We start from the raw sequence: 49,163 nt of genomic DNA on the forward strand, positions 1-49,163 counted from the left end.
CCGCCCAGACCACCGGCAATTCCCGATCCGCCCTGACGCCGGTCACCTGCTGGGCATTGAGCGCCAGATCATCCCCCAGCACCCCTGCGGTTTTCCGTGCCGCCAGCTTGCTCATGACCGATACATCATCGAGCAGGGTGGCAATGTCATCAAACAATGCGAGCAGACTGGAAGCCAAGGGCAACATCCTCATCAGGATCGGCAGCGCCGCTGCCGGGGCGGGGTTTGGCTTGAGTATTGTTCCGAAACCGGCAATCAGCCACCCCCCAACGGTGACGGCCAGCCGGCCAATCCGCAGCAGCGCACAAGCCTGCCGCCCCGCAACATGCTACTCTGCCAGCGTTATCCCTATTGCCAGAATGTCCCATGAGCGTTAACCAAAGCCTGCTGTTACTCGCCCTGATCATCGTCGGCGGCGCCTTTCTCGCCATCGCCGAGATTTCTCTTGCCGCCGCGCGGCCACTCAAGCTGCGGCGAATGGCCGACAATGGCAATGCCGGGGCGCTGAAAGTCATCGCGGTACAGCAGAATCCGGGCAATTACCTGACGGTGGTCCAGATTTCCATCAATGCGCTGGCGATTCTCGGCGGTATCGTCGGTGAAGAGTTTCTGACGGCCGCCTTCACCCAGCTGTTGCTGCTGGTGCTGGAGCCACCGCTGGCAACGACGCTGGGGTTCGCTTTATCGTTCCTGGTACTGACCTCGCTGTTCATCGTCGTCACCGATCTGATCCCCAAACAAGTAGCCATGGCATTGCCGGAGCCCCTGGCCATATTTTCCATCGGTCCGATGCGCGCACTGAACACGCTATTGCGGCCCTTGGTATGGTTCTACTCGCGCCTGGTCAACGGCCTGATCAGACTGCTGCGCCTGCCTGCCCGCCGCGATGATGAGGTCACGCCCGAGGATATCCTCGCGCTGACCGAGGCCGGTGCGCGCTCGGGGTTACTGGCGCCCGGTGAACAACAGGCGATCGAGAACATCTTCGAGCTGGATACCCGCACCCTGCCCAGCGCCATGAGCAATCGTGACGAGATTGTCTACTTCCTGATCGATGATTCCGATGCCCTGATCCGCTCGCGGATCGCCGACACGCCCCATTCCTGCTATCCGGTCTGCGATGGCGATATCGATCACATCATCGGCTATGTGTCGATGAAGGATCTGTTCAAGCGCGTGCTGCACAACGAGCCTATCTCTCTGGCCGATCCGGCGCTGTTGCACAAACCGCTGGTGGTGCCGGACCGGTTGACTCTCGCCGAGCTGCTCAAGCAGTTTCGCCTGGTCGGCGAGGATTTTGCGCTGATCGTCAATGAGTACAGCCTGGTGGTCGGGCTGATCACGGTGAACGATGTGATGAGCATCGTGATGGGCGACCTGGTGCCGCCGTGGTATGAGGAACAGATCGTGCGCCGGGATGATAACTCCTGGCTGATCGATGGCGTGACGCCCATCCAGGACGTGCGCCGGGCGCTGGAAATCGAAGACATTCCCCAGGAAGAAGGCTACGAGACGCTGGCCGGCTTCATGATGACCATGCTACGTCGGGTGCCACGCCGCACCGACCGGGTAATCTGGGGCGACTATACGTTCGAGGTGGTGGATGTGGACAGTTATCGCATTGACCAGGTCCTGGCAACCCGCACCTCATCCAGTTCAAACGAAGCAGATAAAACCTCCGCAGGTCATCACTGAGAAGCTGCTTGGCGCCCGCTGAAGAGCGGACGCCAATAGCAGAGCGCTGGATCAGATCATACGCCGCAGCACGCCATCCTTCTTGACGAAGTGGTGCAGCAGGGCGATGCCGACGTGGCCGACGATCATGATCAACAGCAACCAGGCGATGGGCGAGTGCAGGCTGCCGATACTGGCCATCCAGGGAATCTCGTCACCTCTGGCGATCAGCTGGATGCCGAAAGGAGCCCAGCCATAGCCGTTGCCGATCATGTAGAGCAGCCCGGTAATCGGCATCAGCAGCATGCCGGCGTACAGCAATCCATGACCGACCTTGACCAGCAACGCGGTAGCCGGGTCCTGTACCGGGCGGTTGTTCTTCTGTTTGGCGGCCCAGATGATGCGCAGCACCACCAACACCAGCAACAAGGAGCCAATGGAGATGTGCCATGGCACCAGGGTCTGGCCGACCCAGTGTTCCCCCTCACTGATGCGGTCGAAGAACTTCAGTAGCTGCCAAATGATCAGCAAGCCCATCCCCCAGTGAAAGAACCGGGAAATGCTGCCATAGCGTTCTTGGGTATCACCTTTCATGTCCTGCTCCTATCTCACAATCCATCAGTTTTTCAATCACGGTTGTTGCCATTCGATTTGTGGCACCAATGCTTGCACAAGCAGATCATCAAGCGCTCCGGCTTTTGTGTCTGAATGTGTGCAGTCGATAGCATCGCTAAGGCTCTACGGTACCGCTTTCCACCCGCAATGCCGAATCGGTTCAAGCGCGAACTATCAACCGAAGCGGAATGCGGAAATGGTGGTCTGCATGACCCGCTCTGAATATATTTTCTGCCCCGGGCCTTCACCACCAGCGCCAGCTGCGACCATCAAGGGAATCAGATGTTCCTCGGCGCCTTGGGGATGACACAGATAGGCATGGGGAGCCTTGGCCCAATTTTCCAACAGTTGCTCACGCTCTGCCGCCGGACTTTGCACCGCCTGGGTCAGCCAACTGTCAAATTCGTCGGAAACCGCGGAAAAGCGGCTGTCACCATAAGCGCGCATGTTATGGAAACTCATGCCGCTGCCGACGATCAGGATATTGTCATCCCGCAGCGCGGCCAGCGACCGGCCCGCCTGCAGGTGTGCCTGTGGGTCCAGGTCACTGCGCAGGGACAATTGGATCACCGGAATATCCGCCCCCGGAAACATGAGCTTCAGCGGAATGAACATGCCATGGTCAAACCCGCGCTCGGCATCCACCTGCGCCGGTATCCCCTTCGTATTGAGCAATTGGGCTACCTGCTCGGCCAACTGCGGCTGGCCTGGCGCCGGGTAGCTCAACTCGTAGGTGTGCGCCGGAAAACCGTAGTAATCGTAGATCAACTCCGGGCGGGCGTGGCCGGTAACGCTGAACTGCGGTTCGCGCCAATGGGCAGACACCATGACGATCGCCGAGGGCCGCTGCGGCAGGGAGCTGACAACCTGTTTGAGAAAATTGCCCATACCCACCCAGGTGTCGGCTGGATCCCATTCCATGAAGAAACAGGGGCCACCACCGTGGGGGATGAACAACACCGGCTGCCGGGCATGCTCGACGTTCATGAAAATACCCTCCAATTTCGTATGGCTATAGTTTCGCTGATGCGTTTAGGTAAGAGAACCGCCTAATATTCATTAACACTTGATACTGACAGTAGGAAATGAAAGATGGATCGTATTACCAGCATGCGCGTTTTCGTCCGTGCCGCCAGTGCCGGTAGCCTGTCCGCCGCTGCCCGGCATCTCGGCATGTCACCGGCCATGGCCAGCAAGCACGTCAATGCGCTGGAAGCACGGCTGGGAGTGAAGCTGTTCCATCGCACGACAAGGCGCCTGAGCTTGACCGAGGCCGGCAGCAATTATCTGGAAGCCTGCCAGCGCATCCTGCCGGAGATCGATGAAGCCGAGGCGGCTGCCGCCTCGCAGCGGATCAAGGCCACCGGCCTGTTGCGCATGAACGTGCCCCTGTCATTTGGCAGTCGCTTTGTGGCGCCGCTGATTCCGGAGTTCAGCCGTCGGCACCCCGAGGTCAGGGTCGAGTTGGGATTGAGTGATGCCCAGCTGGATCTGATCGCCGGTAACTGGGACCTGGCGATCCGTATCGGGCGGTTGGCCGACAGTCCGCTGCAAAGCCGCCAACTGGGCGATAGCCGCATGCAGGTCTGCGCCGCCCCGGAATACCTGGATCGCCGCGGCGTGCCCCGCACCGTCGGCGAGCTGGCTCAGCATAATTGCCTGAGCTACACCCTGTCAGCCATGCAGGACAGCAAGCAATGGTCATTCGGCGCCCATGGCGAACTGCGGGTGCCGATCAGCGGTAATCTTCTGGCCAACAACGGTGATGCACTACTGGCCGCCGCCGTAGCCGGCCAGGGGATTATCTATCAGCCGCATTTCATCGTTGGCGAAGCGCTGGCCCGGTGTGAGCTGGTGGTGCTGGAACTGGACAAGCCGGTGATGGAGCTCGGTGGGATCCACGTACTCTACCCACCGGATCGCCGACCACCCGCCAAGGTGCGGGTGATGATCGATTATCTGGCCGAGGCGTTTGGACGCGCACCGCCTTGAGGAGACCCAAGGGCTGCCCAGAATCACACCGGCGAAATTGTCGGTGCTGATGATTACTCTTTTACGTCCATGTACTGCTCCGCCCAGGCGAGGTATTCATCAGGGCTGGTGTATCGGTTTGCCAGTTCCGAGGCAGTGAGGCCGTTGCCAGAGGCAATGCCACGTTGCTCGCGCAGGCTGTCGTAGGTTGCCTTGATCGCAGCGAAGTAGGCGCCATGCCCATTTACCACAATGCGCACACCCAACGCGGCCAGGCGCTCGTCGTCGCGCAGCTGCGGATTGCCATAGGTCACCAGCATCAGCGGCACCCGCAACCCTTCGGCGATGGCTTCCAGATGAGTGAAGTCTTCCACCCCGACCAGACAGATACCGTCGGCACCGGCGTCCTGATAGGCGCGGGTACGCTGTATGACATCCGTGAGCGACTGCACACCGGCGTGGGTGCGCGCAATGATTGCCAGCGCAGCATCATTCCGTGCTTCCCGAGCAGCCTCAAGTTTACCGACACCCTCCGCGACGCTGATCAGATCGTACGACTTACGCCCGAACTGGGCCGGCAGCAGCGTATCTTCCAGGGTCAATGCAGCCACCCCGGCACGCTCCAGTTCGGTCACCGTGCGCATGGCATTGAGGGCGTTGCCGTAACCATGGTCGGCGTCGGCAATCACCGGCAGCCGAGCCACCCGGCCGATACGGGTAGCCTGTTCGGCAAACTCGCTGAGCGTGATCAGCGCGATATCCGGCGCCGCCAGCACCTGCAGGGATGCGACCGAGCCGCCGAGAATACCGACCTCAAAACCGAGATCAGCCGCGATACGGGCCGACAGCGGGTCGAATACCGACGCGGTCTGGAAACAGGCGGGGCGGGCAAGCAAAGCGCGGAGGGTGTTGCGCAGCTCGTGATGGCAGATTTTCTGCATGGTCTTCATCTCTTAATCTGTACCGAAGTGACAAACCCGGAATCAGGTTATACCGATGGGTCTAACCTGATTTCGGAGACAGCCAGTCTGCTGATGTTACAGCGCCTGAAATTCCCTATTGTCGCCCTCTTCCGCCGCAGTGGTCTCCACCGGTACAGGGGCAGGGGCGTTCCCGGATTGCTCCGGCACTTCCACGTGAGGCAGTTGCAGAGCCTGGCTGGTGTGGCGGCGGATCTCATTGGTCAGCGCCGGGCTGTCATTGAGGGTACGCCCGTAGGAGGGAATGATATCGTTCAGGCGGGCTTCCCAGCCAGCGGCCATTTGCTCCGGGAAGACCTTGGCCAGCACGTTCAGCATGATGGGCGGCGAGGTGGATGCGCCTGGCGAGGCGCCCAGCAGGGCAGCGATGGTGCCATCGGCGTCACTCACCACCTCGGTGCCGAACTGCAAGGTCGCACCTTTCTGGGGGTCAAGCTTGATTATCTGCACACGCTGTCCGGCGGTGACCAGTTTCCAGTCCTCCGGGTTGGCTTCGGGGAAGTACTTGAGCAGTTCGGCATGACGATCCTCATCGCTCAGGCTGGCTTGTTGTACCAGGTATTTAACCAGATCCAGATTCTGACTGCCGACACTCAGCATGCCAGCGAAGTTGTTGTGGTTGACCGAGGAGAACAGGTCAAACCAGGAGCCGTCCTTGAGAAACTTGGTGCTCTGCAGCGCGAATGGCCCGAACAGCATCACCGGCTTGCCATCCAGCTTGCGCGCGTCCAGGTGCGGTACTGACATCGGCGGCGAACCGGCTTCGGCCTTGCCGTAGGCTTTCACCTCATGACGAGCGGTGATTTCGGGTGATTCGAAGGCCAGGAACTGGCCACCCACCGGAAAACCTCCATAGTTGCGCGATTCGGGAATACCGGACAATTGCAACAGTTTCAATGCCGCTCCACCGGCACCGATGAAGACGAAGCGCGACTTGATGGTGCGCTCCGTGTCAGCCTTGAGATCATGGACGGTGACGTTCCAGGTCTTGTCATCATTCTGATCCAGACCACGCACTTCATGGCTCAATTCCAGATGGAAATTGGGGTTACGCTGCAGCGATTCAGTCAGCTGGCTGGTGATTACCCCGAAATTGACATCAGTGCCCAGCGGCATATAGGTCGCTGCCACTTTCTGAGTCAGGTCGCGACCCTCCATCAGCAGCGGCGCCCACTGGCTGATCTGCTCAGGGTCTTCAGAATACTCCATGCCGTAGAACAACGGATTCTTGATCATCGCCGCATGGCGCTTGCGCAGGAATTCGATGTTGTCTTCCCCCCAGACGAAGCTCATGTGCGGGGTCGGGTTAATGAAATCGGAAGGCGTGGACAGACGTCCCTGCTCGACCTGATGAGCCCAGAACTGGCGTGAGATTTCGAACTGCTCGGCCGTGTTAACCGCCCGGCTGGTTTCGATGCTGCCGTCTTCCAGCTCGGGGGTGTAGTTCATTTCGGCAAAACCGACGTGGCCGGTGCCGGCATTGTTCCAGCCGTTGGAGCTTTCCAGCGCCACGGCGTCCATGCGCTCAAACAGGCGCACATTCCATTCCGGCACCAGTTCCTGCAAATAGGTCGCCAGGGTCACACTCATGATGCCGCCACCGATCAGCACCACGTCCACCGGCTCTTCGTTCTCCGCCGGTGGTGCGGCGCGCTGGTACAGCGGCCAATAGAGAAAGAGGCCAAGTATCACGACCAAAGACACCATGACAGCAAGCAAGGTTTTGATGAATTTTTTCATATTTTGTGGGCGTTCTCCGGCGATCTGGTCGTTTATTGAAAGATATTCATATCCATTATAAGACCCTCCACGATGGTCATGGGTCACTTTCTACCGGAACCCGGGTCTGAGCGGCATCGCACCATCTATCCGTGCCTTTCGCCCACCGCTGTTACTCATTCGCCATAGCCAGTACAATGCGCCGCCGCTCTTCAGGTGCGGATTCCACTCTTTTTCTTCCCGCAGGACTGACCTTTGATCTCCACCGCCAACATCACCATGCAGTTCGGCGCCAAGCCGCTGTTCGAAAACGTTTCCGTCAAGTTCGGCAATGGCAACCGCTACGGCCTGATCGGCGCCAATGGTTGCGGCAAGTCGACCTTCATGAAGATCCTCGGCGGTGATCTGGAGCCCTCCGGCGGCCAGGTGATGCTGGAGCAGAATGTGCGTCTGGGCAAACTGCGTCAGGACCAGTTCGCCTATGAGAACGACAGTGTGATCGATACGGTGATCATGGGTCATGCCCAGCTGTGGAAAGTGAAGGCCGAGCGCGACCGCATCTATTCCCTGCCGGAAATGAGCGAAGCGGATGGCATGGCCGTCGCCGAGCTGGAGACCGAGTTCGCCGAGCTGGACGGCTATACCGCCGAGTCCCGCGCCGGTGAGCTGTTGCTGGGCCTGGGTATTCCGCTGGAGCAGCACTTCGGCCCGATGAGCGAAGTCGCCCCCGGCTGGAAGCTGCGCGTGTTGCTGGCCCAGGCGCTGTTCTCGGATCCCGACGTGCTGCTGCTGGACGAGCCGACCAACCACCTGGATATCAACACCATTCGCTGGCTGGAAGACATTCTCACGGCGCGCAGCAGCACCATGATCATCATTTCCCACGACCGCCACTTCCTCAACAGTGTGTGCACGCACATGGCGGACCTGGATTACGGCGAGCTGCGCCTGTTCCCCGGCAACTACGATGAGTACATGACCGCCGCCACCCAGGCGCGCGAGCGCCTGCTGTCGGACAATGCCAAGAAGAAGGCGCAGATCGCCGAGCTGCAGACCTTTGTCAGCCGTTTCTCGGCCAACGCCTCCAAGGCCAAGCAGGCCACCAGCCGCGCCAAGCAGATCGACAAGATCCAGCTGGATGAGGTCAAGCCGTCGAGCCGGGTCAGCCCGTTCATCCGCTTCGACCAACACAAGAAACTGCATCGCCAGGCAGTGACCCTGGAACAGGTCAGCCAGGGTTTTGATGGCGAGACGCTGTTCAAGAACCTCAGCCTCCAGATCGAAGCCGGTGAGCGGGTCGCCATCATTGGTCCCAACGGGATCGGCAAGACTACGCTGCTGCGCACCCTAGTCGGTGAAATGGCGCCCCAGGCAGGGGCAGTGAAGTGGGCCGAGAGTGCCGATGTGGGCTATTTCGCCCAGGACCACATGGAAGACTTCCGCGACGATTACACCCTGTTCGACTGGATGGCCCAGTGGACCCAGGGCGGCGAACAGCTGGTGCGCGGCACACTCGGGCGCATGCTGTTTTCCAATGACGACATTCTGAAATCGGTGAAGGTGATTTCCGGTGGTGAGCAGGGCCGCATGCTGTTCGGCAAGCTGATCCTGCAGAAGGCCAACGTGATGATCATGGACGAGCCGACCAACCACCTGGATATGGAATCCATCGAGGCGCTGAACCTGGCGTTGGAAAACTTCCCCGGCACGCTGATCTTCGTCAGCCATGACCGCGAATTCGTCAGCTCGCTGGCCACTCGCATCATCGAGCTGTCGGAATCCGGCATCAAGGACTTCTCCGGCAGCTACGACGATTATCTGCGCAGCCAGGGCGTGCTGGTCTGAGCCAACAGCTCAGGCACCGCCCCTGACCGGCCGGGTCCATCCCGGCCAACGGCTTAAAGGGCTCTGCTTACGGCACCAGCGTACCGGTCGCCTGCAGATAAACCTGCCCCTTTTCCTTTACGACCTCGGGCTTGCCGGTTTCCGAGGCGATATGCACCTCTTCCAGCACCTCGGCGGTTTCCACCAGGTCCGCCTGGATTTTCTGCAGGGCATTTTCCAGGGTATAGGTCAGCATGTGTACTTCATGCATGTCCATCGCCGTCAGCTCATCCTTCGCCAGCAAGGCTTCCAGTTTCGCGTTGTACTCGCGCATGTTGGTGACCGCCTGCTGCAGGGTTTCCGCGGGCTCACCCTTGGCATGGGCGGTACGCGTTGCCGAATCGCCGGCCCAGCCGGCCGCGCTCAGGCTGAGGGCGATGATCCCGGCGAATAGGCGAAATGAAGTCTGCATGATTGATCCTCCTGGAAAGGCCCGACATGGGCGGTTCAGCAGGACAATACTATTGATGATAATCAGTCGCAATTGATAATTTATTCCATCACTGCGGCAGAGCGACGCAGCGCCGGGTCTTTCATGGGCTCGCTGCCGCCGGGCAGCTGTCCCGAAATTGCAGCGTAACCGTCATCAATCGGTCATCCCGAAGGTCGCAAGATGAGCTCGCCCATATCATGTTCAATGCTCCGGGAGGCGACAGCATGGCTTTCGTTCCAGACTTTGCAGGTGAATCCGTCAAGAGCGTGCGCAACGAGCGCCGACGGCAGGAAGACAAGCGGCGTATGGCCTATCGCCGGGCGATCGAGGATTATCGCGAAGCCCAGGCATTGAATGCCCAACTGCGCGACTTTCCGGAACTGATGAGCCATCATGACCACGGCGTGCTGCCCCGGCCCACGCTCTGATCCGGATACCGGACGCCTGCATCGGATGCTCGACGCCAGCGTCCAAACCGCAGACCTGACTTCAGGGCGGGGCTCTTTACCAGCGCTGCAAACGTGCATAATGCAGCGATGGACCAGACTTCGCATACCCCGGCAACCAGGACCCCGCATCGCCCGCGCTGGCGCAGCTTGGCGTTACTGGCGCTGCTGCTGGTGCCGCTGTTATGGCCGGTGCAGCATCTGGCCGAGCGCTACTACCGCGGCGTACTGATCGAACAGAATCGCCAGACCCTCGATCTGTACATCGCCAACCTGCTCGGCACCCTGCGTCGCTTCGAGGTATTGCCGCAGATCCTCGGTGACCTGCCGGATCTGCGTAGCGCCATGCATGCCCCTACCGATACCGCGATCCTGCAGCAGGCCAACCAGTTGCTGGCGCAGATCCGTGAGCAGACCGGTGCCGATGTGATCTACCTGCTGAACCCCAAGGGCCATACCCTGGCTGCCTCCAACTGGGACCAGCCCGATAGCTTCGTCGGCGGCAACTTCGACTTCCGCCCGTACTTTCGCGAGGCTCTGTCCGGCCAGCTGGGACAGTTCTTCGGCCTCGGCACCACCTCCGGCAAGCGCGGCTACTACTTCGCCTATGCCATGCATGAACAGGAGCGCAAGATCGGTGTGCTGGTGGTCAAGGTCGATCTCGACCATACCGAAACCCTGTGGGGCAACACCCCCGAGCAATTGATGGTTACCGACAGCAATGGCGTGGTCATCCTCACCTCGCGCCCCGAGTGGAGATTCCATGCCACCCGACCGTTGAGCGACGAGGAACGCGCCAATATTGCCGCCAACCAGCCCTATCCGACCCTGTCGCCACGACCATTGCCGTTCGATCCGGGTGCCTGGCTGGTGCAGAGCAGTCACCTGCCGGAAACCGAGTGGACGGTCAGTATCATGGCGCCTCGACTGCTGCTGGATCGCCCGGTGCGCACCGCCCTGGCGGTGGGCGGTGCCACCCTGCTGGTGTTGCTGCTGCTGTTCAGCCTGTTGATACTGCGCCGCCGCCACTATCTCGAGCGCATCGCTCTGGACGCCCGCGCCCGCGCCGAACTGGAACAACGTGTCCTGGAACGCACGCTCGACCTGGAGCAACTCAACGACCGGCTCAAGCAGGAAGTGCTGGAACGCGAACAGGCCCAGCAGGGATTGGTGCGCGCCCAGGACGAGCTGGTGCAGGCCGGCAAGCTGTCGGCATTGGGAACCATGAGCGCCAGCATCAGCCACGAACTCAATCAGCCGCTGGCGGCGATCCGCAGCTATGCCGAGAACGCCGCCACCCTGCTCGACCATCAGCGCACCGATGATGCCCGTACCAACCTCGGCTTGATCAGCGAGCTGACCGGGCGCATGGCGTCGATCATCGCCCACCTGCGCGCCTTCGCCCGCCGTGATCGCCATGCCCCGGCACGGGTCGCCCTGCAACCGGCACTGGACGACACCATGGCGCTGCTGGCCAAGCGCCGCCGGGAGCTGGATGTGGAGCTGAGCCGTGACCTGCCGGAGGCGACCATCTGGGTCCAGGCCGGCGAGACACGTCTGCGCCAGGTGCTCGGCAACCTGCTCGCCAATGCCCTCGACGCCTTGAGCGAGAAAGCCCCGCCGCGGCGCATCTGGATCAGCACCGAGCAGCATGGTGAGTACATCCACCTGCTGCTGCGCGACAACGGCCCCGGTTTTTCCGATGATGCCCTGGAACACGCCCGCGAGCCGTTCTTCACCACCAAGACCAGCGCCCAGGGCCTCGGCCTCGGCCTGTCCATCTGCGATACCCTGATGCGCGCCCTGGGCGGCGAACTGCTGCTGGCCAATCATCCGGACAGCGGCGCGCTGCTGACCCTGCGCCTGCGCCTGGCCAGCCCGGGCGTCAATCTCCAGCCCACCGAGGATTTCTGATCATGACCAGCGATAACAGTATCGGTAACCATATCCAGGTGGTGCTGATCGACGATGACGCCCATCTGCGCCAGGCGCTCAGCCAGACCCTCGACCTGGCCGGGCTCAAGGTCCTCAGCCTTGGCGACGCCAATGGCCTGGCTACGCGTATTCCGCATGACTGGCCGGGTGTGCTGGTCAGCGATATCCGCATGCCCGGCCTCGACGGCCTGCAATTGCTGCAACAGCTGCATGAGCAGGACGCCGAACTGCCAGTGCTGCTGATCACCGGCCACGGCGACGTCCCCCTGGCGGTCCAGGCCATGCGCGCCGGTGCCTACGACTTTCTGGAAAAGCCCTTCGCCAACGACACCCTGCTCGACAGCGTGCGCCGTGCCCTGGCTGTGCGCCAACTGGTGCTGGACAACCGCAGCCTGCGCCTGGCGCTGGCTGACCGCCAGGAACTGGCTGGCCGGCTGATCGGCCAGTCACCGGCCATGCGCCGCCTGCATGAACAGATAGGTGCCCTCGCCGGCATCAACAGCGATGTGCTGATCCTCGGCGAGACTGGCACCGGCAAGGAAGTGGTCGCCCGTGCCCTGCATGACCTGTCCAGCCGCCGTAACGGTCCCTTTGTCGCCATCAATGCCGGCGCCCTGGCCGAGTCGGTGGTGGAAAGCGAGCTGTTCGGTCACGAGCCGGGGGCTTTTACCGGCGCTTCGAGGCGCCGTATCGGCAAGTTCGAATTCGCCAACGGCGGCACCCTGTTTCTCGACGAGATCGAGAGCATGAGCCTGGAGGTACAGGTCAAGCTGCTGCGCCTGTTGCAGGAGCGGGTGGTCGAGCGCCTGGGCGGTAACCAGTCGATCGCGCTGGATATCCGCGTGATTGCCGCCACCAAGGAAGACTTGCGCCAGGCCGCCGACCAGGGCCGCTTCCGCGCCGACCTGTATTACCGGCTGAACGTCGCCCCCCTGCGTATTCCACCGCTGCGCGAGCGCGGCGAAGATCCGCTGCTGCTGTTCCAGCATTTCGCCATGGGCGCCAGCAGCCGCCATGGCCTGCCCACCCGCGAGTTGCCGGCCGGCCAGCGCGCCATGTTGCTACGTCATGCCTGGCCGGGCAACGTGCGCGAGTTGCAGAACGCCGCTGAACGCTTCGCCCTGGGCCTGGACCTTGAACTGGAACCGGGTCAGGAGGGCCTGACCGACAGCGCCGCACTCAGTGGCAACCTCGGCGTGCAGGTCGAGGCCTTCGAGCGCGCCCTGATCGCCGCCGAACTGGACCATCCACACAATTCCCTGCGCAGCCTCGCCGAGGCTCTCGGCATCCCGCGCAAAACACTGCACGACAAACTGCGCAAGCACGGGCTGAGCTTCACACCGGTTGGCGGAAGCTCGCCAGAGGACCTCGACTGACCGGCGGGTTTCCGCCAAACAGCCCGGGCTCCACAGCCTCCGGTGCCGCCCCGAGCAATCTCCTCGCAACACGCCAGGCCCTGATGCCATCTGGTCTGGCGGCCTTCTACCAAGCTTTCCCACACCACTGATAGCAGACTGGCATGGCCCTTGCTCTTAGCTTTGACAGGGCGCCTGAACCAACCTCGTTCGCCCTCAACGGTTCGGTGCTACGGCGCCTGACCAGTAAAACTAAAAACAAGAGGAAGCACTCACATGTTCAAACTGACTGCCAAGGCGCTGGCTTGCGCCCTGACGCTGAGTCTGGCTGGCCTGGTCCAGGCCGATCCGATCGCCATCAAGTTCTCCCACGTGGTTGCCGAGCACACCCCCAAAGGCCAAGGCGCACTGCTGTTCAAGAAGCTGGTCGAAGAGCGCCTGCCCGGTCAGGTGACCGTTCAGGTCTACCCGAACTCCTCGCTGTTCGGTGATGGCAAGGAAATGGAAGCGCTGCTGCTCGGCGACGTGCACATCATCGCCCCGTCGCTGGCCAAGTTCGAGCACTACACCAAGCAGATCCAGATCTTCGACCTGCCGTTCCTGTTCGATGACATCGAGGCCGTCGACCGCTTCCAGCAAAGCCCGGAAGGCCTGGCACTGCTGACCTCCATGGCGGACAAGGGCATTACCGGCCTCGGCTACTGGCACAACGGCATGAAGCAGCTGTCTGCCAACAAGGCGCTGCATGAGCCCAAGGATGCCCGTGGCCTGAAGTTCCGCGTGCAGGCTTCCGCCGTGCTCGACGAGCAGTTCAAGGCGTTGCGCGCCGCACCGCGCAAGATGAGCTTCGCCGAGGTCTACCAGGGCCTGCAGACCGGTGTGGTCAACGGTGCCGAGAACCCCTACTCGAACATCTACAGCCAGAAGATGCACGAAGTGCAGGAATACATCACCGAGTCCAACCACGGCGTGCTGGACTACATGGTGATTACCAACACCAAGTTCTGGGATGGTCTGCCTGAAGATATCCGCAATGAACTGACCGCGATCCTCGCCGAAGTCACAGTGGCGGTGAACAAACAGGCCGAGGAGCTGAACCAGCGTGACAAGCAGCGCATTCTCGATGCCGGCACCACCGAGATCATCAACCTGACCCCCGAGCAACGTGAACAATGGCGCGACGCCATGCGCCCGGTGTGGGAGAAGTTCGAAGACGAGATCGGCGCCGAGCTGATCCAGGCCGCTGGACGGTCCAACCAGGCCGACTGAAGCCGGTCGGGCGGCGCTGCGTCACTGCACGCAGCGCCGCAGCCCCACCCGGGGCTTACTCACTCTCCCATTGACCGTTCCCCTGACGGAGACCCTGCATGAACCCTGTCGCTCGTGCCTGGAACCATTTGGAGGAGGCCCTGGTGTTCATCCTGTTATCGGGAATGACGCTGGTCACCTTCCTCTACGTGGTACTCAACAACCTCTATTCGGTGTTCTATTCACTCGCCGATACGATTCCCCTTGCCGAGGATGCATTGTTCTCGATCGGCGATAGCATCCTCTTCCTGGCCCAGGAAATGACCTGGAGCATCGCCCTGTCCAAAGCCATGTTCGGCTGGCTGATCTTCGTCGGCCTGGCCTGGGGCGTGCGTATCGGCGCCCACATCGGTGTCGATCTGCTGGTACGCAATTTCAGCCTGCGGGCGCAGAAGGGCGTCGCCCTGCTTGCCGTCGGCATCTGTCTCGCCTATTGCGCGTTGATGGCCTACTCCAGTGAGGAATGGGTCGCCGCGCTGCTGCGCGCCGGCATCGGAGCCGAAGACCTCGATCGCTTCGGCATCATGCAGTGGCATATCGTGATGATCGTCCCCATCGGCTTCAGCCTCATGTTCCTGCGCTTCCTTCAGGTGTTCGTGCGCATCCTGCGCAACCAGCAATTGGGCCTGGGCGGCCACGGCGAAGCCGAGGATGCCCTGAAACTCGCCACAGCAAACACGGCCGAGGAGGCTAAACAATGACCATTGCCTTCCTGTTCCTTGCCCTGTTCGCGCTGATGTTCATCGGTATCCCGGTGGCGATCTCCCTCGGTCTGTCCGGGGCCATGACCATTCTGATGTTCAGCAACGACTCGGTGCGCTCGCTGGCCATCAAGCTGTTCGAAAGCAGCGAACACTACACCCTGATGGCGATTCCGTTCTTCCTCCTGGCGGGCGCCTTCATGACCACTGGCGGCGTGGCCCATCGCCTGATCGACTTTGCCAATGCCTGTGTCGGCCACATCAAGGGCGGCCTGGCCATTGCCGCGATTCTGGCGTGCATGTTGTTCGCCGCATTGAGTGGTTCCTCGCCGGCCACCGTGGCCGCCGTGGGCTCCATCGTCATCGCCGGTATGGTGCGCTCCGGCTACAAGCAGGACTTCGCCGCCGGTATCGTCTGTAACGCCGGTACCCTGGGCATCCTGATCCCGCCATCCATCGTCATGGTGGTGTATGCCACTGCTACCGAGACCTCGGTCGGCAAGTTGTTCATGGCCGGTGTGGTGCCAGGCCTGCTACTCGGCCTGTTCCTGATGGCAGCCATCTACATTCTTGCCCACATCAAGGACATGCCGGCGCTTCCGCGCGCCTCCTTCCAGGAAGTGCTGCGCACCGGCCGTCGCGCCATCTGGGGCCTGCTGTTGATCGTGATCATCCTCGGGGGCATCTACTCGGGCATGTTCACACCCACCGAGGCCGCCGCAGTCGCAGCGATCTATGCAGCCTTCGTGGCGATCTTTATCCATCGCGACATGACTTTCCGCCAGTGTCCCGGGACGGTGATCGAAGCCGCCAAGCTCAGTGTGGTGCTGATGTTCATCATCGCCAATGCCATGCTCTTCGCCCACGTACTGACCACCGAGCAGATCCCGCAGTCGATCACCGCGTGGGTGGTGGCACAGGGCTTCAGCCCCATCGAGTTCCTCATCGTGGTCAATATCGTACTGCTGGTCGCGGGGACCTTTATGGAACCGTCGGCGATCATCCTGATCCTGGCGCCGATCCTGTTCCCGATCGCCACACAGTTGGGCATCGACCCGATCCACCTAGGCATCATCATGGTGGTGAACATGGAGATCGGCCTGATCACGCCACCGACCGGGCTTAACCTGTTCGTCACCTCGGCGGTTACCGGCATGCCGCTGACCCGCACCATCAGGGCGGTGTCGCCGTGGCTGCTGATGATGCTGGTGTTCCTGATATTGGTTACCTACGTGCCATTCATATCCCTGGCACTGCCCGAATGGTTGGGCATGTAGGACAGGTACGCTCTGCGTCAAGCACTTGCCCGGCCTCAGCGCCGGGCTTTTTTATCTGCCAACTGCCAGAAGCGCGCCAGATCGGTCGCCCGTGCGGACAGTTCCGCCGCCGCATCGCGGCAGGCCTGCTCCAGGCTGATCGGACCCGGTGTGAGGCTGAAGGCGGCATCGATGCCCGCTTCGTACAGCCGCTGATAACCCTCACCAAGGCTACCGGCCAGCGCGATTACCGGTACCCCGGCGGCCTGGGCAACGCGCGCTACACCCACTGGGGTCTTGCCGTGCAGACTCTGGCCGTCCAGCCGACCTTCGCCGGTAATGGCCAGATCAGCACCCTGCATGGCCGCGGCCAGCCCCGACAATTCCGCCACCAGCTCAATGCCTGGCCGGAAGCCGGCACCCAGTACCGCACAGGCGGCAAAACCCAGACCGCCGGCCGCACCAACACCCGGCACGTTGCGCACATCCTCGCCCAGGGCAGCGGCCATGACATCGGCATAATGCTCCAGCGCCCGGTCCAGTTGCTCCACTTGCGCGGGATTGGCGCCCTTCTGCGGACCGAATACATGGGAAGCGCCGCGCGGGCCGCACAGCGGGTTATCCACATCCGCGGCCACCAGTACTTCGACAGCCGCCAGACGCGGATCCAGGCCATCCAGCTCGATGCGCTGCAGGTCGATCAGCGCCGCGCCGCCTGGTGCCAGTGGCTCGCCAGCGGCATCCAGCAACCGTACTCCCAACGCCTGCAGGACCCCGGCACCGCCGTCATTGGTGGCGCTGCCGCCGATACCCAGAATGATGCGCCGGGCACCGGCATCCAGCGCCGCCAATATCAATTCACCGGTGCCGTAGCTGGTGGTGATACGGGCATCACGCTGGGCCGGTTCGACCCAGTGCAGGCCACTGGCGGCCGCCATTTCGATCACCGCCTGACCATCTTCCAGCCAGCCCCAGTGGGCCTGCACCGGCTGGCCGAGCGGGCCGCGCACAGTCAGCTCGCGCCGCTCGCCCCCGCTGGCAGCCAATACCGCATCCACCGTGCCTTCGCCGCCATCGGCCATGGGACACAGGCGGATATCCGCGTCGGGGTAGACTGTCTGCCAGCCCCGGGCAATGGCGCTGGCCACATCCTCGGCGCTGAGGCTTTCCTTGAACGAGTCGGGAGCGATTACCAGCTTCATCACAGCAGCACCAGGCTGAACAGCCACACGGTTATGATGCCGACGATACCCTGGATCAACGTGGCCATGGTTTGCGCCTGGTAAGCGGTCGCTACCTTCATGCGACTGAACTGGGTAACCACCCAGAAGAAGCTGTCATTGGCGTGGGATACGGTCATCGCACCGGCACCGATCGCCATGACCGTCAGTACCCGGCCCATCTCGCTGTCCAGCCCCAGTTGCCCGAGCAGCGGCGCAACCAAGGCCGAGGTAGTGACCAGGGAAACGGTACTGGAACCCTGCGCGGTCTTCAGACCGGCGGCTACCAGGAACGGCATGAACAGGCCGATACCCAGGGACGACAGGGTCTGGCCCAGATAATCCCCCAGCGGCGTGGCGCTGAGCATGGTACCAAAGGCGCCACCGGCACCGGTGATCAGCAGGATCGGGGCCGCAGCCACCAACCCCTCGGTAACACGATCATGCAGCTCCTGACGCTTGTTATCCGACTTCAGCAGGGTACAGGCCAGCGCCAGGCCAATCGCCAGCGCGAAAATCGGCTGACCGAGGAAGGTAACCAGCGTATACAGTACGCCTTCGCCCACCGGGCGGGCCGGCAGATTGACCACCGTGCCCAGACAGATCAGCGCAATCGGCACGAAGATGGGAGCAAAGGCCTTGACCGGGCTCGGCAGTTCACCGTAGCTGTCGCGCATCGCCTGGTAATCGTTGCTGTCCATGATCGGCGCGCCATCGTCTTCCAGTTCGATGTCCTTGCCGATAAAGCGATTGGCCCACAGCATACCGGCCATGGCAGTGATGAACGCCACCACCAGACCGACCAGGATCACCAGCCCGAGGTTGGACTCCAGGCCCAGGTTACCGGCTGCAGCAATCGGGCCGGGGGTGGGCGGTACGAAGGTATGGGTCGCGTACAGGCCGGTGGCCAGGGCCACACTCATCGCCACTACCGATACCTTCATCCGCGCGGCCAGGGCATTTTTCAACGAGTTGAGAATAACGTAGCCGGAGTCACAGAATACGGGAATCGATACCAGATAACCGATGATCGATACCGTTAGCGTCGGGAAACGCTCTCCAAGCAAGCGAATCACCGTTTCCGCCATGGTGATGGCGGCGCCGCTGCGCTCGAGGATCACCCCGATGATGGTGCCGAACACGATGACGATACCGATGTAACCGAGTATGCCGCCGAAGCCGCGGGTGATGTGCCCGGCGATCTCCAGGACCGGCAATTGGTAGGCGAAGCCGGCCAACAGCGCGGCTCCGAGCAGGGCCAGGAAGGGATGCAGTTTGAATCGCGTTGTCGCCAGGACGATAAAGACAATCAGTGCGATCAGAATCAGGACCAGACCCATTATCGTGTTTCCTATCTATGTGTTTGAAGTGGCAGTGCCTCGGCGGAATTAACAACTCTCCAGCCAAGGCGCGCCATTATTGGACATTTAGCCGCTACTGGACAGGCTTTGAATCATTCAAGCATGCCGCCTCGATACTGTCAGCCTTCGGCTTCCACCGCTGGTCGATCAGCTAAAGGGCTCCGCCAGCTGTTTGATCAAGGCCCGCTCCTCCCGCAAGAAGGCCAGGAAGGCTTCAGCCACCGGACTCAGGCGCTTACCCCGGGCATGCACTGCACACCAGCTGCGAAACAGTGGCAGGTCGGTGAAATCCAGGCGCGCCAATTGGCCATTACGCAACCAGGGTGCGGCGCTATGCGCCGAGACCAAGCCGATACCCAGCCCGGCGATCGCCGATTGCACCACCGTTTCCCCCGAGCCCATCTGCATTACCCGCTGCAGATGCACCCGTTTCTGCTGGAAAAACTCGTCGCAGGCCTTGCGGACCCCCGAGCCGATTTCGCGCACCAGTACCATCTGCGACTCCAGCTCGGCCAGGCCAAGCTGCTGCCGCGCGGCCAGCGGATGATCCGGCGCCGCCACGGCGATCACCGGGTTGTTCAGGAACGGGAAGAAATCCAGCGCCCGATCCGCCGGTACCATCCCCACCAGCACCACATCATCGAGGTTGTCACGCAAACGGCGAATCACCTCCGCACGGGTGCTGACTTCCAGCCGGAAGCTCACCTCCGGGTGACGCTGGCGGAAGGCCGCCAGCAGGTGCGGGGTCAGATACTGGATGCTGCTCGCCACCGCCAGCCGCAACTCGCCATGCAGGGTGCCCTGCAGTGCGGACAGCTGCATGTCGAGGATTTCCAGCCGATTGAAGATATCGCCGCTGGCGGCCAGCAGGATGGTGGCGGCATCGGTCAGATAGAGCTTGCGGCCCACGTATTCGAACAGCGGCTGCCCGACCAGCTCTTCCAGCTGGCGCATCTGCAGACTCACCGCCGGCTGGGTCAGCGCCATCTCCTCGGCCGTTCGGCTATAGGACAAGGTGGCACACAGACTGCGGAATACCTGGAGTTGGCGCAGTGTCATCCGGTGCAATTCTTTGCGCATCGAACCTCTCCGCTGATGTTGGATAGGCAACATATTAGTAATTACTTATAAGTAATCCAACAAATACTCATTTTTAATCATTCATGCTGCGGTTGTATGTTGAGTTCACCCCCGATCACCCAACAGAGGAAAGGGATGTGATCAAGAAAATCCTGATTGCCAACCGTGGCGAGATTGCTGTCCGCATCGTCCGCGCCTGCGCGGAAATGGGCATTCGCTCGGTGGCCATCCATTCGGATGCGGACCGCTATGCGCTGCATGTCAAACGCGCCGATGAGTCCTATAATGTCGGCAGCGACCCCCTGGCCGGCTACCTGAACGCCCGGCAACTGGTCAACCTGGCGGTCGAGACCGGCTGCGATGCACTGCACCCCGGCTACGGCTTCCTGTCGGAAAATGCCGAACTGGCGCGCATTTGCAGCGAACGGGGGATCAAATTTATCGGTCCCTCGGCCGAGGTGATCGCCCGCATGGGTGACAAGACCGAAGCGCGGCGCAGCATGATTGCCGCTGGAGTGCCGGTAACCCCGGGCACCGAGGGCAACCTGAAGGATTTGCAGGAAGCGCTGAGCGAGGCGGACCGGGTCGGCTATCCGGTGATGCTCAAGGCCACTTCGGGTGGCGGCGGGCGTGGCATCCGCCGTTGCAACAGCAAGGAAGAGCTGGAGCAGGCCTGGCCGCGGGTGATATCCGAAGCGACCAAGGCTTTCGGCAGCGCCGATGTGTTTCTGGAAAAATGCATCGTCAACCCCAAGCACATCGAAGCCCAGGTGCTGGCCGACAGTTTCGGCAACACCGTGCACCTGTATGAACGTGACTGCTCGATCCAGCGCCGCAACCAGAAGCTGATCGAGATCGCCCCCAGCCCGCAGCTGACGCCCGAGCAGCGCGCCTATATCGGTGACCTGGCCGTGCGTGCGGCCCAGGCAGTGGGTTACGAGAACGCCGGTACCGTGGAATTTCTGCTGGCGGACAATGAAGTCTATTTCATGGAGATGAATACCCGGGTGCAGGTGGAACACACCATCACCGAGCAGATCACCGGGATCGACATCGTCCGCGAGCAGATCCGCATCGCCTCCGGCCTGCCCCTGTCAGTCAAGCAGGAAGATATCGAGCACCGCGGCTACGCCATCCAGTTCCGTATCAACGCCGAGGACCCGAAGAACGACTTTCTTCCCTCCTTCGGCAAGATCACCCGCTATTACGCACCGGGTGGCCCGGGTGTACGGGTGGATACGGCGATCTACACCGGTTACACCATTCCGCCCTACTACGATTCGATGTGCCTGAAGCTGATCGTCTGGGCGAATAACTGGGAAGACGCCATGGACCGGGGTTACCGGGCACTGGATGACATGCACCTGCATGGGGTCAAGACCACCGAGCTGTATTATCAACAGATCCTCAAGAATCCGGATTTTCGCAGCGGCGTCTTCAATACCAGCTTTGTCGACACCCATCCGGAGCTGACCAACTACTCGACCAAGAACAAACCCGAAGCCCTGGCCCTGGCCATCGCCGGCGCCATCGCCGCTTACGCCGGACTTTGATTTTGTGCCGCAAGCCAGACGCTTGCCGCCGATGAGGAATGCACCATGAGCAAGAAACGCATCAACGTTACCGATACCATTCTGCGCGATGCCCACCAGTCGCTGCTGGCCACGCGCATGCGCACCGAAGATATGCTGCCGATCTGTCCGAAACTGGACCAGGTAGGCTACTGGTCGCTGGAAGTCTGGGGCGGCGCCACCTTCGACGCCTGTGTGCGCTTCCTCAAGGAAGACCCTTGGGAACGCCTGCGCCAGCTGCGCACCGCGCTGCCCAATACCCGTTTGCAGATGCTGCTGCGCGGTCAGAACCTGCTCGGCTACCGCCACTACAGCGATGACGTGGTCCGCGCCTTCGTCGCCAAGGCCGCGGTCAATGGCATCGATGTGTTCCGCATCTTCGATGCGATGAACGATGTGCGTAACCTGCGTACCGCCATCTCCGCCGTCAAGGCCGCGGGCAAGCATGCCCAGGGCACCATCTGCTATACCACCAGCCCGGTGCATACGGTTGAGCTGTTCGTCGAGCAGGCCAAGACCCTGGAAGCCATGGGTGTTGACTCCCTGGCGGTGAAAGACATGGCCGGTCTGCTGACCCCGTTCGCCACTGGCGAACTGGTCGAAGCGCTAAAAGCGGCTACCAGCCTGCCGGTGTTCATTCATTCCCATGACACCGCCGGCCTGGCTGCCATGTGTCAGCTCAAGGCCATCGAGTGCGGTGCGGACAATATCGATACCGCCATCGGCTCCATGGCCTGGGGTACCAGCCATCCAGGTACCGAATCCATGGTCGCGGCGCTCAAGGGCACACCCTATGACACCGGCCTGGATCTGGAGCTGATTCAGGAAATCAGCATGTACTTCATGGAAGTACGCAAGAAATACCACCAGTTCGAAAGCCCCTTCACCGGTGTGGATACCCGGGTGCAGATCAACCAGGTACCGGGCGGCATGATGTCCAACCTGGCCAACCAATTGAAGGAACAGGGCGCGCTGAATCGTATTCAGGACGTATTCGATGAAATCCCGCGGGTGCGCGCCGACCTCGGTTATCCGCCACTGGTGACACCGACATCGCAGATCGTGGGCACTCAGGCGGTATTCAACGTGCTGGCCGGCGAGCGCTACAAGACCATTACCAACGAGGTGAAACTGTACCTGCAGGGTCGCTACGGTCAGGCGCCCGGCACCATCAACCCGGATGTGCAGGTGCGCGCCATCGGTGACGAGAGCGTGATCGACGTGCGCCCGGCGGATCTGCTGAAACCGGAAATGGATCGCCTGCGCAATGAAATCGGCAATCTGGCGAAAAGCGAAGAAGACGTGCTGACCTTCGCCATGTTCCCCGATATCGGTCGCAAGTTTCTCGAAGAACGCGCCGCCGGCACCCTGGAACCGGAGGTGCTGCTGCCGATTCCGGATGGCGACAGCAAACCACTCGCTGCCGAAGGCGTGGCGACCGAGTTCATGATTGACGTTCACGGTGAAAGTTACCGTATCGATATCACCGGTGTGGGCGTCAAAGGGGACGGCACTCGCCATTTCTACCTGAGCGTGGATGGCATGCCGGAAGAAGTTGTCCTCGAAGAGCTCAATCAATTCGTCGGCGGCGCTGGCGGCAAGAGCCGCGAACGCGCCAGCAAACCCGGCCACGTCACGACCAGTATGCCCGGCAATGTGGTCGATGTGCTGGTGGCCGAAGGCGACAAGGTCAAGGCCGGCCAGGCGGTGCTCATCAGCGAAGCGATGAAGATGGAAAGCGAGATCCAGGCGGCAATCGACGGCACCGTCAAGGCCGTGCATGTAGCCAAGGGTGATCGCGTCAACCCAGGTGAGATATTGATCGAGATCGAGGCCTGAGCATAGCGGGGGGCCGGCAGGCTCCCCGCTCATACCGAACCAGCGAGCGTAAGCCATGCCCTACAAAAAACTGAAAAGTGCTGATGATGACAATGCCCTGCAACAGATCATTGACGGCTACATGCACTTCCATGAAGAGGTATACCCCCAGCAGGAAGAACTGTTCAGGAAACTCGCTTTCGAGCAGACCCCCAAGGCGATGTTCATCACCTGCGCCGACTCACGTGTAGTGCCCGAACTGATTACCCAGAGTTCGCCCGGTGATCTGTTCGTCACCCGCAACGTCGGCAACGTCGTCCCCCCCTACGGCCAGATGATGGGCGGCGTCTCCACGGCCATCGAATATGCGGTAGTAGCGCTGGGCGTGAAGCACATCATCATTTGTGGCCATTCCGATTGTGGCGCGATGAAGGCCGTATTGGACCCTGCGCAGCTGAAAGGCATGCCCACGGTAAAGTCCTGGCTGCAGCATTCGGAAGTGGCCAAGATCGTAGTGCAGGAAAACTGTGGCTGCGCCGATCACACTACCCTCGGTATCCTCACCGAAGAGAACGTGGTTGCCCAACTCGGTCACCTTGCCACCCATCCATCGGTCGCTTCACGTCTGGCCCGCGGCGATCTGTTTATCCACGGTTGGGTGTACGATATCGAAACTAGCCAGATCCGCGCCTACGATACCGAGAAAGGCGAGTTCCGCCGGATCGGTGATGGTCCGCTGCCGATGGCGACGCCACGCCCGCGTTACTGACGAACGTCGGCTGGTCCGCCGCCCGCTTTGGGTTATAATCGCGGATCACGGCCACCTGGCCTGTATTCTTTTCGAGCCACGCCTATGCGTGGCTTTGTTTTTCGTCATCAAGAGGCACGACAATGACCGCACTGGTTGGCGTGATCATGGGCTCCAAGTCCGACTGGTCTACCATGAGCCACACGGCAGACATGCTGGAGCAGCTGGGTATCCCCTACGAAGTGAAGGTGGTATCTGCGCACCGCACCCCAGATCTGCTGTTCGACTATGCCGAGCAGGCCGCTGGGCGCGGCATCGAGGTGATTATCGCCGGCGCGGGTGGCGCTGCGCACCTGCCTGGCATGTGTGCGGCCAAGACTCACCTGCCGGTACTCGGCGTGCCGGTGCAGTCGTCCATGCTATCGGGCGTCGACTCACTGCTATCGATCGTGCAGATGCCGGCTGGCGTGCCCGTGGCTACTTTGGCCATCGGCAAGGCCGGGGCGGTCAACGCAGCGCTGCTGTCAGCAAGTATTCTGGGTGGCCGCCATCCGCAATATCATCAGGCCTTGCAGGATTTCCGTAGCCGGCAGACCGATACCGTGCTGGATAATCCGGACCCACGTCAGGCTTGAGGAAGCAATCATGAAAATCGGCATCATCGGTGGTGGTCAACTCGGACGCATGCTGGCTCTGGCGGGTACGCCACTGGGTCAGCAGTTCGCCTTTCTCGACCCGGCAGCGGACGCCTGCGCCGCTGCCCTGGGCGAGCATCTCTGCGCAGCCTATGACGATCGCGAGCAGCTGCGCCAATTGGCCGAAGATGCCGACGTGGTGACCTTCGAGTTCGAGAGCGTGCCGGCGGAAACCGTGGCCTTTCTCGAGCAACATGTGCCGGTATTCCCCAATGCAGAGTCGCTGCGCATCGCCCGCGATCGCTGGTTCGAGAAGTCCATGTTCCGGGAACTGGGCATCCCCACGCCCGAGTTTGCCGACATCCAGTGCCAGGCTGATCTGAATAATGCTGTGCAGAATATCGGCCTGCCCGCCGTGCTGAAGACCCGCACCCTGGGGTATGACGGCAAGGGTCAGAAACTGTTGCGCCAACCGGAAGATGTCATCGACGCCTTCGCCGAACTGGGCAGCGTGCCCTGCATTCTGGAAGGCTTCGTGCCTTTTACCGGTGAAGTCTCGCTGGTCGCCGTGCGCAGCCGCGATGGCGATACCCGCTGCTACCCGCTGGTGCACAACACCCACGAGCAAGGCATTCTGCGACTGTCGGTCGCCAGTACCGAGCATCCCTTGCAGGCCCAGGCGGAGAACTACGCCGGGCGCGTGCTGGACAAGCTGAATTATGTCGGCGTGCTGGCCTTCGAGTTCTTCGAGGTGGATGGTGGCCTGAAGGCCAACGAGATCGCCCCGCGGGTGCATAACTCCGGTCACTGGACTATCGAAGGGGCCGAGTGCAGTCAGTTCGAGAACCATCTGCGGGCCATTGCCGGCCTGCCGTTGGGTTCCACCGCCAAGGTGGGTGAAAGCGCCATGCTCAACTTCATCGGCGAGGTACCGGCAGTGGCCAAGGTCACCGCCATTCCCGATTGCCACCTGCACCACTATGGCAAAGAGTTCAAGCCCGGACGCAAGGTCGGTCATGCCACCCTGCGCTGCACCGATGCTGCCGTGTTGCAGTCACGTATCGCCGAGGTCCAGGCCCTGATCGATTGATCCGGGCCTGTTATCGGGAGGTCCTCATGCGGCATCTGTTAATCACCCTGGCGTTGCTTTTCCCCATTCTGGCAATGGCTGCTCCACGCACCGTGGACTGGCTGGACCTGCTGCCCGAGGAAGACTATCAGGCCATGCTCGACATGCCCGAGATCAGCCATGATTGGGGCACTGAGGCTCCCGGCGACTTCTCCAACAGTCTGCGCTCATCCGATCGCAACCTGCCCGAAGTGATGTATTCCACCCGTGTAGTCGGGGAAATGGACGGTCAGCATATCGAGCTGGGCGGCTACCCGGTCCCGCTGGAAACCGATGAGCAGGGCCGCTACATCAGTTTCTTCCTGGTGCCCTATCCCGGCGCCTGCATTCACGTCCCGCCACCGCCGCCGAACCAGATCATTCTGGTCGAGTACCCAAGCGGTCTCGCCATCAGGGATATCTACCAGCCGCTGTTGCTTACCGGCACTTTGCAGGTAGCCCAGACCAGCAATGAATTAGCCGATGCCAGTTACCGGATGCGCGCCGATAAGGTAGTCAGTTACCCCGGCGGATAACCCTGGCTTTGCGCTATCGCCCACACGGGTGAGCGCTCTGGAACGGGCATTCCGTTAAGCTCACGGCCCTCAGCTAAGCATGCAATGGAGGCAGGATGGGGCTTTTCACAGGGGTGGTGATACTGGTATTGCTGGCAGGTTGGTTTACCCACAGCTGGTTGCTCGACCGGCCTGTCCCGCAACGGCAGGCAGTGCCCATGGAGGCAGATATCTATCGCGTCGGTGAGGCCTTCATTGCCCGCCGCCGTAGCCAGAACCCGGTATCTTCCGTGGTGGTCATGCATGGCTTTCTGGAAAACCCGTTGTACTTCACCCGTTATTACCAAGACCCCAGTATTGAGCTGATCATGCTCACCAGCGCTGGCTATCACCTGCCGTTGCAGACCCCGGTGTTCCAGCAACCCCCGTGGAAAGCCACTCCCGCACTGGCCACCGGCACCATCGTTGGTGATGCACAGGTGCTCAATCTGGCATTGGAGCATCTGGTCACCACGAACACTGTGCGCGTACACGGACATTCTCGCGGCGGCGCTGTGGTGCTGGAAGCCGCGCGTCAGCGGCCTGAGCTATTCGAACCGGTCGAGGTGATCCTGGAAGCGCCGGTGCTGCCTCAGGGGCAGCTCTACCAACCGACATCAAAAATAGTCCATTGGCTGATGCCGCTGGTTCATCTACTATGGCAACACAAGCCAGCCGGGATTCTGCGCAGCCCCATCTGGGGGCCGCTGGATGACAGCTTCAAGCGCGAGCTGATCCTGGCCATGCCGTTCAACCCACGGCGCAGCCGGGTGTTGATGACCAATACCAGGGATATCGCTGACTGGATGACCAACACCGGGCCGGATATCTATCGTCACGTCAGGCGTGGCGCGGTGCTGGTACCGGGCCGGGATCGTGTCTTGCAGAGCGAGGCCATGCTGGACAGCGCCCGGCAGGCTGAAAACCTGCAGATCATCGAAGTGCCTGACGGCAGCCACTTCGTTTTGCTGGACAATCCTGAGGCAATACCGCCCTTGATCCGGAACTGACGATGTCCTATAGCTTCGAGCCGATTGGTGTTATGCACTCCTGTTTCGCCGAGAAGTTCGCCATTCCCCGCCAACCGCAGTTGGCCCCCGCCGCGCGGGGTATGCTCGAACTCTTCGCGCCCTATGACAAACCCGAAGCAGTAGCCGGACTGGAAGGTGTCAGCCACCTCTGGCTACTGTTCGTGTTCCATGCCGCCGCCTCGGGCGAACAGCATGTGCGGGTGCGGCCGCCCCGCTTGGGTGGCAACAAGCGCATCGGGGTATTTGCCAGCCGCTCCACCCATAGACCCAATCCCATCGGTCAATCCGTAGTCAGGCTGGAAAGCATCGAGCCGGGACGGCTGTTGGTGTCCGGCATCGATCTGCTGGATGGCACGCCGATCCTGGATATCAAACCCTATGTGCCCTATGCCGATGCCCTCGGTGACGCCCGCAATTCGCTGGCCGAATCCGCCCCGGCCCAGCTGCTGGTGGAGTGGTCCGCACCAGCCCTGCTGCAGGCCCGCGAGCAGGCGCAGCGCCTGCAGCAGCCGGTTCAGGAACTGATCGAACAATGCCTGGCACAGGACCCCAAGCCCGCCTATCAGCGGCCGGATGCGGACCGCGAGTATGGGGTACGCTTCTGGGATATCAATGTCCGCTGGCATTATCCACAGGCGGATCGCATTCGCGTACTGGCCGTGGAGCCCGTGGCATGATCGATCTGGGGCATGTAGCACTGATGATGCTGGCTGCCGGCATCGGCGCCTGGATCTGGCGGGGCCTGGGATTGCGGGATCAGGCGCTACGCCTGGTACGTCAGCATTGCGTACGGACCAATGTGCAACTGCTGGACGAAAGCATTGCGCTCAATCGCCTGCGCCTTGGGCGTGGGCGTCATGGCCGGCCGGGACTGATTCGCCGGTACGGTTTCGAGTTCACCGTGACCGGCGAACGGCGCTATCCCGGCTTTATTGAAATGCATGGTGGGATGCTGCTGAAGATCGAACTGGCTCCGCATCCCTTTCCCGGCGAAGGACCTGGACCGGACGATCCGCCACGCCGAGACAACGTGCATTATTTACAGTAACGGTTATCAAAACCCGCTTCCCATATTCCTTTTAGTTCCACGTGGAACACCACTGTGCCCCCGCTTGCGGGCGATCGTGCGGAGGCATTAAGGTAGCCGTTTCATCCAGGACTGGCACCATGAACCGCTGTCTGCTTTTTCTCACGCTTCTGCTCATCACCACCGCAGCGCACTCCGCCGCCTGCCTGATCGAATCCAATGACGATCAGGTGCCGATCCGCCTGTGCCAACAGAACATCAATATCCCGCCGCAGCTGTTCCAGGACAGCTTCTGCCAGCCCCAGATCACCGAGCGCAGCTTCGATATCCAGTTTGTAGATGCCTGCCCCGAGGGCGCATATGGCATCTGTACCGGCGCACGAAGCGAGGGGGTGGCCTATCGGCAATCCATTCACTATTACAGCGAACCCGGTGATGCACCGGTGTTGAAGGCGTACTGTGAGCAGTTCAGTGACGGGCAATGGCAGCTGCCCGAAATCCACTCAGATAAGGATCAATAGGGCGGGGGCGGTGATAGTTGGTGATCCGCCAGGTCCAGCCGGTCACCCACTTCCAGGCCCAGTTTCTCAGCCGTTCCGGGCGGCACCTCGATCACGAAACGCAGCGCCTGATCCGCCTGATAGAGCGCACAGGGCGGCGCAGCGCACGGCGGCACCTCGGCAAATATCTGTACCAGCCGGGCGTTCTCATCGACAAATAACAGGTCCAGCGATATCTGCATGTTGCGCATCCAGATCACCGGCCGGGTACCCTCGGGGAAATCAAACAGCATACCCTCGCCGGCAGCAAGTTCGGTGCGCCCCATCAGACCCTGGCGGCGGCTATCCGGGTCGGCTACCAGCTCCAGCTGAAACGAATGGCCGCCCAGCATCGCCTGGATGGTCTGCGCCTGCGCCGGGGATACTGCAAACAAAGCCAGCATCAGCAGCCAGCCGCGCCCCAGCCTGCCCATCAGGGATGCTCCTTGAGCATGTTCTGGTACACCATGTTGCTCAGGTACAGTCGGTCCGCCTCACCGAGCTGAGCGTATTCCACCCCGGCGGCGTTCAGGTAAACCTCGTCCCCATTATTCAACAGCGGGCCGCTATCGATACGCTGGGTCCGGCGAAACAGTACCTTGCCGTCGGCATCCAGGAGATCCCATGGCAACGGCTCGCCGAGAACCACATCATCAGTATCCAGCAGTTTCAATAACACACCAATCTCCGTAGCGGTCCGGGATCATGCAATCTATCAGGCCGAGATAGCGTGATGCTATCGGAGAACCGGTTTCCGGTACATTTTCACCGATACAGGTCCTCACGGGTCCAGGGTACATGATGGGTGCCGTCCGCCAACGGCTTGACCGCCAGGATCTGGTGAATATTCATCCAGTTACGCTTGAAGCCATAGGCACAACCGGCCAGATAGATACGCCAGATACGCAGGGTCTTGTCTGATACCAGTTGGCCAGCCTGCTCCAGATGGTGTTCCAGGTTGCTGCTCCAGTGCTCAAGGGTGCGCGCATAGTGCAGACGCAGGCTTTCCACATCCAGCACCTCGAGACCCTGCTCGCTCATACTGGCGATCGCCATCGACAGATGTGGCAGCTCGCCATGGGGGAAGACGTAGCGGCCGATGAACTTGCCTGCCCCGCGACCAACCTGACGGCCATCGATGTATTTGGCGGTGATCCCGTGGTTCATCACCAGTCCGCCGGGTTTGACCTGCTCGAACAGAATCTTGAAATAGGCGCCGAGGTTGGCATGGCCGACATGCTCGAACATGCCGACACTGACGATCTTGTCGTAATTCTCCCGACCGGTCAGGTCCCGGTAGTCGCGCAACTCCAAGGTCACCCGATCCGTCAGTCCCGCCGCCTCGCTGCGCGCCTGCGCCAACGCCAGCTGGGCTTTGCTCAAGGTAATGCCGTGCACCTGGACATCATAATAACGCGCCGCATGGCGAGCCAGACCGCCCCAGCCGCAACCCACATCGAGCAAGTGTTCGCCGGGCTTGAGACGCAATTTGCGGCACAGGTGATCGAGCTTCTGGGTCTGGGCAGTGGCCAGGCTGTCTTCGGGATTACGAAAATAACCGCAGGAGTAGACCATCTGCGGATCCAGCCACAGAGCATAGAAGTCGTTGGACAGGTCATAGTGGTAGGAGATGGCTTCGGCATCCATCTGCTTGTCGTGTTCGGTGCGCTCGGGTGCCGGCTCGGTGTTGTCGCCCAGCAGCCCCTTGCTCAGCCGGTCCGCCACGGCGATGACATCCATGATGTTGCCCTGGATATCCAGCCGCTGGTCAATATAAGCCGCGCCCAGCTTGTCCAAGGTCGGATTCTGCATTTCCTGCAGCAATCCCAGATCATTGATCAACAACGTGACCCGGGGATCGGGACCGAGATCCAGTGTCGGCCCGCCCTTCACCACCACGCGCAGAGGCAGTTGCAATGCCCCCAAGGTTTCGGAAAATTGCGCAAACATCCGGTCATCTCCTGTGTCTATCGGCATTAAACCAATATAGGCCACAGGATCAGGGTTTGCCTGCTACTGGCCCTTGACCGGGCGCTTCCAGCCCGCCACATTGCGCTGGCGGCCCCGCGCCACACCCAGCTGGGCATCAGGAATATCCTGAGTGATGGTCGAGCCCGCTGCGGTGGTTGCCTGGTTGCCCACCGTCACCGGCGCCACCAGCGCCGTATTGGAGCCAATGAAGGCGCCATCGCCAATACGCGTGACGGATTTGTTGGCCCCGTCGTAGTTGCAGGTAATGGTGCCGGCGCCGATATTCGCCCCCTTGCCCACCTCGGCATCACCGACATAGGACAGGTGGTTGATCTTCGAACCTTCACCCACCACGGCCTTCTTGGTCTCGACGAAGTTGCCGACCTTGGCACCGCGGTGCAGCAGGGTACCGGGACGCAGGCGAGCATAGGGCCCGACATCGCAATCCTCGCCGACTTCGGCGCCTTCCAGATGACTGAAGGCCTTGATCACCGTGCCGCTCTTGATCACCGAATCGCGGATTACGCAGTGCGGCCCGATGATCACGTTATCTTCGATCACCACGCGACCTTCCAGCACCACGTTGACGTCGATGCTGATGTCACGACCGATGGTCACATCGCCGCGTACATCCAGCCGCGCCGGGTCCGCCAGTGAGGCGCCCTGGGTCATCAGCCGCTCGGCCTCGCGCTGCTGCCAGCCACGCTCGAGTACCGACAACTGCAAACGGTTGTTGGCACCCATGACCTCCAGCTCATCCGCGGCCTGGGCCACTTCCACCGGAATCGAGCCCGCTACCGCCAGGGCCACAACATCGGTCAGGTAGTACTCGCCCTGGGCGTTGTTGTTGGACAGGCTGGACAGCCAATCCGCGGCCTTGCTGCCCGGCAGGACCATGATGCCGGTGTTGCCTTCGTTGATCAGCAGTTGCTCAGCCGAGGCATCCTTCTGCTCGACGATGGCCTGTGCCTGGCCGTGCTCGTTGCGAATGATGCGGCCGTAGCCGGTCGGGTCCTGCATCAGCACGGTCAACAGCCCCAGGGCCTGGCTGCCGGCCTGATCGACCAGTGCGCGCAGGGTATCCACCCGGATAAGCGGAACGTCGCCATAGAGCACCAGCACCTGATCCGCGCCCTCGATGTGTGGCAGCGCCTGGGCCACGGCGTGGCCGGTGCCCAACTGTTCGGTCTGCAATACCCAATTGAGGTCCGCGCCGTCCAGCGTCTCACGTACCTGTTGGGCGCCATGACCGATGACCACATGAATGCCCTCCGGCAGTAGCGCACGGGCGCTATCGATTACATGCTCGAGCATCGGCTTGCCTGCCACCGGGTGCAACACCTTGGGGAGAGAAGAACGCATGCGGGTGCCCTGGCCGGCGGCAAGAATGACTACGTGCAGATTCATCGATCTGATCCTGGGTCGAGTTGAAGATGCTGGGATGATAGAAGCTGGCAGCAGAGTGCCGCAAGTCGATCAGTTACTCAGTAGCTCTGGTTCGCTGCTGCCATTCATCCGCGGTCAGCGTCATCTGACCGGTAAAAGCGGCTGCGGTTCAGTAGCCTGTAGGCACAGCGGCGCAAGCCTGCCGAGCGCCCAAAAAAAAGGCAGCCAAAGCTGCCTTTTTTGAAGCTGGACTCAGCGTTTGACCGCTGGTCAGCCGTACTTCTTGCGCAGTTCCTGCACGGTACGCAATTGGGCTGCGGCTTCGGCGAGACGGGCGGAGGCCGAACCGTAGTCGAACTCGGCGCCTTTCTCGTTGAGAGCCTTTTCTGCGGCCTTCTTCGCTTCCTCTGCAGCTGCTTCGTCAATGTCGCCGGCGCGGATGGCCGTATCGGCGAGCACCTTGACCATGCTCGGCTGAACTTCCAGGAAGCCACCGGAGATATAGAACACCTCTTCGGTCTTGTCCTGCTTGATCACCCGAACCGGGCCTGGCTTGAGGTCAGTCAGCAACGGTGTGTGACCCGGCAGAACGCCGACGTCACCCATGTTGCCGTGTGCCACGACCATCTCGACCAGGCCGGAAAACAGCTCTTCTTCCGCGCTTACGATATCGCAGTGCACTGTCATAGCCATTCAAGTTGCCTCGGTTCTGCGCCCGCCAGAGCGGGCGCGGCCCATTACATATTCTTCGCTTTCTCTACCGCTTCGTCGATGGTACCGACCATGTAGAAAGCCTGCTCCGGCAGGTGATCGTAGTCACCATTCAGAATGCCCTGGAAGCCACGGATGGTTTCTTTCAGGGAAACGTATTTGCCGGGCGCACCAGTGAACACTTCAGCTACGTGGAAGGGCTGCGACAGGAAGCGCTGGATCTTACGAGCGCGGGCTACCAGTTGCTTGTCTTCCTCGGACAACTCGTCCATACCCAGGATCGCGATGATGTCCTTCAGCTCCTTGTAGCGCTGCAGAACGTACTGAACGCCACGGGTAACTTCGTAGTGCTCCTGACCGATGACCAGCGGATCCAGCGAACGGCTGGTGGAGTCCAGCGGGTCTACCGCAGGGTAGATACCCAGGGAAGCGATGTCACGGCTCAGTACCACAGTCGCGTCAAGATGAGCAAAGGTGGTGGCAGGCGACGGGTCGGTCAAGTCATCAGCAGGTACGTAAACGGCCTGGATGGAAGTGATGGAACCGGTCTTGGTGGAGGTGATGCGCTCCTGCAGAACACCCATCTCCTCAGCCAGCGTCGGCTGATAACCTACCGCGGACGGCATACGACCCAGCAGGGCGGATACTTCGGTACCGGCCAGGGTGTAACGGTAGATGTTGTCGATGAACAGCAGAACGTCCTTGCCTTCCTCACGGAATTTCTCGGCCATGGTCAGGCCGGTCAGGGCGACGCGCAGACGGTTACCCGGCGGCTCGTTCATCTGACCGTATACCATTGCCACCTTGTCCAGAACGTTGGAGTCCTTCATCTCGTGGTAGAAGTCGTTACCTTCACGAGTACGCTCACCAACACCAGCGAACACGGACAGACCGCTGTGCGCCTTGGCGATGTTGTTGATCAGCTCCATCATGTTCACGGTCTTGCCTACACCGGCGCCACCGAACAGGCCAACCTTGCCGCCTTTGGCGAAGGGGCAGACCAGGTCGATGACCTTGATGCCGGTTTCCAGCAGGTCGCTGCCGCCAGCCTGGTCGGCATAGCTCGGCGCGGCGCGGTGGATACCCCACTTCTCTTCATGCTCGACCGGGCCGGCTTCGTCAATCGGCTCGCCCAGTACGTTCATGATGCGGCCCAGCGTGCCGACACCAACCGGTACGGCAATCGCGCTGCCGGTGTTGTTCACATCCAGGCCACGCTTGAGGCCTTCGGTGCTACCCATGGCAATGGAACGGACGATGCCGTCACCCAGCTGCTGCTGGACTTCCAGGGTGGTTTCCGCGCCGATGACTTTCAGCGCGTCATATACGTTCGGTACCTGATCGCGCGGAAATTCCACGTCGATGACGGCACCGATGATTTGAACGATACGTCCGCTACTCATTGTAGGTTCCTCTAAGTGGTATGAAACCGTTTCGTCTCACCGGCCGCTTTATACCGCGGCGGCGCCGCCGACGATTTCCGAAATTTCCTGGGTGATCGCGGCCTGACGTGCCTTGTTGTAGATCAGCTGCAGGCTGTCGATGATATCGCCCGCATTGTCAGTCGCATTCTTCATCGCGATCATCCGTGCCGCCTGTTCGCTGGCACTGTTCTCGACGACAGCCTGATAGACCTGTGATTCGATGTACCGCTTCAACAGGCCATCCAGCAATCCCTGGGCATCCGGCTCGTATACATAGTCCCAACGCTCCTGCAGCTCTTCGGTATCCGAAGCCACCAGAGGAATCATTTGCTCCACCTTGGGCTTCTGCACCATGGTGTTGACGAACTCGTTGGAGACCAGATACAGACGATCGATACGCCCTTCATGGTAGCCGTCAAGCATGACCTTGACGCTGCCGATGAGGTCGTTCAACGCCGGCTGTTCACCCAGGTTGCTGATTGCCGCGACAACGTTGCCACCGTAGCTGCGGAAAAACGCAGCACCCTTGCTGCCAATCACGCACAGCTCGGTTTCGACGTTACGGTCACGCCACTCTTTCATGTTTGTTACCAGTGCCTTGAACAGGTTGGTGTTCAAACCACCGCAAAGACCACGATCCGTGCTGACCACGATATAACCAACCCGTTTGACTTCACGCTCCTGCATGAAGGGGTGGCGATATTCGGGGTTGGCGTTGGCCAGATGGCCAATCACCTGACGAATCCGCTCAGCGTAGGGACGGCTGGTCGCCATGCGCTGCTGTGCCTTGCGCATTTTGCTGACCGCCACCTTTTCCATGGCGCTGGTGATCTTCTGAGTACTTTTGATACTCGAAATTTTACCGCGAATCTCTTTTGCGCCTGCCATGTCACACCTTTCAGGTTAGCCCGTGGCCGTATCGCACGAAGCGGGACACGGCATCGCCGTATCCCGCCCTCGGCTTACCAGCTTTGGGTCGCCTTGAAGTTCTCGATGCCAGACTTGATACCGGCTTCGATCTCGTCGTTGTAGTCGCCCTTCTCGTTGATCTTGGCGAGCAGGTCGGCCTTCTCACGCTTGAACCAGGCCAGCAGAGCCGTTTCGAACGCGCCGATCTTGGCGATTTCGACGTCGGTCAGGAAGCCCTTCTCGGCAGCGTACAGGCTGATCGCCATTTCGCCGACGGACATCGGAGCGTACTGCTTCTGCTTCATCAGCTCGGTAACGCGCTGACCATGCTCCAGCTGCTTGCGGGTCGCTTCATCCAGATCGGAAGCGAACTGGGCGAATGCTGCCAGTTCACGATACTGGGCCAGCGCGGTACGAATACCACCGGACAGCTTCTTGATGATCTTGGTCTGCGCCGAACCACCAACACGGGATACCGACACACCAGCGTTGACCGCCGGGCGGATACCGGAGTTGAACAGGTCCGATTCCAGGAAGATCTGACCGTCGGTGATGGAGATCACGTTGGTCGGAACGAAGGCGGATACGTCACCAGCCTGGGTTTCGATGATCGGCAGGGCGGTCAGGGAACCGGTCTTGCCTTTCACTTCACCGTTGGTGAACTTCTCGACATACTCTTCGGACACGCGGGATGCGCGCTCGAGCAGGCGGCTGTGCAGATAGAACACGTCACCGGGGTAGGCTTCACGGCCCGGCGGACGGCGCAGCAGCAGGGAGATCTGACGGTAGGCCACAGCCTGCTTGGACAGATCGTCGAATACGATCAGCGCATCTTCACCGCGGTCGCGGAAGAATTCGCCCATGGTGCAACCGGAATACGGTGCCAGGAATTGCAGGGCAGCGGATTCGGAAGCCGAGGCGGCAACGATGATGGTGTTGGACAGGGCGCCATGCTCTTCCAGCTTGCGCACCACGTTGGCGATGGTCGACTGCTTCTGACCAACCGCGACGTAGACGCACTTGATGCCGCTGTCTTTCTGGTTGATGATCGCGTCGATCGCCATGGCGGTCTTACCGATCTGGCGGTCACCGATGATCAGCTCACGCTGGCCACGGCCGATCGGGATCATTGCGTCAACCGATTTGTAGCCAGTCTGCACCGGCTGGTCTACCGACTTACGCCAGATAACGCCAGGCGCTACCTTTTCTACCGCGTCAGTCAGTTTGGCGTCGATCGGGCCTTTGCCATCGATCGGGTTGCCCAGTGCGTCAACCACGCGACCCAGCAGTTCCGGACCTACCGGGACTTCCAGGATGCGGCCGGTGCACTTGGCTTCCATACCTTCGGCCAGGGTCAGATAACCACCCAGGATAACGGCGCCGACGGAGTCCTGCTCCAGGTTCAGAGCCATACCGTAAACACCACCGGGGAATTCGATCATTTCCCCGTACATCACGTCTGCCAGACCGTGAATGCGAACGATACCGTCAGATACGCTGACGATAGTACCGACATTGCGAGCCTGTGAGTTCACATCGAGTTTCTCGATGCGCTGCTTGATAATTTCGCTAATTTCGGAAGGATTCAGTTGCTGCATGCCATGTCCCTCAAATCAGGATTTCAACGCCTCGGCCAGCTTTGCAAGCTTGCCGCGGACCGAACCGTCGATGACCAGGTCACCCGCACGAATCAACACACCGCCAATAAGGGACGGGTTGATGGTCACATGAGGAGTTACTGTGCGGTCTAACCGCTTGGTTAAAGCGGTTGCCAGCGTTTTCTGTTGATCGTCAGTCAGTTCGAAGGCGGATTCCACCTCGACTGTGATGCTGCGATCGTGTTCCGCCTTGTATTGCTCAAAAAGCTCGGCGATGTCCGGGATCAGGGGCAGACGGTCGTTCTCAGCCAGAGTACGGATAAAGTTACCGAACTCGGCAGTTACACGACCTTCGCACACCATGAGCAGATCATCGGCCTTGCGTTCCCGAGTCAGCCCCGGGTCGCGCATCCTCTCGACAAAAAGCGGATCGGCGGCTACGACGGCTGTCAGAGCCAGCATGCCTGACCAGGCATCCAGCGCAGCAGCAGAAGAAGCAAACTCGAAAGCCGCTTTTGCGTAAGGCCGAGCTAGCGTAGTGATTGTAGCCATGCTCGCCTCGCTTAGAGTTGTGAGGCCAGTTTGTTGACCAGCTCACTGTGGGCCGAAGCATCTACTTCGGATTCCAGAACCTGTTCGGCTCCCTTGATCGCCAGTGCGGCAACCTGGGCGCGGAGCTGGTCCTTGGCGCGGTTCATTTCCTGCTCGATTTCAGCCTTGGCAGCTGCAATCAGACGTTCACCTTCGGAACGTGCCTGCTCGCGGGCTTCCTCAACGATGAGGGTGGCACTCTTGTTCGCCTGCTCGATGATCTGGGCAGACTGTTCCTTGGTCTCACGCAGGGTCTGGGCGGCTTTTTCCTGGGCAAGACCCAGGTCGCGCTGGGCGCGGCCAGCCGCATCCAGGCCTTCGGCGATTTTTTTCTGGCGTTCCTGCATGGCGTGGGTAATCGGCGGCCATACGAACTTCATGGTAAACCAGACAAAAATAGCGAAGGCAATCGTTTGACCGAGCAGCGTCAGATTAATATTCACAGCGATTTACCTCGTGCTATTTCATTGAGTCCTGGGGATAACACTGATACGGCAGAACCTGCGTTCTGCCGTTCATCGTTACCAGTCGATTAACCGGCAACACCAGGTGCAACAACGAAGATCAGGTACATCGCGATACCAACACCGATCATCGGCACGGCGTCGAGCAGACCAGCCATCAGGAAGGTCTTGGTTTGCAGCTGCGGGCCCAGCTCAGGCTGACGCGCAGTGGATTCCAGCAGTTTGCCACCGAGGATGGCGAAACCGATACCGGTACCCAGGGCGCCCAGACCGATCATGATAGAGGCAGCGATGATGACGAGTTCCATAATTACTCCTAGAGATCAAAGTTTAAGTTCAAGTTTATCGTTGGTTGAACACGGGTCTGGCTGCTCAGTGATGGTCCTCATGGGCAGCACTCAAATACACCACAGTCAGCACCATGAAGATGAAGGCCTGCAGCGGAATAACCAGAATGTGGAAAATTGCCCACGGCACGTTCAGCGCCCATTGCACGTAGAAGGGCAGAAGTGCAATCAGGATGAACACTACTTCACCGGCATACATGTTGCCGAACAGACGCAGTGCCAGACTCAGGGGCTTGGTCAGCAGACCCAGCACCTCAAGGAACAGGTTGAAGGGAATCAACGCCCAGTGATTGAACGGGGTCAGGGTCAATTCCTTGGTGAAACCACCCACACCCTTGATCTTGATGCTGTAGTAAATGATCAGCGCGAACACGGCGATGGAGATGCCGAAGGTGCCATTGGGATCAGTGGTCGGAACGATCTTGAAGTAATCCAGGCCCAGCGCCATGCCGATACCCGGGATGTAGTCCACGGGGATCCACTTCAGCGAGTTCATCAGGAACACCCAGACGAAAATGGTCAGGGCCAGCGGGGCGATCAGCGGATTACGGCCGTGGAAGGTGTCCTTGACGATACCCTGCACGAAGTCGACGATCATCTCGACAAAATTCTGCAAACCGCCGGGGGTGTCGACGGTGGCGCGACGGGCAACAAACCGGAACAGGCCGATGAAGATCAACCCCATGAAGATGGACCAGCCCAGGGTATCCAGGTGAAACGCCATGAATCCCATGTCGGCGGCTTCGGTGCCGGTCCTGGCCAGGGTCCAGGTGGTTGCTTCGACGATGCTGCCGTCAGCCCGCTCATAACCTGCCGGCAGCTTACCGAAGGTCAGGTTCTGCAAGTGGTGCTGAATGTATTCAGCTGATGTGGTTGCCATATTTGCCTCAGACACTAATGCTTTGGAAAGCCTTTGACGATGAGAAGTGCGCTGGCTCCTACCACCAGCACCGCCAGATAGCCGCCAAATACCGCTGCGACCTCCAGGGGCTTCACTCCAAGCCAGACTGCAATGAACAGTACGGCTGTCAGTATCAGTTTGCCTGCCTCACCGGAGTAAAATTCTCCGACAATGGCACGGGCCGACCGGGCTCCGCTGTAGCGGTACACCCGAAAGGCGAAATAGCCGTTGGGAATCAATGCCACCAATCCCCCCAACAGACCGGAGTAGCCAGCTATCCAGCCCTGGAATCCCCACAGGACGAGCGCTACTGCCAAGGTCACAATCAATTGCAGCATCAGAACCGGGAAGGCGGGCGTTCGGTGAAAAGGGGACTTGTTGGGCGTTCTTGCGTCCATTCCGACCCTCTTGGTATTTCCGACGACGTCAACCGCTGTTGCTGCAATACACTGGTGCATTTTTGCCCAGCCAAAATAGCGCGAGGAGTATAGGTGGATTACGTAGTCGATTCAACTACAGCGGTTGATTTCCGTAGTGCGCTGCGATGTTGCAGTTGTTACTTAATGTGCATGAGGACGCCATCGAGTTCATCCAGCGAGTTGTAACTGATAACCAGCCGGCCCTTGCCCTTGGCACCATGCTGGATCTTCACTTCGGCGCCGATTCGCTCCGCCAGATCCTGTTGCAGTCGATCGATGTCCGGATTGCTGCGGATGTCCTGGGCGTCCCGACGTGGGTTCAGCCACTGGCGCACCAGCGCTTCGGTCTGGCGCACGGTCAGCCCCCGTGCCACTACCTGGCGGGCGGCCTCGGTCTGTTGTTCGGCCGGTAGACCGAGCAGCGCCCGGGCATGCCCCATTTCGATGTCGCCGCGCTCGAGCAGCAGTTTGACGTCATCGGGCAGTGACATCAGGCGCAACAGGTTGGTGATGGTGACCCGGGATTTGCCTACCGCATCGGCCACCTGCTGCTGGGTCAGCTCGAATTCCTGCTGCAGACGCTGCAGGGCGATGGCTTCCTCGATGGGGTTGAGATCCTCGCGCTGGATGTTCTCGATCAGCGCCATGGCAATGGCCGCTTCATCGGGCACTTCACGGATTACCGCGGGGATGCTGTCCAGGCCAGCCTGCTGGGTGGCCCGCCAGCGCCGTTCACCGGCAATGATTTCATAGCGATCACCGGCAATGGGCCGCACCACGATCGGTTGCATCACGCCCTGGGCCTTGATCGACTGGGCCAGCTCTTCGAGCGCCTGGGGGTCCATGTCGCGGCGTGGCTGATACTTGCCGCGCTGAATCAGGTCGACCGGCAGATCGCGTAACAGCTGATCCTGACTGCCTTCGGTCTTCTCGTTGGGATTGGCCTGACCCAGCAGTGCATCCAGTCCCCGTCCCAAGCCGCGTTTCTTGACCGCCATGCCGTCCTGTCCTTTTTCGTTTAATCGTTTACCGGCGCAGCCTGTTTGGCCGCCTTGCGCGTACGCCTGACCAACTCACCGGCCAGGGCCAGGTAGGCCACGGCGCCGCGTGACTGCTTGTCATACATCAGCACCGGCATACCGTAACTCGGTGCTTCGGCCAGGCGCACGTTGCGCGGAATGACCGTCTGGTACAGACGTTCGCCGAAGTGGCTGCTCAACTGCTCTGACACCTCACGGGTCAGGCTGTTGCGCGGATCATACATGGTGCGCAGCAGACCTTCGATCTGCAGCGCCGGATTGAGTACCGCGCTGATACGCTGGATGGTATTGACCAGCGCCGACAGGCCTTCCAGCGCATAGTACTCGCACTGCATGGGAATGATCACCCCATCGGCGGCTACCAGTGCGTTGATGGTCAGCATGTTCAGCGACGGGGGGCAGTCGATGAGGATGAAATCGTACTTGTCGCGCACGTTGGCCAGCGCATAGCGCAGCCGACTTTCCTTCATCTTGAATTCCAGCAACTCGACTTCCGCGGCCGTCAGGTCACCATTGGCCGGCAGCAGGTCATAGCCGCCATGCTCGGACTGGCACAGCGCCTCTGCCAGCGTGCAACGGTCGGTCAGCAGCTCATAGACGGAGTTATCCAGTTGCGACTTGTCGATGCCACTGCCCATGGTCGCGTTGCCCTGGGGGTCGAGATCGATCAACAGCACCTTGCGCTTGGTCGCTGCCAGCGAGGCGGCCAGATTCACTGTGGTGGTCGTCTTGCCGACGCCGCCTTTCTGGTTGGCTATTGCCAGTACCTTGCCCACTGGGACCTCCTCTCGGGTTTTAACCTTGTGCCGTGCGTCGCAGTATCAGCAGATGCCGGCTGGCCTGGCAACCGGGTACCGCCAATTCTTCACTGTGGGTCACGGTGAAATCCGCATCCAGAGCCTGCAGTTCGGAGTCGGGATACAGGCCCTTCATGGCCAGCCACTGCGTCTCGGGACCACTCAGATGGCGGGTCAGGTTGGTGAAGTCGGCCAGCGAGCTGAATGCCCTGGACACTATACCGTCAAACAATTGATCCGGGGTAAAAGCCTCTACCCGGTTGTTGACCACCTGCATGTTGCCCAGCCCGAGCTCAAGCTGCACCTGGGTCAGAAAGCGGGTTTTCTTGCCGTTGCTGTCGAGCAGGGTAAATTCGCTGTCCGGCCGCATGATCGCCAGGATCACCCCCGGCATGCCGCCGCCACTGCCCACATCCAGCCAGCGTCCTGCGCTAACGAAGGGCAGCACACTCAGACTGTCGAGCAGATGGCGACTGACCATTTCATCGGGGTTGCGCACCGCGGTCAGGTTGTAGGCCTTGTTCCACTTGTTCAGTAACGTCAGGTAGCCGAGCAGTAACTCAACCTGCCGCTCGGTCAGCGACAGACCCATCTGTTCAGCACCGCGAACCAGTTCCCTGGCGTGATCAACCATACCGCTCAAGCCTCCCGGGCCAATGTACCGTCGTTCAGCGCATTGCGCTTTTTCAGATGGATCAGCAACAGACTGACTGCCGCCGGAGTGACGCCGGGAATGCGCGATGCCTGGCCCAGGGTCTGCGGACGGATGCTCGCCAGCTTCTGGCTGATTTCCTTGGACAGGCCATTCAGGGTCGCGTAATCCAGATCGGCCGGCAGCAGGGTTTGTTCATGCTGCCGCAGCTTGTCGATCTCGTCCTGCTGCCGCTCGATGTAACCGGCATACTTGGCATGGATTTCCACCTGCTCGGCGGCATCGGTGGGGATGTCCGTGGCACCGGTGATGCGGGTCAGGGTGGGATAATCCACTTCCGGCCGGCGCAGCAGATCCAACAGGTTGTATTCCCGGGTCAGCGGCGTATTGAAATGCGCGGCAAAGTCCTTGCCGACAGCGCTGGTCGGCTGCACCCAGGTGGAACTCAAGCGCTTCTGCTCCGCCTCGATCGCTTCGCGCTTGGCGCTGAAGGCCGCCCAACGGGCATCATCCACCAGCCCCAGCTCGCGCCCCTTTTCGGTCAGGCGCAGATCGGCATTGTCCTCGCGCAGCACCAGGCGGTATTCGGCGCGGGAAGTGAACATGCGGTAGGGCTCGCGGGTACCCATAGTGATCAGGTCATCCACCAGCACACCGATGTAGGCTTCATCCCGGCGCGGGCACCAGCTTTCCTGATCCTGGGCGCGGCGGGCCGCGTTCAGTCCGGCCAACAGGCCCTGGGCCGCCGCTTCTTCGTAGCCGGTGGTGCCGTTGATCTGACCGGCAAAGAACAGACCGCCGATCACCTTGGTTTCCAGCGAGTATTTCAGATCCTGTGGATTGAAATAATCATATTCGATGGCGTAACCCGGACGCAGGATATGGGCATTTTCCATACCGCGGATCGAGCGCACCAGTTGCAACTGCACATCGAAGGGCAGCGAGGTGGAAATGCCGTTGGGATACAGCTCGTGGGTGGTCAGGCCTTCCGGCTCGATGAATACCTGATGCTGATCCTTGTCGGCAAAGCGATGGATCTTGTCCTCGATCGATGGGCAGTAACGCGGACCGACACCCTCGATCACCCCGGTGTACATGGGTGAACGGTCGAGATTGTTGCGGATGATCTCGTGGGTGCGTTCGTTGGTGTGGGTAATCCAGCAGTTGACCTGCTCGGGATGCTCGTCGGCGCTACCGGTAAACGACATCACCGGGATCGGTGTATCGCCCGGTTGTGCGGTCATCTTCGAGAAATCCACACTGCGTCCGTCGATCCGCGGCGGGGTGCCGGTCTTCAGACGATCGACCCGCAACGGCAATTCACGCAGCCGCCGGGCCAGCGCGATCGCCGGCGGATCACCAGCACGGCCGCCGGAATAATTATCCAGACCGATATGGATCTGCCCACCGAGAAAAGTCCCGGCGGTCAGCACCACGTTATCAGCGAGAAAACGCAGGCCCATCTGGGTCACCACACCGCGTACCTGGTCCTGTTCGACAATCAGGTCGTCACAGGCCTGCTGAAATATCCACAGGTTCGGCTGGTTTTCCAGGGCATGGCGCACTGCTGCCTTGTACAGCACCCGGTCAGCCTGCGCGCGGGTGGCACGCACTGCAGGACCCTTGCGGCTGTTGAGCACGCGGAACTGGATGCCCGCCCGGTCAGTGGCCTTGGCCATCACGCCACCGAGCGCATCGATTTCCTTGACCAGATGGCTCTTGCCGATACCGCCAATGGCCGGGTTGCAGCTCATTTGCCCCAGGGTCTCGACGTTATGACTGAGCAACAACGTCTTCACGCCCATGCGGGCAGCCGCCAACGCTGCCTCGGTACCGGCATGGCCGCCACCAATCACAATCACGTCAAAACGATCCGGAAAATCCACCGTGCACCTCGTTGTCCGGGCTGAGCCGGACGTCGGGAAAAGGGGCTGATTATAGGCGCAGAGGGAAAAAATTGCAGCAGCAGCTGAACATTTTTTGAACAGCCTGTCGGAGCCGCCTGGCAAGCAGGTCATTCATAGAATAAAGATAGAAAATATTTAAAAAGCTTTATGTTAATACTGTATATGGTGTCGTGTTTATCTGTGGATATCTAATAAAACTCCTTATGAATCATGAAATTGGCAAAAGCATAACCCTGTGCTCCGGCTGGGCACAGCCCGTGACGGGATGGGGGTAGATCCTGTGTATAAGCCAGTCGGTTATCCACAGCCAGGTTTGACCCTGGTTTACGCACAGGGTTATGGGCAGGGCTGAGGGTGAGTTGTACACAGGGCTTATGCGCGCGAAAAGCGGCCGTCGCGGATAGCAAGTGAGGGGGATTTCACGCACGGGGAGGGAAGAATTCGGCGCATGTCAGGAAGAGCACAAGCCCGATTCGCAGCTGAACGAAGAGAGGCCGACAGGTTGATTGCCCATCGACCCGCGTTCACCAGCCGAGTTATTTGCCGATACAGAAGCTGGAAAAGATCCTGCCCAACAGGTCATCCGCACTGAATTCGCCGGTAATGCTGCCCAGGGCCTGCTGCGCCATGCGCAGATCCTCGGCCAGCAGCTCCCCGGCGCCCATCAGGGTCAATTGCCGGTGGCCGTGGTCAAGGTAACTGGCAGCCTCTTCCAGCGCTTCCAGGTGGCGGCGGCGGGCGCTGAACAGGCTTTCCGCGGTCTGTTGATAACCCATGCAGGCTTTCAGGTGATCGCGCAGCAGATCAATACCGGCGCCGCTGCGGGCGCTGAGGTGCAGGCTGACGCTGCCGTCAGCGGCGGTCTGCTGACCAACCGCCGCGCCGATAAGGTCGATCTTGTTGTGGATGAGGGTGATCTTCGCCGGATCGGGCCGTTGATCGAGAAACTCGGGCCACAGCTGATCCGGCTCGTTTGCCTCTGGCTGACTGGCATCCACCATCAGCAGGATGCGATCGGCATCGGCAATGGCGGCCATGGCGCGTTCGACGCCGATCTTCTCCACCACATCATCGGTATCGCGCAGACCGGCGGTGTCGATGATATGCAGCGGCATGCCATCGATGTGGATATGTTCGCGCAGGATATCCCGGGTGGTGCCGGCAATATCGGTGACGATGGCACTTTCACGGCCGGCCAGGGCATTGAGCAGGCTGGACTTGCCGGCATTGGGCCGACCGGCGATAACCACCGTCATGCCGTCGCGCAGCAGCGCGCCTTGCCCGGCTTCCCGGTGTACCTGAGCCAACTGCGCCTGGACAGCCTGCAGCTGGCCAAGCACGTGGCCATCGGCAAGAAAGTCGATCTCCTCTTCCGGGAAATCAATCGCCGCTTCGACATAGATGCGCAGGCTGATCAGCGCTTCGGTCAATCCATGCACACGCTGGGAAAACGCACCCTGCAGTGACTGCACGGCATTGCGCGCCGCCTGTTCGGAGCTGGCTTCGATCAGATCGGCGATGGCTTCAGCCTGGGCCAGATCGAGCTTGTCGTTGAGAAAGGCCCGTTCGCTGAATTCACCGGGCCGGGCCAGGCGCGCGCCCAGTCGCAGGCAAGCCTTGAGCAGCATATCCATGACCACCGGACCGCCATGCCCATGCAGTTCCAGCACATCTTCACCGGTAAAGGAATGTGGGCCGGGAAAATACAGGGTAAGGCCATGATCCAGAGTAAGACCCTGGTCCTGGAACGGGCCGTAATGGGCGTGCCGCGGGGTGGGCGTCAGGCCGCCGAGCTGCCGAGCGATATCCAGCGCCGCCGCGCCGGACACCCGGACAATACCGACTCCGCCCTGGCCTGGCGGGGTGGCGATGGCAGCAATGGTGTCGGCGTGATAAGGGCGGCTCATGATCCGTTCCTGTAGATTGGTCAAAGAAGAGATAGCAAAACGCCCCGAAATCGGGGCGTTTGCGAGGGTAGCCTGGCGGCGGAGATCAATCCTTCTCCGCGGCGCCTTCGATCTGCCGGGTAATGTACCACTGTTGCGCGATCGACAGGATGTTGTTGACCACCCAGTACAGCACCAGACCAGCCGGGAACCACAGGAAGAAGAAGGTGAAGATGATCGGCAGCATCTTCATTACCTTGGCCTGCATCGGGTCCGGCGGAGTCGGGTTGAGCTGCTGCTGGATGAACATGCTCACGCCCATCAGGATCGGCAGGATGAAGTAGGGATCCTTCAGCGACAGGTCGGTAATCCAGCCAATCCACGGGGCTTGGCGCATCTCGACGCTTTCCATCAGGGTCCAGTACAGGGCGATGAACACCGGCATCTGTACCAGGATCGGCAGGCAGCCACCCAGTGGATTGATCTTTTCCTTCTTGTACAGCTCCATCATGCCCTGGGACATCTTCTGGCGGTCGTCGCCAAACTGCTCGCGCAGCGCCTGCAGCTTGGGCGCAACCCGACGCATGTTGGCCATGGAGCGGTAGCTGGTGGCAGAAAGCGGGAAAAATACCAGCTTGATGAGGACGGTCAGCAGGATGATGCTCCAGCCCCAGTTGCCGACCATACTGTGAATCAGACTCAGTACCCAGAACAGCGGCTGGGCGATAAACCACAGGAAACCGTAGTCGACAGTCAGTTCCAGGCCAGGGGATATTTCCTTCAGGCGATCCTGATCCTTCGGACCGGCATAGAAATCGGCACTGATAGTGGCCTGCTCACCGGCAGACAGGTTCACCGCCGGGCTGACAAAACCGACGATGTAGTTGCCCTGGCTGTCCTTGCGGGTCTGATAGACATGCTGCTGTTCAGCATTCGGAATCCAGGCGCTGACAAAATAGTGCTGCAGCCAGGCGATCCAGCCACCTTCGATGGTTTCCTTCAGGCGGCTGTCATCCATCTTGCCGAATTTGAGTTTCTCGTAGGAGTTGGACGAACTCCAGTAGGCGGCACCCAGGAAGGTGGCCATGCCAGTAGCGCTGGAACTGGATGGGTCACCGCTGCTGTCACGCTTGATCTGGCCGAACAGGCTGCCGGTCCAGGTGCTGTCGCTCTGGTTGTCGATCAGGTAGTCGACGTCGATCAGGTAGTCACCCCGGTTGAAGGTGAACCGCTTGATGTAATTGACATCGTTCTCGCTGAAATGCAGATCAACGGTCAGGCTGTCGCTGCCCTCGGCCAGCTGGTAGCTGGTTTGTTCGACGCTGTACAACGGCCGACCATTGGCGCGGGCATCCGGACCGTTACGCCCGGCCAGTCCACTTTGCGCAACATAGGTACGGCTGTTGCTCTGCTCGAGCAGCTGGAACGGCAGATCGGGACGATCCTTGCGGGTCGGGTAGGCCGGCAACGACAGGGCGACGATATCGCCACCCAGCGGATTGATGCTGACGTTCAGGGTATCCGTCTGGACACTGATCAGGCCGGAAGGAGTAGTGGCAGTCTGTACCGGCGTGGTCGGCACGTCGCCGGTTACCGGCTCGACCGCCTGTGGAACATCACCATCAGCGCCTTCGCTAGCGGGCAGTGATGGCAAATCACCATTCGCCATGCTCATCTCGGTTTCGCTGGCCGGCAGCGGTTCACCCTGACCGTAATCATTGTTCCACTGCAGAACCATGAGGTAGGTGATCACGAGCAAGGCAGCTATGAGGATGTTTCGTTGCATGTTCATGGTTTATTTGGCCATCCGAGAAGAACGGTTGTTCTGTAGGGGTACAGGGTCATAGCCACCCGGGTTCCAGGGATGACAGCGGGACAAGCGTCGCGCACTGAGCAGGCTGCCCTTGAGAAAACCATGTTGTTCAATGGCTTCCTGGGCATAGCAGGAACAGGAGGGGTAGAAACGACAATGACTGGCCATCAGCGGGCTGATAGCGTAACGGTAAACCTTGATCAGTCCGAGCGCGATACTACGCATTGGATGATGGGGGTCCGGAATTGCGGGTGCGATTGTACTTGTCAGCGGCCTTGCTCAGCCGGCGCCACATGTCCTGGAACAGGACATGCAACGCGGCATTGTCAAGCTCGCCCAGACCCTTGCGGGCCAGGACGACGATATCCAGGTGATCCAACTCAGCACGATGGTGTCTGAAGGACTCACGAGCAATACGCTTGACCTTGTTCCGGTCAACCGCATGGCGGACATTCTTCTTGGCAATGACCAGCCCCAATCGTGCCTGTGCCTGGCTGTTATGCCGGGCCAATAGCAACAGATTGGGGCCAGAGGCCTTACAGGTGGCTCCATCGAATACGTTCTTGAACTGAGCAGGCGTCAATAGCCGGTGTTCAGGACCGAATCCGAGATCCACCTGTAGTTCCGGTCTTAAGCTGACAGCTTGTGACGGCCTTTGGCACGACGACGAGCCAGAACGGCACGGCCGTTCTTGGTAGCCATACGAGCACGGAAACCGTGGTTGCGCTTGCGCTTCAAAACGCTGGGTTGAAATGTTCTTTTCATCTTCAGATACCTGAGTAATTCACGACAGAGCCGCTAAGCCCTTTCAAGGGATCGGAGATTCTAGAGAAGAAGGACCGCGAGGTCAATTTGAATTCTGTCCCCCAGCAGATAAATCACGATACAAGACAATACAAAGAGAAAGAATTTTAAAAGATAGTTTATGTAGATCTTAATGGGTAGCGGGTTTTCTGTGGATAACCGACGCCAGGCCTGAGCCAGCCAGTGTTCTGGCGATCGAAAACCCGGTGGGCAAATTGTGAGCGGAGCCCCTGCGAGCTTGTGCTCCTCCTGTGGATAAGCATGATGGATATCCACAGCCCGATTTATCCCCGCCGTTCGGATGGTCTTGCCAACAGGCTGGTACAGCAATTGTCCACAAGGCTTACGCGGCGCGAATGGCGGCGTTCTATCACAGGGCAGAAGGATCCTGAGGGCATTCTGGAAGCCTTTATGCTTGAGAATGGACACGCCTGGTTACCCAGCATGTGTGTGGATAACTGAGGGGGGACAGGCTAGAATACAGGCTGTTTTCGTCGGCTCACCGGACCGGTGTTCCACGGACCATTTTCAACAAGCAACTCGAGCCACGCAGGCTTGAAGTCGGGGGAATTTA

Annotated in this window: 51 protein-coding genes (1 of these 51 running past the window's edge); 20 read left to right on the top strand and 31 right to left on the bottom strand. The window is 60.4% G+C overall.

Annotation, left to right across the window (positions count from 1 at the left end):
- A protein-coding gene (locus QAO71_RS16565) for a DUF808 domain-containing protein (protein ID WP_280164938.1) crosses the window boundary here: on the bottom strand, positions 1-178 show its start. Its footprint begins 749 nt before the window's first position; only the first 178 of its 927 coding nucleotides appear in the window; the start codon lies at positions 176-178; the stop codon falls past the left edge of the window.
- A gap of 188 nt (positions 179-366) precedes the next feature.
- On the opposite strand from QAO71_RS16565, the gene QAO71_RS16570 reads away from it, so the two are divergent.
- Positions 367-1,695, top strand: a complete 1,329-nt coding sequence (locus QAO71_RS16570) for a hemolysin family protein (protein WP_074778972.1) — start codon at positions 367-369, stop codon at positions 1,693-1,695.
- Positions 1,696-1,746: 51 nt separating this feature from the next.
- Here the strand turns inward: QAO71_RS16570 and QAO71_RS16575 are convergent, their stop codons facing one another.
- The gene (locus QAO71_RS16575; RefSeq protein ID WP_280164939.1) at positions 1,747-2,268 is read right to left on the bottom strand and encodes a cytochrome b; all 522 of its coding nucleotides are present in this window, start codon (positions 2,266-2,268) and stop codon (positions 1,747-1,749) included.
- A 195-nt stretch (positions 2,269-2,463) separates the two neighbouring features.
- Positions 2,464-3,276, bottom strand: coding sequence for a class III extradiol ring-cleavage dioxygenase (locus QAO71_RS16580; RefSeq protein ID WP_280164940.1), 813 nt, complete (start codon positions 3,274-3,276; stop codon positions 2,464-2,466).
- Positions 3,277-3,381: 105 nt separating this feature from the next.
- Here QAO71_RS16580 and QAO71_RS16585 point away from each other — a divergent pair, with 105 nt between their 5' ends.
- Positions 3,382-4,281, top strand: a complete 900-nt coding sequence (locus QAO71_RS16585) for a LysR family transcriptional regulator (RefSeq protein WP_280164941.1) — start codon at positions 3,382-3,384, stop codon at positions 4,279-4,281.
- Positions 4,282-4,334: 53 nt separating this feature from the next.
- On the opposite strand, the gene QAO71_RS16590 is transcribed toward QAO71_RS16585, so the two are convergent.
- Both QAO71_RS16590 and mqo read right to left on the bottom strand, forming a co-directional pair.
- Positions 4,335-5,201 (bottom strand): oxaloacetate decarboxylase, encoded by an 867-nt coding sequence (locus tag QAO71_RS16590; RefSeq protein WP_280164942.1) that lies wholly within the window; start codon positions 5,199-5,201, stop codon positions 4,335-4,337.
- Positions 5,202-5,297: 96 nt separating this feature from the next.
- Entirely contained in the window at positions 5,298-6,980 is a 1,683-nt protein-coding gene (mqo, locus tag QAO71_RS16595; RefSeq protein ID WP_036991668.1) for a malate dehydrogenase (quinone), read from the bottom strand.
- Positions 6,981-7,214: 234 nt separating this feature from the next.
- On the opposite strand from mqo, the gene QAO71_RS16600 reads away from it, so the two are divergent.
- Entirely contained in the window at positions 7,215-8,804 is a 1,590-nt protein-coding gene (locus tag QAO71_RS16600; protein ID WP_036991667.1) for an ABC-F family ATPase, read from the top strand.
- 67 nt (positions 8,805-8,871) lie between these two features.
- On the opposite strand, the gene QAO71_RS16605 is transcribed toward QAO71_RS16600, so the two are convergent.
- The gene (locus tag QAO71_RS16605; RefSeq protein WP_036991665.1) at positions 8,872-9,255 is read right to left on the bottom strand and encodes a DUF6746 family protein; all 384 of its coding nucleotides are present in this window, start codon (positions 9,253-9,255) and stop codon (positions 8,872-8,874) included.
- A 245-nt stretch (positions 9,256-9,500) separates the two neighbouring features.
- On the opposite strand from QAO71_RS16605, the gene QAO71_RS16610 reads away from it, so the two are divergent.
- The 6 genes from QAO71_RS16610 (at position 9,501) to QAO71_RS16635 (ending at position 16,298) form a co-directional block, all read left to right on the top strand.
- Positions 9,501-9,704, top strand: coding sequence for a hypothetical protein (locus QAO71_RS16610; RefSeq protein ID WP_136868586.1), 204 nt, complete (start codon positions 9,501-9,503; stop codon positions 9,702-9,704).
- Between the two features lie 108 nt (positions 9,705-9,812).
- Positions 9,813-11,636, top strand: coding sequence for an ATP-binding protein (locus QAO71_RS16615; RefSeq protein ID WP_280164943.1), 1,824 nt, complete (start codon positions 9,813-9,815; stop codon positions 11,634-11,636).
- Positions 11,637-11,638: 2 nt separating this feature from the next.
- Positions 11,639-13,033: a sigma-54 dependent transcriptional regulator gene (locus QAO71_RS16620; protein WP_074778986.1), complete on the top strand. Its 1,395-nt coding sequence runs from the start codon at positions 11,639-11,641 to the stop codon at positions 13,031-13,033.
- Between the two features lie 255 nt (positions 13,034-13,288).
- Positions 13,289-14,281, top strand: coding sequence for a C4-dicarboxylate TRAP substrate-binding protein DctP (gene dctP, locus QAO71_RS16625; RefSeq protein ID WP_074778988.1), 993 nt, complete (start codon positions 13,289-13,291; stop codon positions 14,279-14,281).
- A gap of 98 nt (positions 14,282-14,379) precedes the next feature.
- On the top strand, positions 14,380-15,021 hold the full coding sequence (locus QAO71_RS16630) for a TRAP transporter small permease (protein WP_074778990.1): 642 nt from the start codon (positions 14,380-14,382) through the stop codon (positions 15,019-15,021).
- Positions 15,018-16,298, top strand: a complete 1,281-nt coding sequence (locus QAO71_RS16635; protein ID WP_074778992.1) for a TRAP transporter large permease — start codon at positions 15,018-15,020, stop codon at positions 16,296-16,298. The genes QAO71_RS16630 and QAO71_RS16635 overlap by 4 nt, the downstream gene beginning before the upstream one ends.
- Before the next feature lie 35 nt (positions 16,299-16,333).
- Here the strand turns inward: QAO71_RS16635 and QAO71_RS16640 are convergent, their stop codons facing one another.
- The 3 genes from QAO71_RS16640 to QAO71_RS16650 form a co-directional block, all read right to left on the bottom strand.
- A complete protein-coding gene (locus QAO71_RS16640; protein WP_074778994.1) occupies positions 16,334-17,479 on the bottom strand; it encodes a glycerate kinase in 1,146 nt (381 codons plus the stop codon).
- On the bottom strand, positions 17,479-18,837 hold the full coding sequence (locus QAO71_RS16645; protein WP_280164944.1) for a GntP family permease: 1,359 nt from the start codon (positions 18,835-18,837) through the stop codon (positions 17,479-17,481). The genes QAO71_RS16640 and QAO71_RS16645 overlap by 1 nt, the downstream gene beginning before the upstream one ends.
- Positions 18,838-19,005: 168 nt before the next feature.
- Positions 19,006-19,938 carry a LysR family transcriptional regulator gene (locus QAO71_RS16650; protein ID WP_036991652.1) on the bottom strand — a complete coding sequence of 311 codons (933 nt, stop codon included), beginning with the start codon at positions 19,936-19,938 and terminating at the stop codon, positions 19,006-19,008.
- A gap of 137 nt (positions 19,939-20,075) precedes the next feature.
- On the opposite strand from QAO71_RS16650, the gene QAO71_RS16655 reads away from it, so the two are divergent.
- The 10 genes from QAO71_RS16655 to QAO71_RS16700 all read left to right on the top strand — a co-directional run bounded on the left by QAO71_RS16655 (position 20,076) and on the right by QAO71_RS16700 (position 28,951).
- Positions 20,076-21,491 (top strand): acetyl-CoA carboxylase biotin carboxylase subunit, encoded by a 1,416-nt coding sequence (locus QAO71_RS16655; protein WP_074778998.1) that lies wholly within the window; start codon positions 20,076-20,078, stop codon positions 21,489-21,491.
- Positions 21,492-21,536: 45 nt separating this feature from the next.
- Positions 21,537-23,348, top strand: coding sequence for a sodium-extruding oxaloacetate decarboxylase subunit alpha (gene oadA, locus QAO71_RS16660; protein WP_136868580.1), 1,812 nt, complete (start codon positions 21,537-21,539; stop codon positions 23,346-23,348).
- 55 nt (positions 23,349-23,403) lie between these two features.
- Positions 23,404-24,096 carry a carbonic anhydrase gene (locus QAO71_RS16665; protein WP_193074551.1) on the top strand — a complete coding sequence of 231 codons (693 nt, stop codon included), beginning with the start codon at positions 23,404-23,406 and terminating at the stop codon, positions 24,094-24,096.
- Positions 24,097-24,218: 122 nt separating this feature from the next.
- The gene (purE, locus tag QAO71_RS16670; RefSeq protein WP_280164945.1) at positions 24,219-24,710 is read left to right on the top strand and encodes a 5-(carboxyamino)imidazole ribonucleotide mutase; all 492 of its coding nucleotides are present in this window, start codon (positions 24,219-24,221) and stop codon (positions 24,708-24,710) included.
- A gap of 10 nt (positions 24,711-24,720) precedes the next feature.
- Complete coding sequence (locus tag QAO71_RS16675; RefSeq protein WP_280164946.1) at positions 24,721-25,800, top strand: 5-(carboxyamino)imidazole ribonucleotide synthase; 1,080 nt, start codon at positions 24,721-24,723, stop codon at positions 25,798-25,800.
- A gap of 26 nt (positions 25,801-25,826) precedes the next feature.
- Positions 25,827-26,354 (top strand): DUF3299 domain-containing protein, encoded by a 528-nt coding sequence (locus QAO71_RS16680; protein ID WP_036991641.1) that lies wholly within the window; start codon positions 25,827-25,829, stop codon positions 26,352-26,354.
- 95 nt (positions 26,355-26,449) lie between these two features.
- Positions 26,450-27,382 (top strand): alpha/beta hydrolase, encoded by a 933-nt coding sequence (locus QAO71_RS16685; RefSeq protein ID WP_074779003.1) that lies wholly within the window; start codon positions 26,450-26,452, stop codon positions 27,380-27,382.
- A gap of 2 nt (positions 27,383-27,384) precedes the next feature.
- Complete coding sequence (tsaA, locus tag QAO71_RS16690) at positions 27,385-28,080, top strand: tRNA (N6-threonylcarbamoyladenosine(37)-N6)-methyltransferase TrmO (RefSeq protein ID WP_280164947.1); 696 nt, start codon at positions 27,385-27,387, stop codon at positions 28,078-28,080.
- A complete protein-coding gene (locus QAO71_RS16695; RefSeq protein WP_036991636.1) occupies positions 28,077-28,451 on the top strand; it encodes a DUF3301 domain-containing protein in 375 nt (124 codons plus the stop codon). The genes tsaA and QAO71_RS16695 overlap by 4 nt, the downstream gene beginning before the upstream one ends.
- Before the next feature lie 119 nt (positions 28,452-28,570).
- Positions 28,571-28,951: a hypothetical protein gene (locus QAO71_RS16700; protein WP_036991635.1), complete on the top strand. Its 381-nt coding sequence runs from the start codon at positions 28,571-28,573 to the stop codon at positions 28,949-28,951.
- On the opposite strand, the gene QAO71_RS16705 is transcribed toward QAO71_RS16700, so the two are convergent.
- The 22 genes from QAO71_RS16705 to rpmH all read right to left on the bottom strand — a co-directional run bounded on the left by QAO71_RS16705 (position 28,945) and on the right by rpmH (position 48,550).
- Positions 28,945-29,403, bottom strand: a complete 459-nt coding sequence (locus QAO71_RS16705) for a DUF192 domain-containing protein (RefSeq protein WP_280164948.1) — start codon at positions 29,401-29,403, stop codon at positions 28,945-28,947. The genes QAO71_RS16700 and QAO71_RS16705 overlap by 7 nt on opposite strands.
- Entirely contained in the window at positions 29,403-29,648 is a 246-nt protein-coding gene (locus tag QAO71_RS16710) for a hypothetical protein (RefSeq protein WP_280164949.1), read from the bottom strand. The genes QAO71_RS16705 and QAO71_RS16710 overlap by 1 nt, the downstream gene beginning before the upstream one ends.
- A gap of 86 nt (positions 29,649-29,734) precedes the next feature.
- Complete coding sequence (gene cfaB / locus QAO71_RS16715) at positions 29,735-30,919, bottom strand: C17 cyclopropane fatty acid synthase CfaB (protein ID WP_280164950.1); 1,185 nt, start codon at positions 30,917-30,919, stop codon at positions 29,735-29,737.
- 63 nt (positions 30,920-30,982) lie between these two features.
- Positions 30,983-32,347 carry a bifunctional UDP-N-acetylglucosamine diphosphorylase/glucosamine-1-phosphate N-acetyltransferase GlmU gene (gene glmU / locus QAO71_RS16720; RefSeq protein ID WP_280164951.1) on the bottom strand — a complete coding sequence of 455 codons (1,365 nt, stop codon included), beginning with the start codon at positions 32,345-32,347 and terminating at the stop codon, positions 30,983-30,985.
- Between the two features lie 249 nt (positions 32,348-32,596).
- A complete protein-coding gene (locus QAO71_RS16725) occupies positions 32,597-33,019 on the bottom strand; it encodes a F0F1 ATP synthase subunit epsilon (protein WP_074779009.1) in 423 nt (140 codons plus the stop codon).
- 44 nt (positions 33,020-33,063) lie between these two features.
- Positions 33,064-34,440 carry a F0F1 ATP synthase subunit beta gene (gene atpD, locus QAO71_RS16730; RefSeq protein ID WP_036991629.1) on the bottom strand — a complete coding sequence of 459 codons (1,377 nt, stop codon included), beginning with the start codon at positions 34,438-34,440 and terminating at the stop codon, positions 33,064-33,066.
- Positions 34,441-34,488: 48 nt separating this feature from the next.
- Entirely contained in the window at positions 34,489-35,349 is an 861-nt protein-coding gene (atpG, locus tag QAO71_RS16735; RefSeq protein ID WP_036991628.1) for a F0F1 ATP synthase subunit gamma, read from the bottom strand.
- A gap of 74 nt (positions 35,350-35,423) precedes the next feature.
- Complete coding sequence (gene atpA / locus QAO71_RS16740; protein WP_074779011.1) at positions 35,424-36,968, bottom strand: F0F1 ATP synthase subunit alpha; 1,545 nt, start codon at positions 36,966-36,968, stop codon at positions 35,424-35,426.
- 15 nt (positions 36,969-36,983) lie between these two features.
- Positions 36,984-37,520, bottom strand: coding sequence for a F0F1 ATP synthase subunit delta (locus QAO71_RS16745; RefSeq protein ID WP_036991626.1), 537 nt, complete (start codon positions 37,518-37,520; stop codon positions 36,984-36,986).
- A gap of 11 nt (positions 37,521-37,531) precedes the next feature.
- Entirely contained in the window at positions 37,532-38,002 is a 471-nt protein-coding gene (locus tag QAO71_RS16750) for a F0F1 ATP synthase subunit B (RefSeq protein ID WP_036991624.1), read from the bottom strand.
- A gap of 89 nt (positions 38,003-38,091) precedes the next feature.
- A complete protein-coding gene (gene atpE, locus QAO71_RS16755) occupies positions 38,092-38,331 on the bottom strand; it encodes a F0F1 ATP synthase subunit C (RefSeq protein ID WP_036991621.1) in 240 nt (79 codons plus the stop codon).
- A gap of 64 nt (positions 38,332-38,395) precedes the next feature.
- Positions 38,396-39,250, bottom strand: coding sequence for a F0F1 ATP synthase subunit A (gene atpB, locus QAO71_RS16760; RefSeq protein ID WP_280164952.1), 855 nt, complete (start codon positions 39,248-39,250; stop codon positions 38,396-38,398).
- 14 nt (positions 39,251-39,264) lie between these two features.
- Entirely contained in the window at positions 39,265-39,669 is a 405-nt protein-coding gene (locus QAO71_RS16765) for a F0F1 ATP synthase subunit I (RefSeq protein WP_036991615.1), read from the bottom strand.
- Between the two features lie 158 nt (positions 39,670-39,827).
- The gene (locus QAO71_RS16770; RefSeq protein ID WP_036991613.1) at positions 39,828-40,688 is read right to left on the bottom strand and encodes a ParB/RepB/Spo0J family partition protein; all 861 of its coding nucleotides are present in this window, start codon (positions 40,686-40,688) and stop codon (positions 39,828-39,830) included.
- Positions 40,689-40,708: 20 nt separating this feature from the next.
- Positions 40,709-41,506 carry an AAA family ATPase gene (locus QAO71_RS16775; protein ID WP_280164953.1) on the bottom strand — a complete coding sequence of 266 codons (798 nt, stop codon included), beginning with the start codon at positions 41,504-41,506 and terminating at the stop codon, positions 40,709-40,711.
- Positions 41,507-41,525: 19 nt separating this feature from the next.
- On the bottom strand, positions 41,526-42,170 hold the full coding sequence (gene rsmG / locus QAO71_RS16780; RefSeq protein WP_280164954.1) for a 16S rRNA (guanine(527)-N(7))-methyltransferase RsmG: 645 nt from the start codon (positions 42,168-42,170) through the stop codon (positions 41,526-41,528).
- Positions 42,167-44,065 (bottom strand): tRNA uridine-5-carboxymethylaminomethyl(34) synthesis enzyme MnmG, encoded by a 1,899-nt coding sequence (mnmG, locus tag QAO71_RS16785; protein WP_036991605.1) that lies wholly within the window; start codon positions 44,063-44,065, stop codon positions 42,167-42,169. Before mnmG ends, rsmG begins: the two co-directional genes overlap by 4 nt.
- 557 nt (positions 44,066-44,622) lie before the next feature.
- The gene (gene mnmE / locus QAO71_RS16790; protein ID WP_074779013.1) at positions 44,623-45,993 is read right to left on the bottom strand and encodes a tRNA uridine-5-carboxymethylaminomethyl(34) synthesis GTPase MnmE; all 1,371 of its coding nucleotides are present in this window, start codon (positions 45,991-45,993) and stop codon (positions 44,623-44,625) included.
- Between the two features lie 85 nt (positions 45,994-46,078).
- The gene (yidC, locus tag QAO71_RS16795; protein ID WP_036991601.1) at positions 46,079-47,764 is read right to left on the bottom strand and encodes a membrane protein insertase YidC; all 1,686 of its coding nucleotides are present in this window, start codon (positions 47,762-47,764) and stop codon (positions 46,079-46,081) included.
- A 3-nt stretch (positions 47,765-47,767) separates the two neighbouring features.
- Positions 47,768-48,010: a membrane protein insertion efficiency factor YidD gene (gene yidD / locus QAO71_RS16800; RefSeq protein ID WP_074779017.1), complete on the bottom strand. Its 243-nt coding sequence runs from the start codon at positions 48,008-48,010 to the stop codon at positions 47,768-47,770.
- The gene (gene rnpA / locus QAO71_RS16805) at positions 48,003-48,401 is read right to left on the bottom strand and encodes a ribonuclease P protein component (RefSeq protein WP_036991600.1); all 399 of its coding nucleotides are present in this window, start codon (positions 48,399-48,401) and stop codon (positions 48,003-48,005) included. The genes yidD and rnpA overlap by 8 nt, the downstream gene beginning before the upstream one ends.
- A gap of 14 nt (positions 48,402-48,415) precedes the next feature.
- Positions 48,416-48,550, bottom strand: a complete 135-nt coding sequence (rpmH, locus tag QAO71_RS16810) for a 50S ribosomal protein L34 (protein WP_074779021.1) — start codon at positions 48,548-48,550, stop codon at positions 48,416-48,418.
- A 300-nt stretch (positions 48,551-48,850) separates the two neighbouring features.
- On the opposite strand from rpmH, the gene QAO71_RS16815 reads away from it, so the two are divergent.
- Complete coding sequence (locus QAO71_RS16815; protein ID WP_280164955.1) at positions 48,851-49,051, top strand: hypothetical protein; 201 nt, start codon at positions 48,851-48,853, stop codon at positions 49,049-49,051.
- Positions 49,052-49,163 lie beyond the last annotated feature (112 nt).

This window comes from Halopseudomonas sp. SMJS2 (assembly GCF_029866945.1).
GTDB lineage: Bacteria > Pseudomonadota > Gammaproteobacteria > Pseudomonadales > Pseudomonadaceae > Halopseudomonas > Halopseudomonas bauzanensis.

Coding starts and splice junctions, on each gene's coding strand:
- mnmE (WP_074779013.1), bottom strand. CDS start 45,993: ATGAGCCGCCCTTATCACGCCGACACCATTGCTGCCATCGCCACCCCG.
- glmU (WP_280164951.1), bottom strand. CDS start 32,347: ATGAATCTGCACGTAGTCATTCTTGCCGCCGGCCAGGGCACCCGCATG.
- dctP (WP_074778988.1), top strand. CDS start 13,289: ATGTTCAAACTGACTGCCAAGGCGCTGGCTTGCGCCCTGACGCTGAGT.
- QAO71_RS16695 (WP_036991636.1), top strand. CDS start 28,077: ATGATCGATCTGGGGCATGTAGCACTGATGATGCTGGCTGCCGGCATC.
- cfaB (WP_280164950.1), bottom strand. CDS start 30,919: ATGTTTGCGCAATTTTCCGAAACCTTGGGGGCATTGCAACTGCCTCTG.
- oadA (WP_136868580.1), top strand. CDS start 21,537: ATGAGCAAGAAACGCATCAACGTTACCGATACCATTCTGCGCGATGCC.
- QAO71_RS16650 (WP_036991652.1), bottom strand. CDS start 19,938: ATGCGCAAAGAATTGCACCGGATGACACTGCGCCAACTCCAGGTATTC.
- QAO71_RS16645 (WP_280164944.1), bottom strand. CDS start 18,837: ATGGGTCTGGTCCTGATTCTGATCGCACTGATTGTCTTTATCGTCCTG.
- QAO71_RS16585 (WP_280164941.1), top strand. CDS start 3,382: ATGGATCGTATTACCAGCATGCGCGTTTTCGTCCGTGCCGCCAGTGCC.
- atpE (WP_036991621.1), bottom strand. CDS start 38,331: ATGGAACTCGTCATCATCGCTGCCTCTATCATGATCGGTCTGGGCGCC.
- QAO71_RS16700 (WP_036991635.1), top strand. CDS start 28,571: ATGAACCGCTGTCTGCTTTTTCTCACGCTTCTGCTCATCACCACCGCA.
- QAO71_RS16620 (WP_074778986.1), top strand. CDS start 11,639: ATGACCAGCGATAACAGTATCGGTAACCATATCCAGGTGGTGCTGATC.
- QAO71_RS16815 (WP_280164955.1), top strand. CDS start 48,851: ATGATGGATATCCACAGCCCGATTTATCCCCGCCGTTCGGATGGTCTT.
- yidC (WP_036991601.1), bottom strand. CDS start 47,764: ATGAACATGCAACGAAACATCCTCATAGCTGCCTTGCTCGTGATCACC.
- QAO71_RS16570 (WP_074778972.1), top strand. CDS start 367: ATGAGCGTTAACCAAAGCCTGCTGTTACTCGCCCTGATCATCGTCGGC.
- QAO71_RS16685 (WP_074779003.1), top strand. CDS start 26,450: ATGGGGCTTTTCACAGGGGTGGTGATACTGGTATTGCTGGCAGGTTGG.
- atpA (WP_074779011.1), bottom strand. CDS start 36,968: ATGCAGCAACTGAATCCTTCCGAAATTAGCGAAATTATCAAGCAGCGC.
- atpB (WP_280164952.1), bottom strand. CDS start 39,250: ATGGCAACCACATCAGCTGAATACATTCAGCACCACTTGCAGAACCTG.
- QAO71_RS16630 (WP_074778990.1), top strand. CDS start 14,380: ATGAACCCTGTCGCTCGTGCCTGGAACCATTTGGAGGAGGCCCTGGTG.
- QAO71_RS16580 (WP_280164940.1), bottom strand. CDS start 3,276: ATGAACGTCGAGCATGCCCGGCAGCCGGTGTTGTTCATCCCCCACGGT.
- QAO71_RS16590 (WP_280164942.1), bottom strand. CDS start 5,201: ATGCAGAAAATCTGCCATCACGAGCTGCGCAACACCCTCCGCGCTTTG.
- QAO71_RS16745 (WP_036991626.1), bottom strand. CDS start 37,520: ATGGCTACAATCACTACGCTAGCTCGGCCTTACGCAAAAGCGGCTTTC.
- yidD (WP_074779017.1), bottom strand. CDS start 48,010: ATGCGTAGTATCGCGCTCGGACTGATCAAGGTTTACCGTTACGCTATC.
- QAO71_RS16665 (WP_193074551.1), top strand. CDS start 23,404: ATGCCCTACAAAAAACTGAAAAGTGCTGATGATGACAATGCCCTGCAA.
- tsaA (WP_280164947.1), top strand. CDS start 27,385: ATGTCCTATAGCTTCGAGCCGATTGGTGTTATGCACTCCTGTTTCGCC.
- QAO71_RS16675 (WP_280164946.1), top strand. CDS start 24,721: ATGAAAATCGGCATCATCGGTGGTGGTCAACTCGGACGCATGCTGGCT.
- purE (WP_280164945.1), top strand. CDS start 24,219: ATGACCGCACTGGTTGGCGTGATCATGGGCTCCAAGTCCGACTGGTCT.
- QAO71_RS16615 (WP_280164943.1), top strand. CDS start 9,813: ATGGACCAGACTTCGCATACCCCGGCAACCAGGACCCCGCATCGCCCG.
- QAO71_RS16680 (WP_036991641.1), top strand. CDS start 25,827: ATGCGGCATCTGTTAATCACCCTGGCGTTGCTTTTCCCCATTCTGGCA.
- QAO71_RS16765 (WP_036991615.1), bottom strand. CDS start 39,669: ATGGACGCAAGAACGCCCAACAAGTCCCCTTTTCACCGAACGCCCGCC.
- QAO71_RS16770 (WP_036991613.1), bottom strand. CDS start 40,688: ATGGCGGTCAAGAAACGCGGCTTGGGACGGGGACTGGATGCACTGCTG.
- QAO71_RS16610 (WP_136868586.1), top strand. CDS start 9,501: ATGGCTTTCGTTCCAGACTTTGCAGGTGAATCCGTCAAGAGCGTGCGC.
- QAO71_RS16725 (WP_074779009.1), bottom strand. CDS start 33,019: ATGGCTATGACAGTGCACTGCGATATCGTAAGCGCGGAAGAAGAGCTG.
- mqo (WP_036991668.1), bottom strand. CDS start 6,980: ATGAAAAAATTCATCAAAACCTTGCTTGCTGTCATGGTGTCTTTGGTC.
- atpG (WP_036991628.1), bottom strand. CDS start 35,349: ATGGCAGGCGCAAAAGAGATTCGCGGTAAAATTTCGAGTATCAAAAGT.
- rpmH (WP_074779021.1), bottom strand. CDS start 48,550: ATGAAAAGAACATTTCAACCCAGCGTTTTGAAGCGCAAGCGCAACCAC.
- QAO71_RS16635 (WP_074778992.1), top strand. CDS start 15,018: ATGACCATTGCCTTCCTGTTCCTTGCCCTGTTCGCGCTGATGTTCATC.
- QAO71_RS16705 (WP_280164948.1), bottom strand. CDS start 29,403: ATGGGCAGGCTGGGGCGCGGCTGGCTGCTGATGCTGGCTTTGTTTGCA.
- QAO71_RS16575 (WP_280164939.1), bottom strand. CDS start 2,268: ATGAAAGGTGATACCCAAGAACGCTATGGCAGCATTTCCCGGTTCTTT.
- QAO71_RS16640 (WP_074778994.1), bottom strand. CDS start 17,479: ATGAAGCTGGTAATCGCTCCCGACTCGTTCAAGGAAAGCCTCAGCGCC.
- atpD (WP_036991629.1), bottom strand. CDS start 34,440: ATGAGTAGCGGACGTATCGTTCAAATCATCGGTGCCGTCATCGACGTG.
- QAO71_RS16605 (WP_036991665.1), bottom strand. CDS start 9,255: ATGCAGACTTCATTTCGCCTATTCGCCGGGATCATCGCCCTCAGCCTG.